Raw genomic sequence first — 55727 nt, forward strand, 5'->3', positions numbered from 1 at the left:
GTCATCGTCAAGATTAAATTCCGAAACCCCTATCTGCGAACGCAGGTAGGGGTTTTGTTTTTGCGCCGGCGAAAGTCCAGACACCTCCGACCCCAAGGCAGGCCCGGACCCTCGCCCTAGCAACATCAGGTGCGATTGATCGACACGCCTCCGTCAACCAGTAGCGCTGCGCCGGTCATGAATGACGAGGCGTCGGACGCCAGGTGCAGGACCGATTGCGCAAGTTCCTCCGGTGTAGCGATGCGTTTGAGAGCGTGTAGTCCTGCCACATGGGCCATTGCTTCGGGCGACGCACTCATTGTGCGCCCCATGGGCGTGTCTACTCCGCCAGGAAGGATTGCATTGACGCGAATGGCCTTCGGTCCAAACTCCGCGGCGAGTGATTGTGTCAATCCGATCAATCCGGCCTTACTGGCGGCGTAGGCGGCGACGCCGGGGAAGCCGACGGTGTAGCCAACAAAAGTCGAAGTGAAGATGAGGCTTCCGGAGCCACGAAGCAGCATCGCGGGGATCTGATACTTCGCACCAAGGAACGCGCTGGTGAGGTTGGTATCAATTGTCTCGCCCCAACCCGTCGCCGAGATTCCCGGCGTAGGGCCCATTTCGCCGAGCGTCCCCGCGTTGTTGAACGCGATGTCCAACCCACCGAAACGGTCAACGGCCGTCTGAACGAGAGTCCGTGCATAGGCCTCCTCTCTGACGTCGCCTGCAACGTATGTGGCCGTTCCGCCATTTCCAGTGATTTCCCTCACAAGGTCCTCCAACTCAGCCTTGCGGCGAGCGGCAACGACCACAGCTGCGCCCTCACGAGCGAAGAGTAGCGCGGTCGCGCGTCCAATCCCTGAACTGGCCCCGGTGACGATGGCGACTTTGTTTGCAAGTGTGTTCATGCTGCTTCCCGATATTCAAATTGATCAGCCGGCAGTCTGCTCGCCTCTCGAGGCGCAGGAACTCTGTTTCTTGGCATTGAATTCAGGCGAAATCGAGAGACACGGCACCGTTGGCAAATCCCGGGCAAAAAAAGACCACCTGTGCAGGTGGTCTTTTTATTAGCGGGTGGGTTATCCAAAGCGGCCGGTGACGTAGTCTTCGGTTTGCTTCTTCTTGGGATTGGTGAAGATGGTGTCGCTCATAGCATGCTCGATCAATTCACCCATGAACATGAAGGCCGTGTAGTCCGACACCCGTGCCGCCTGCTGCATGTTGTGGGTCACGATGATGATGGTGTACTGCTCTTTCAATTCAGTAATCAACTGCTCGATGCGCCCGGTGGAAATCGGGTCAAGCGCGGAAGTCGGTTCGTCCAGGAGCAAGACCTGTGGCCGCAGGGCAATGGTCCGTGCGATACACAGGCGTTGCTGTTGACCGCCTGAGAGGCCCTGTGCGCTTTGCTTGAGCTTATCCTTGACCTCGTCCCAAAGCGCCGCTCCACTCAGGGCCTGCTCGACACGGGCGTCCATCTCATGCCGGGAGAGCTGCTCATGATGGCGCACGGCGTAGGCCACGTTGTCGTAGATCGACATCGGAAAGGGTACGGGTTTCTGGAAGACCATGCCGACATGGCTGCGCAGGCGATTCATCGAGTAGCCCGGGGCGAGGATATTCTCTCCGTCGAGCAGCACCTCGCCGCGCGCTTCCTGCTTCGGGTACATGGAGTAGATCCGGTTGAATACCCGCAACAGCGTCGACTTGCCGCAACCTGAAGGTCCGATGATTGCGGTGATGCGCTTCTCTGGAATATCCATGTCGATGGACTTCAGAGAGCGTTGGTTATTGTAAAAAAACTCCAGGCCACGAACGCGAATTTTGGTTTTTTCGTTGCCAAGGTCACGGCTATTCATCAAGTCAACCTATTGCGCAAAAGGATCAAACGGGACAGAAGGCTGAGTATCAGTACAAACAGGGTCAGTACCAATGCGCCCGCCCAGGCCAGGGAGTGCCAGTCTTCGAACGGGCTCATGGCGTACTGGAAAATGACCACGGGCACGCTGGCAATCGGCTTGAGCAGGTTGCTGCTCCAGAACTGGTTGCCGAACGCGGTAAACAGCAGCGGCGCTGTTTCACCGGTGATTCTCGCCAGCGCCAGCAGTATTCCGGTCAGCACGCCGGCTTTCGCCGCTCGCAGGACGATCTGCAGGGTCAGTTTCCACTGCGGGACGCCTAATGCCAGCGCGGCTTCCCGCAGGGTGGTGGGTTGCAGCTGAAGCATTTCGTCGGTGGTCCTGACCACCACCGGAATCACCAGGAGCGCCAGGGCCAGGGCACCCGCGATGGCAGAGAAACCGGCCTGGTGGTTCGTCAGCAGGTTCAACGGCAGGATCACCGCGGTGTAGATGAACAAACCCAGCACAATCGACGGTGCCGACAGCAGGATGTCGTTGATAAAACGGACGGTGTTGCCCAGGCGCGAGTGTCGTGCGAACTCCGCCAGCCAGATGCCCGCCATCAAGCCGATCGGCGTACCGATCAACAGGGCGATAGCCGACATCAGGGCGCTGCCATAGAGCGCATTGGCCAGGCCGCCTTCCGTCCCCGGTGGCGGTGTCATCTGGGTGAAGAGGCTGAGGTTGAGTGCCTGGAAGCCATTGATGACCGTGGTCACCAGTATCCACACCAGCCAGATGAGGCCGAAGGCCGTGGCGCCACAACTGAGCACCATGGCCAGCCGATTCTTGAAGGCGCGGATCTGGTAGAGACGCTCATTGCTCGTCATACACCCTCCTTGCGTGAAAGCCGCATCAGCAGGAGTCGCGCCAGTGCCAATACGATAAAGGTGACGATAAACAGCAGGAAGCCCAGCGCGATCAGCGCGGAACGATGCAGGTCGGTATAGGCTTCGCTGAACTCGTTGGCGATCACCGAGGCGATGGAGCTGCTGGGCATCAGCAATGAGGCCGAGAACTGTTGGGCATTGCCCAGCACGAAGGTCACCGCCATGGTCTCGCCCAATGCCCGTCCCAGCCCGAGGAAAATACCGCCGACCACCGCGGAGCGGGTGTAAGGCAGGACGATGTCCCAGACCACTTCCCAGGTGGTGCCCCCCAAGGCGTAGGCTGACTCCTTGAGTGGGGTGGGAACGCTACGAAACACTTCCTGCATGACCGAGGTGATGAAGGGCATGATCATGATTGCCAGGACGATGCCGGCGGTCAGCATGCCGATTCCCAAGGGCGGGCCTTGAAAGAGCGAGCCCACCAAGGGAAGCGCGCCCAGGTAATCGTTGATCCAGGGAGACAGATGTTCGGCCATGAACGGGCCGAAAATGAACAGGCCCCACATGCCGTAGATAATCGATGGGATCCCCGCGAGCAATTCAATCGCCGAGGCGACGGGCATCCGCAGCCAGGGCGGTGCGACCTCGGTGAGAAAAATCGCAATGCCAAAACTGACGGGAACCGCAATCAGCAACGCCAGAAAAGACGTCACCAGGGTGCCGTAAATCGGCACCAGAGCACCAAAGTGGTTATTGACCGCATCCCACTCGGTGCTGGTAAGAAAGCCGAGACCAAAGGTCTTGAGCGCAAGGCTGCCACCCCAAAGTGTCGATGCGGCGATGCTCGCCAGTAGCAACAGCACCAGCATCGCTGCGCCCATCATCGAACGCCTGAACCAGAGATCATGACGATGATCGCGAGTCGCACGCGCATCGCTCGTCACTTCACTGCTGTAAAGGGTCATGGCCGGAGGTTGGACTATATCGTTCATCAAAAGTCTGCTCACGAACAAACCCCTTCACTCGGCAAGAATGGCCCGAGGAAGGGGTGTTTTGGCTATTGCCGGATCAATGGGCGAAGTCAGACTTCCAATAGCCTTCGATCCGCTGGACGAGGGAGTCGGGCAAAGCGACATAGTCCAGTGCCGAAGCCTGCTGCTGGCCATTTTCCAGCGACCATTTGAAGAAGTTGAAGGCTGCCTGGCTTTGCTCGGCATTCTTCGGCTGCTTGTACATGATGATCCAGGTGGTCGCCGTGATCGGCCATGCGCCATCGCCCGGGGCGTTGGTCATGATCAGGTTGAAGTCCTTGGCGTTTGCCCAGTCGGCGGTGTCGGCAGCGGCCTGGAACGCTTTGGCGTTCGGCTCAATGAACTTGCCGGCGGCATTCTTCAACTGCGCGTGAGTCATCTTGTTCTGCAGGGCGTAGGCGTACTCGACATAACCAATGGAGTTCTTGATCTGCTTGACGTAGGCGGAGACGCCTTCGTTGCCTTTGCCGCCCACACCGACCGGCCAAGGCACCGCGGTGCCGAAACCGATTTTGGATTTCCAGCCATCACTCACTTTGGAGAGGTAGTTGGTGAAGTTATAAGAGGTGCCCGAGCCGTCCGAACGGTGAACGACGGTGATTTTACCATCAGGCAGTTTTGTGCCCGGGTTCAGTGCGGCGATAGCCGGGTCATTCCAGACAGTGATCTCCCCGAGGAAGATTTTTGCCAGGGTCTCGCCGTCGAGCTTCAATTGGCCCGCCGCGATCCCCTCGACGTTCAGCACTGGCACGATGCCGCCGATGACGCTGGGAAATTGACCCAGGCCGCCGGTTTTCAGCTCATCAGCCGACAACGGGGCATCGGAGGCACCAAAATCCACGGTGGCCGACTTGATCTGGGCAATGCCGCCACCCGATCCGATCGACTGGTAATTGATACGGTTGCTGGAGCTTTTGCCGTAGTCCTGCGACCACTTGGACAAAACCGGATAGACAAAGCTGGAACCTGCACCGGTCACGTCGGTGGCATGGGCAACGCCGCTCAGGCAGAGGGAAGCCAGCAGGACAGACAGGCCTTTTTTAGTCAGCAACATCACGACAACACCTCATGGAAGGGTTAAGTGGAGTGATCCACCTATAAAGAGACGTTACGATTTAATTCCTGAAATATTTCTGTCTGATGACTGCGAGGGGATTTTTAGTAATATTTCGACATGAAAATTCATTCATTTGTGTTGGCGGTCCTGGGCGTCGGAAAATAGGCAGCACTCTGGTGAAGCCTTCAGTCACTGACGTGCGTGGCCAGCATCCCCCATTCCCGTGACAACTGATCCAGTTCGACACTCATCTCTTTATTAAGCGCAGGAGGCGATATGACTATCGACTGGCTGAACTTTACGCCTTGGTCGGCACTGGCCGGGGGCGCGCTGATCGGACTGGCGGCCGGGCTCTTCGTGCTCGCCAATGGCCGTATCGCCGGCATCAGCGGATTACTCGGCAGTGCGCTTCAGCGTGGCAGTGAAGGGTGGGGCGAGAAGGCACTGTTTCTGCTTGGCCTGCTGCTGGCTCCTTTGTTGTGGGGCGTCTTCCATGGGCTGCCGACGATCCGCTTCGAGACCGGTTTGCCAGGCCTGGTGCTGGCGGGCCTGCTGGTGGGGTTGGGAACCCGTTATGGTTCGGGTTGCACCAGTGGCCACGGTGTGTGTGGTATTTCACGCCTGTCCCCGCGTTCCATCGTGGCCACGCTATGCTTCATGGCTGCGGGATTCGCCACGGTCCATGTTCTTCGGCATATGTCGGGAGCTTCGCTATGACCAGGTTGACGGCTTTTCTGGGCGGGCTGATTTTCGGTATCGGCCTGCTGCTGGCGGGTATGGCCAACCCTGCCAAGGTGTTGGGGTTTCTTGACCTGGCAGGGGCCTGGGATCCTTCCCTGGGGTTGGTCATGGTGGGAGCCGTGGCCGTGGCGGCCTTGCCATTCCGATGGGCCGGCAAGCGCAAGCAGTCCCTGCTGGGAGCGCCCATGCAGATACCGCTCAAGCGTGAGTTGGATGCACGGTTGATCGGCGGCAGCGTGCTGTTCGGCGTGGGATGGGGGATCGCCGGTATCTGCCCGGGACCTGCGCTGACGATTCTGCTGATCGGGCATTGGCAGGTGATCGTCTTCGTGCTGGCCATGCTGGCGGGTATCCAGCTGTTTGCCGTGCTGGAAAAACGCCAGGCGGGTCGTTGAGCGGGTCGCCGGATGCAGTGGCTTCATGCAACGAGGCCGCTCTTGTGGTGTGACCCTGGCCAGTGCATCAAGTCATCATCGTCGCCTGGCATGGCAGATCAGGCCGATAGCCTACTTATCATCCTCACACCCCAACCCCTGGCGTTGTCCTGCTTCGTCGTTCAGAGTCTTGCCGGTCCTGGCCATGATCTGCGTCTGCAGTTGCTTGAGCGCGGGCGCGGTCAGGCGCTTGCAACTGTTGATTTCCCACACGTCACCGGTGAGCACGCTGACCGAGAACAGTCCCCAGTACTCGGTGGCACCCGCCTTGGGATCGTCGTAACCCAGGCTGAAATCGAAATACCCGGGGTGGGGCGGATTGCCGTTGCCGTCGGCCAGATCGCCGTCGATAAAGACACCGGGCTTGCTCAGTTTGTAGGGCTGCTGCTTGAGCGCGACCACCAGTACTTGCTGGGCTTGCTCGCGGCTCAGACCCTCTGGCTTGATCTGCTCGGGAGGCAGTGTCGAAGCAGCGCAGGCAGAGAGCGTGGCGCTGGCCAGACTCAGAGTCAGCAGCCATGCAGAGACGGTTTTGATCAGCACGCTAACCGTCCTTTGACTGTCGTGATGATGTCGGCCAGGTAGTGGGTGAAACCGTTACGGCCACCTGTCGCCGCGTTGCCGGTGTTGAAGCCGATCTTCACCAGGGCCTGGGCAAACTCCAGGGGTTCTTTCTTGCCTCTCACGGCCGAGCCATAGCGGTTGGCGAAGGATTGCGCGCACTGCTGGAAGGAGGAGAACTTCGCCACTTTGATCCTGGCATTGCCCATTGGTGCCTCCTCACCGATCTGCAAGGGGGCCGGAGCGTGCAGGGAGAAATAGTTGTTCAGTTCCCGGGCGATACGACCGCTGCCGTATTGGCTTTCCTGGGCCGCGAGACCGAGGATGTTCTCCACCGGTACGTCCAGTTGATCGGCAATCGGCTGGCAAGCCGCTTTGTGTTTGCTGACGAAAGTGACAGCGATGACGTTGTTACACAGCCTGGTGCTCAAGATTATTCCCTTAATATGACGAGTCGATTCCATGGATGCCGGATGAAGCCGCCACAGTATAGGCCAGTGTGGTGCCGCACTCGATGCTGGCACCTGTTGTCCCGCGCTCAGGTTTTCTCGGCACCTGACGATACCCTGATTGGGAGAACCCGGGAAAACCACCGCCGTGGGGGGATCGTGTGTCTCAAGCTGTCGATCGAGCCTCTATAGCTTTTGCCGCTACGCTGGGCAAAAGGTCAGGCGTTACCTGCCATTTTGTACGATGCTGTAAAGTTGTTTGATGGCAAATTGCCTTTAGTTATTATCTGCGCGCGAAAGTGGCAGGGAAGCTGAACCCGCTCCGGTGATTGCCCACGGGCTCATCTTCTTATTTCCCATGACAGGAATCTCGATGCTGGCGTATCACCAAAAAAACTTTCTGATCGTCGACGATTTCTCCGATTTCCGTAGTTCAGTCAGGTCCATGCTGCGCGAGTTGGGCGTCAAGGAAGTGGACACCGCCGACACCGGGGAGCAGGCGCTGCGCATGTGCGCGCAGAAGCGCTACGATTTTGTGCTGCACGACTACCATCTGGGCGACGGCAGGAAGAACGGCCAGCAGGTGCTCGAAGACCTGATGACCGACAAGCTGATCAGCCATGAAAGCGTGTTTGTCATGGTCACCGCCGAAAGCAGCCAGGCCATGGTGCTCTCGGCTCTCGAGCACGAACCCGATGCCTACCTGACCAAGCCGTTCAACCGCGCGAGCCTGGCTCAGCGCCTGGAAAAGCTGGTTCAGCGCAAGAACCTGCTCAAGCCGATCATGCAGGCGCTGGACCGTGACAAACCGGCCGAAGTGCTGGCGGCCTGTACCCGCCTGACCCAGCAGGACACCCGTTTCGCTCCGCTGTGCCTGCGCTATCGTGCCGATGCGATGTGGAACCTGAACCAGTTCGAGCCCCTGGAACGTTTTCTCTCGGGCATCCTGGCCGACCGCCCGTTGCCCTGGGCCTATGCCCGCATGGGTCAGTTGCTGTTCAAGCGCAACCAGACCGCTCAGGCCAAGGCCCTCTACGAAACCGCGCTCAAGGCGTTTCCGATGATGCCGGCGCTCTATGACGGCCTGGCCGAGGTGCTGGTGGTGGAGGGCGATACCCGGCGCGCGCAGAGCGTGCTGGAGGAGGCCGTACGCTTGTCGCCCCTGGCGGTACGCCGACAGTCGCTGCTGGGCAAGCTGGCGATGACCAACGAAGATTTTGAAAGCGCTTCCCGGGCCTATCGCCAGGCCGTGGCCCAGGGCGAGCAATCGCGTTTCAAGGACCCGGAAAGCAACCTTGGCCTGGCCCACGCGCTGATCAGCAAGGGCGCCGAGCGTGGACTGGACACCCGCACCCGGTTGGAGATCAACCAGACCCTGAGCGCGGTGGCCAAGGAAAACGCCAACGACCAGGGCTTGCAGGTGCGCGCGCGCTTGATGAAGGCCACCAGCCTGCTGCTCAACGATGCCGAAACCGCCGACAAGCTCACCGAGCAGGCGATGGCCCGCCTGGACGGCATGGAGAACTTCATGAGCGCCGAGGCCGCGCTGCTGGTGGCCAAGCAGCTCCAGCAACTGGGCCAGGCCGATGCCGGGGTGTCGATGCTCAAGAACTGCGTGGAGATCTACGGCGACGATCCGACGGTGATGAAAGGCATCGCCAAGCTGACCGACGACCCGGAAATTCTCGGCGGCGGCAAGGCGGCCATCGATCTCAACGTGCAGGGGGTGCGCAGCTACAAGGGCGGCAACCTGGACGAGGCCGTGGGCCTGTTCCGTCGCGCCCTGGCGTTGCAACCGAAGAACATCAGTATCGCCCTGAACGCGGCCCAGGCCTTGCTCGTCATTGCTCAGAAGAGCAGCGATGCCGCTGTGCTCGAGGAGTGTCGCGGCTGTCTGAAAATGGTCGGCAAGATGCCGGACAGCGACCCCCGTTATGAGAGGTATCAGAAATTGCGCAGTCGGGCGTTTGGCGAATGAGTGACGGTCACGAGGGGCTGGATTTTTCCACGGTGATCGCCTCCACCGTGCATGACATGAAGAACTCCCTGGCGATGCTGACCCAGGCCCATGGCCAGTGGCTGGCGCGCTTGCCCGGCGTCGAGCGTGAAACGCCCGAGCACAGTGTGATCGAGTATGAGTTCGCGCATCTCAACACCATGCTGGTGCAATTGCTCGGGCTGTACAAACTGGGCGTCAACCAGCTGCCGCTGCGCCCGGATTATCATGAGATGGACGACTTCATCGGCGCGCAACTGGCGGGGCGCCAGGAATTGCTGAACAGCCGCGGGATCGTCGCCAGTTGCGAGGTGGACGATTTCAGCCCGCTGGGGTTCTTCGATCGGGAATTGATCAGTTCGGTGGTGGGGAATATCGTCACCAATGCCATCGGCTACGCCTGTCATGCGCTGCTGGTCAGTGTCCGTGAAGAGGGCGAGCAGTTGGTGTTGAGCATCAATGACGACGGCCCCGGCTATCCGGAGCAGATGGTCGAGCGCCAGGCCGATTATGTCCAGGGCATCAATCCGGCCACCGGCAGTACCGGCCTGGGGCTGTATTTCGCCGCGCGGATTGCCGGGCTGCACGAACGCAACGGCGTGCGCGGGCGGATCGAGATCGCCAATGGCGGGACCTTGGGCGGGGCATTGTTCAGTCTTTATCTGCCTTGATCCCGGGGACGCAACCTCGAATGGATCAGGCTGTCAGGCTTTTCTGTATTCCCTGCTTGAAATCCTGAACGGGTGATGCGTATTTTGTACAGGACGCCGTTCGCGGCCCGTACAATAACAAGGATTGAGTCATGACGACCGATGGCCAGCGTTCACTCGCCCAGCGACTGACCGGCATTGATGAGATTGAGTGTGTCACCCCGGACCTCAATGGCGTACCCCGCGGCAAGGTGATGACCGCCGAGGGCTTTCTCGAAGGGCGGCGCCTGCAGATGGCCCGTGGGGTCTTGCTGCAATGCATCATGGGCGGTTACCCGCCGGCGCGTTTCTACGGCAGTGACGACGGCGACCTGGCGCTCACCGCCGACCCCCGGCAGATTCATCGCCTGCCCTGGAGCCGGCAACCGCGTGCCCTGGCCATCTGCGATGCGGATGAGCTGAGCGGCGAAAGTTCCAGTCTGTCGACCCGTGGCCAGCTCAAGGCGGTGATCGCGCGTTATGCGGCCCGTGGCCTGGCCCCGGTGGTCGCCACCGAGCTGGAGTTCTTCGTCTTCGCCCCCAACCCCGACCCGACCCAGGCTTTCCTGCCACCCGTGGGCCTGGACGGTCGTCGCGAGGATGGCCATTCGGCGTTCAGCATCAGTTCCAACAACGGCCTGCGCCCGTTCTTCAGCGAAGTCTATGAGTGCATGGCGGCCCTGGGTCTGCCCCGGGATACCTTCATGCACGAAATGGGTGTCAGCCAGTTCGAGATCAACCTGCTGCATGGCGATCCGCTGCTGCTGGCCGACCAGACCTTCCTGTTCAAGCACCTGCTCAAGGAAGTCGCCCTCAAGCACGGCCTGACCGTGGTGTGCATGGCCAAGCCGCTGGCCAACACCCCCGGCAGTTCGATGCATATTCACCAGAGCGTGGTGCGCACCGAGGGTGGGCGCAATGTGTTCAGCGATGCCGATGGCGAGCCGACGGCGATGTTCCGGCATTTCATCGGTGGACAGCAGGCCTGCCTGGCGGACTTCACGGCGCTGTTCGCGCCGAACGTGAATTCCTACCAACGGCTGTGCCACCCCTTCGCCTCGCCGAACAATGCCTGCTGGTCCCACGACAACCGCGCGGCCGGCTTGCGCATTCCGGCCAGTTCGCCGGTGGCGCGGCGCGTGGAGAACCGTTTGCCGGGCGCTGATGCCAACCCCTATCTGGCCATTGCCGCAAGCCTGGCAGCCGGCCTGCACGGGATCGAGCATGAGCTGGAGCCGACGCCGGCGGTCCAGGGCGAGTTCGAAGTCCCGGAGGCTTTGTCATTGCCATGTACCTTGCACGCCGCGCTCGAGCGTCTGAAGCGTAGCCCGTTGGCCAGGGAACTGTTCGGCAACCTGTTCATCGAAGGCTACATCGCTTCGAAGAGCATGGAACTGACCAGTTTCCTGGGTGAAATTACTCCCTGGGAGCGTCGTGTTCTGGGCGCCCAGGCATAGCTGTAGCCGTCCCGTTCGGGCTATCTTGTCGGATAGCCCGATACCTCACTCAAGGAGCCGCTCGGAACGCCGATGCGCCAAATCTGGAAACCCTTTCGAGCGCTGTATTTCGCCTCGCTGATGATGTTGATCGGCTCGGGCCTCCTGAGTACCTACCTGGCCCTGCGCCTGGCGTCCGAGCATGTCGACGGCCTGTGGGTGGGGGCCTTGATGGCCGCCAACTACTTCGGCCTGGTGCTGGGCGGCAAGCTCGGCCACCGGCTGATTGCCCGGGTCGGCCATATTCGCGCCTATGCCACCTGCGCCGGATTTGTCGGGGCGGCGGTGCTCGGCCATGGCCTGATCGACTGGCTGCCGGCCTGGCTGTTGCTGCGGATGATCGTGGGCCTGGGGATGATGTGCCAGTACATGGTCATCGAGAGCTGGCTCAATGAGCAGGCGCAAGCCAATCAGCGCGGCGTGGTCTTCAGTGGCTACATGATTGCCTCTTACCTGGGGCTGATCCTCGGGCAGATGATCCTGGTCCTGCACCCGGCCCTGGGCCTGGAACTGCTGATGGCGGTGGCGATGTGCTTTGCCCTGTGCCTGGTGCCCGTGGCCATGACCCGGCGGATCCACCCGGCGCCCCTGCATCCGGCGCCGCTGGAGCCGCGCTTCTTCATGGAGCGGGTGCCGCAGTCGCTGACCACCGTCCTCGGCGGCGGGATCATCGTCGGCTCCTTTTACGGTCTGGCACCGTTGTATGCGTCCCAACAGGGGCTTTCCACCGAGCAGGTGGGCCTGTTCATGGGCTGCTGCATTTTCGCCGGTTTCCTGGTGCAGTGGCCGTTGGGCTGGCTGTCGGATCGCTATGATCGGGCGGTGCTGATTCGCACCATCGCCTTTCTGCTGGCGCTGGCCTCCTTGCCGTTGGCGATCCTGTCCCATGCGCCGCTGGAGGTGCTGTTCGTCGCGGGCTTCGTGGTGTCCTTGCTGCAGTTCTGCCTGTATCCGCTGGCGGTGGCGTTTTCCAACGACCATATCGAGGGCGATCGGCGCGTTTCGCTGACGGCCATGCTGCTGATGACCTATGGTATCGGCGCGAGCATCGGGCCCCTGGTGGCCGGTGTGCTGATGAAGCTGTTCGGCAGTCAGATGCTCTACGCGTTTTTCAGTTTCTTCGCCTTGATGCTGGTCTGGCGGATCCGGCCGCAGGCGGTGACCCACCTGCATCAGGTCGAGGATGCGCCGCTGCAGCAGCAGGTGGTCGTGCCGGAGGCCATGTCGCCGCTGGGTGCCGCGCTTGACCCGCGGGTCGATGAGCAGATCGTGCTCGACCAGATGTGCGACGGTGTCGCGCGCGCACCGCACGAGGTCGAGGCGGTATCCGAGGTGGACGAGTCGGACCCGGAGCCGGCGCACAAGTCGAGCAACTGAGGCGGCGAGCATAAAAAACGGGCCACCTGATGAGGGTGGCCCGTTTTTCCTGGCGGCTGCCGGGTCAGAAGTCGTCTTTGTCGAAGCGCCGCGCTTCACGCTGCAACTGATAGACGAAGCGCTCGACCTGGCGTTGGACCAGGCCGCTCATGTTGTGGAAGCGCACGCCGGCGAAGGTGGTGTTGATCCTTTCCTCGAAGTGCAGGTGACGCAGTTCCACGGGGGCGGTCATGGGGCCGTAGGGCAGGGCGGCAATGAAGCGCTCGTAGACCTGGCCCAGTTGCAGGCGGTCGGAAATATCACCGTCGAAACGCAGCTTGCAGCCGGTGGCGGAAATGTCCAGCAACTTGCCGTTCACCGGTGTCTTGAGCTTCTCGCCGCCCAGTTCGACATTGACCAGTGCGGTCAGCTTCAAGGCGGCGCGGAAGGCATTGCGACGTTGGTGATAGACCACTTCATCGGGCATCGAGCCACGGTAGCAACCGTTGGTCTCGTCGATGGTCATGGGTTGCGGTTGTTCCCAGGCGATGCGCACGCCTTCATGGAAGCCTTCGATCCGGAAGGGTTCGCCGGCGGAGAGGAAGCGCTCGCCGTCGCGAGGGATCATTTCGTCCAGGGCCAGGGTGCCGGCTTCGCGGTCGACATCGATCACAAAGCTCTGGAAGCGTTGGCTGCGCTCATGAAAGGTGATGATCAGCGGGTCATGACTTTCCTGCAGCATCCGCAAGTTGGCGGAAATTTCCAGGGGCGTGCTAAGCACCTTGGGTGGCTGCGGAGCATCATCCGCGCTTGGGGCATTGGACACGGTTCATCAATCTCCAGACAAAATACGACTGCACGCACAGGCTAGCATTTTGCCAGCATGTTGCGCGCCTTGGTAGAGCACACGCAAGGCCCGATTCAAGCCTGACTGAGTGGGCGTGGCTTCACAGACTTCGCTGTCGAGCCGCGCGCATCATAGAGGGCAGGTGTTTCACCGCCGGTCAGGATCTTCAACTGGTTTGCGGTTGTCGCTTGTTGAACCTGGATATTACGACCGTTGAGCTCGTTGGCGGCTTGGCATTCGGCCAGCAATTGGGTCAGCACATCGCTCTGGCTCAGCAATTGTTCACCGATACCGGACTGCGCGGCGAGTTGTTCCAGGCCGGCGCGGTTGGTGGGCAAATTGAGGCCGGCGAGTACCTGGCTGCGTTTGCGGCCATGCTGTTCCAGCAGAATGATCAGCGCTTGCTTGCGAGCCAGAATGTCTTCCAGCTCCAACATATTGCGGCCATGGAGCGCCAGGGATTCGGCGCGCAGCAACTCAAGCAGGTCTTGAGCGGGAGCAAAATCGTCGGTGATCAGTTGCAGTAGCGTGTTGTCGTGCATGGCTGGCCTTGGTTTTTAAGCGTCCAAAAGCCTGACGCAGGCCGGAGCCTAGCGCTGGGCTTCGAAGTTGAGCAATTTGCTGGCTACGCGGTTGCTGTCGACCTTGTAGCTGCCATCGGCAATCGCCTGCTTCAACTCGGCCACACGGGCGCTGTTGACGACAGGTTGGTTGCGCAGCTTGTCAGTGACTTGTTGCAACTGCTGAGCCTCATTACTGAGGTGTACCGATTCCCCGCTTTGGCTGACCGCTGCCGCCTGCGTGTTCACGGACGCGGATTTGCCGGAACTGTCGGCTTCCTTGCTGGCGCTGGTGCGCGTACTGCCTGTCAGTGACGGGGCGTTATTCAAACGACTGAAATCGATGACCATGATGAAAAAAACCTCTGGGTATTTGGACGCTTGCCTTGTTTTCGGCCATACCCGGTAAAACTTTAGGCTCATATGAGAATGAGCCCCACGTGATGGCGGTACCGCTGTCTGGAGCACAGTTTAGGAAAAGCTTTCGCTTAGCGCCAGTTCCCTACAAGGCGACCTCCACTTGTCCCGGCGCGGTCACCCGGGCCTTGATCACGCGTTGGGAGTTCAGGTTCTTGATCCTGATCTGCTCGTTCAGGCCGCCGTTGGACAGGGCTTCACCCGGCATCTTGACCACCAGGCCACCGCTCGTCGCGCTGATGACCACCTGATCACCCTTGCGGACCACCTCGGCCTGTTCCAGATGGACCAGGGTGACGACCTGGTCCATGACCATTGGTCGGACAAGTTTCTGTCCGATGGCTTCGTCCGTGGACGTCAGGAAACCCTGGTTGTTCAGGCTGATGTCGCGCTCACGCAGGGTGACGTCACCGGGTTCGATGATGCCGGCGCGCTTGAGGGGGCGTGTGGTGACCACCACATTGCGGAACAGCTTGACCTGGGCCGGTACGAACACGGTCCAGGGCGAACTGCCTTCGCAGCGAACCTTGACCGTGACGCGGCCAATGGGGGTGGCCGGGCTTTCCAGGGTGGCTGTCAATTCCTTGTCACAGGCGGCCATGCGCAAACGGGGATCGAGCTGGTTGACCTGGATTTCGTAGCGCCCTTCGGTTTGACTGCTGGCCAGATAGTCTTCTACGGTGAACTCAAGAAAGCCTTGGGTCACGCCGATAAGCTGATCAGGCAGGGTCGCCGACTCAGCAAGGGCAGGACCGCCGGGGTTCAGACAGCATAAAGCCGCCAAGACCCAGAGCAATCTGCGGTACTGTGAGGTCAGGCGTCGAAAAAATGTCGTTTGTGCTTTCATAACAGTATAAAAAGCAAGGCTCGTGCCGTTTAATGCCGCAGAGGCGTCGGATCATGAAGCTTGGTAAGAGGTGGCTGGTATGGCGGGTGTGATGGATTCGGTGAACCAGCGTACGCAACTGGTCGGGCAGAACCGCCTCGAGCTGTTGTTGTTTCGCCTGGATGGTCAGCAGTTGTACGGGATCAACGTCTTCAAGGTGCGGGAGGTGCTGCAGTGCCCCAAGCTGACCCTGATGCCCAAATCCAGCCCGGTGGTCTGTGGCGTGGCGAATATCCGTGGGGCGACCATTCCGATCCTGGATCTGGCGATGGCCACCGGGGCGGGTGGGCTCCAGGATCAAAGTAATCCGTTTGTGATCATTACCGAGTACAACACCAAGACCCAGGGTTTCCTGGTGAAATCGGTGGAGCGCATCGTCAATATGAACTGGGAAGAGATCCATCCGCCGCCCAAGGGCACCGGACGCGATCACTACCTGACCGCCGTGACCCGGATCGACAACCAGTTGGTGGAAATCATCGACGTCGAGAAGATCCTCGCCGAGGTGTCGCCGACCTCCGAATCGATTTCCCATGGGGTGGTCGATGTCGAGACCCAGGCCAAGGCGATTTCGATGCGGGTGCTGACGGTGGATGACTCATCGGTGGCGCGCAAGCAGGTCACGCGTTGCCTGCAGACCGTGGGCGTGGAAGTGGTGGCGTTGAACGACGGCCGGCAGGCGTTGGATTACCTGCGCAAGCTGGTCGACGAGGGCAAGAAGCCGGAAGAGGAATTCCTGATGATGATTTCCGACATCGAAATGCCCGAAATGGACGGTTACACCCTCACGGCCGAGATCCGCAACGATCCACGCATGCAAAAACTTCATATCATCCTGCATACTTCCTTGTCAGGGGTCTTCAACCAGGCGATGGTCAAGAAGGTCGGCGCCGATGACTTCCTGGCCAAGTTCCGTCCCGATGACCTGGCAGCCCGGGTGGTCGGTCGGATCAAGGCGGCAGAATAAGCGACCGGGAACCTCCGTTCCCGGCGGTACCAACGATTGTAGAGGCGGCATCATTTGTCTACGGGTAATTTGGATTTCGAACAGTTCCGGGTCTTCCTGGAAAAGGCCTGTGGCATTCTGCTCGGTGAAAACAAGCAGTATCTGGTTTCCAGCCGTCTCAATAAACTGATGGAGCAGCAGGGGCTCAAGTCCCTGGGCGAGCTGGTTCAGCGGATCCAGGCCCAGCCACGCAGCGGTTTGCGCGAGCAGGTGGTGGATGCCATGACCACCAACGAAACCCTGTGGTTTCGTGACACCTATCCCTTCGAGGTCCTGAAGAACAAGGTGTTGCCGGAAATGATCAAGGCCAGTCCTGGCCAGCGTCTGCGGATCTGGTCGGCCGCGTGCTCGTCGGGGCAGGAGCCCTATTCGATCTCGATGTCGATCGATGAGTTCGAGCGGACCAACATGGGGCAGTTGAAAGGCGGCGCGCAGATTGTCGCCACCGACCTGTCCGGGCTGATGCTTACCAACTGCAAGAGCGGTGAATACGACAGCCTGGCCATTGGCCGCGGTCTTTCGCCCGAGCGCCTGCAGCGTTACTTCGATCCCAAGGGGCCGGGACGCTGGGCGGTCAAGGCGCCGATCAGGAGTCGGGTGGAGTTTCGCTCGTTCAACCTGTTGGACAGCTATGCGAGCCTGGGCAAGTTCGACATCGTGTTCTGCCGCAACGTGTTGATCTACTTCTCCGCTGAAGTGAAGAAGGACATTCTGCTGCGTATCCACGGCACCCTGAAGCCGGGCGGCTACCTGTACCTCGGGGCATCGGAAGCCCTGAACGGTCTGCCGGATCACTATCAGATGGTGCAGTGCAGCCCGGGGATCATCTACCAGGCCAAGTAAGCGGCAAGCAGGACAAAAAGACGGGAACCCCAGCGGGTTCCCGTTTTTTTTGCTGGATTGTTTTGCCGCTTTACTGGCACTCGGCGGAAATGCCTTGCCGCTTTTCTGGCATTGCCGCTCGCCATCTGCCCGCAAGCCCTTGATTTACAAGCATCAGAAAACTGGCATGGGCCTTGCTATGTCACTTGCAACGAACAGCCTGTTCCAAAAAACCAGGTCAACCCGCTAAAGGTTTCCCGACATGAGCATCAACTTCGATAAAGCGCTCGGTATCCATGAGCAAGCCCTGGCCTTCCGCGCCCAGCGCGCCGAAGTTCTGGCGAACAACATCGCCAACGCCGATACCCCGAACTACAAGGCACGGGACATGGATTTCTCCTCGGTGCTCGCCGAGCAGAGCGAAAAGGCCCAGAACGGCAGCTTTGCACTGAACACCACCAATGCCCGCCATATCGAAGCCCAGGGGCTGAGCAACGGCGATGCCACGCTGCAGTACCGCACACCGATGCAGCCGTCGATCGACCAGAACACCGTGGATGCGCAGATCGAGCAGTCGAACTATGCGAAGAACTCGGTCGACTTCCAGGCCAGCTTCACCCTGCTGAACGCACGATTCAAAGGGCTGGTTTCAGCCCTGCGTGGAGAATAAGTCATGTCCCTGTCCAGCGTTTTCAACATTGCCGGTACCGGCATGAGTGCCCAGACCACTCGCCTGAACACCGTCGCCAGTAACATCGCCAACGCCGAAACCGTCTCGTCGAGCATGGACCAGACCTATCGTGCCCGTCATCCGGTGTTCGCCACCATGTTCCAGAACGGCCAGGGCCAGACCGACAACTCGCTGTTCCAGAGCCAGGACGGAGCGGGCGCCGGCGTTCAGGTCATGGGCGTGGTCGAAGACCCCAGCAACCTTGAAGCCCGTTATGAGCCGAACCATCCGGCCGCTGACGCCAACGGGTATGTCTACTACCCCAACGTCAACGTGGTCCAGGAAATGGCCGATATGATTTCCGCCAGCCGTTCGTTCCAGACCAACGCGGACATTATGAGCACCGCCAAAACCATGATGCAGAAGGTCCTGACCCTCGGTCAGTGATAAGGGGCGATTTCCATGACCACGGTTTCCAGCACTTCGTCGAGTACCAGTACTTCGACACTTGATACGATCATTGCCAACTCCAAGAAGACCACTACCGGCAGTACCGACGCGCTGGGCAATGCCATCAGCAGCGCCGCCGGCGGCCAGACGCTGGGCAAGGACGCGTTCCTGCAACTGCTGGTGACCCAGCTGAAGAACCAGGACCCGCTCAACCCCCAGGACAACAGTGCCTTCGTCGCACAGTTGGCGCAGTTCAGCAGCCTGGAAGGTATCCAGACGCTCAACACCAGCGTGAACAACATCTCCAGCTCCTTCCAGTCGTCCCAGGCGTTGCAGGCGTCGTCGATGGTCGGGCGTTCGGTCATCGCGCCGGCCACCCAGGCCGTGGTCGATACCAGCAAGACCTTCACCGGCACGGCCGTGGTTCCAAGCTCCGTCAGCGATGTGACCCTGAAGATCACCGATTCCAGCGGCACCGTGGTCAGGACCATCGACATGGGCTCCCAGGCGGCCGGCAATGCCGCCTTTACCTGGGATGGCAAGAATGATGCGGGCACCTTGTTGTCCAGCGGCACCTACACCTTCAATGCCTCCGCGCCGATCAGCGGCACGACCACGGCGCTCACGACCAACCTGCCGGCGACCGTCAGCAGCGTGACCCTGGGTCAGAACGGCGGCGAAATGATGCTCAACCTGGCGGGCGTGGGCAGTGTTGCTCTGTCCAAAGTCCAGACCATTGGCCTGTAAGAGCCGACCAACACGAAGTAAGGAGTGAACCATGTCTTTCAATATCGGTTTGAGCGGTCTCTCTGCGGCCAGCAAGCAACTCGACGTCACCGGCAACAACATCGCCAACGTCAACACCACCGGCTTCAAGTCTTCCCGTGCGGAATTCGCCGATGTGTACTCGGCGACCAAGCTGGGCACCGGCGCCAAGACCATCGGTAACGGCGTGAACCTGGCCAACGTCTCGCAGAACTTCGGCAACGGCGGCATGGACAGCACCGGCAACGTGCTGGACATGGGCGTGCAGGGCAACGGCTTCTTCGTCCTGAGCGGCAACGGTTCCCTGAGCTACACCCGTGCCGGCACCTTCAAGACCGACAAGGACGGCTACGTCACCAACACCGACGGCACCGCGAAACTGCAAGGCTTTGCCGCCGATGCCAACGGCAACATCATTCCGGGTGTGCTGACCAACCTGCGGATCGACACCTCGAACCTGTCGCCCCAGACCACCACCAAGATCGGCTCGACCCTCAACCTCGACTCCAAGTCGGCGGTGATTGCCACGCCGTTCGATGCGACCAATACCGCGACCTACACCAAGCCGTTCAGCACCACGATCTATGACACCCAGGGCAACTCCCACTCCCTGGACCAGTATGCGGTCAAGACCGGTTCCAACACCTGGAACGTCTATTCGCTGATTGATGGTCGCAATCCTAATGGCACGGCGGCAACCGTGGGTGGGGCCACCGACCCTGTCCCGGTGGCTGTGACCTTTGACTCCGCGGGCAAGTTGGCGAGCATTGGCGGTGTCGCTGGCCAGACCTCTATTACCGTTACCGGTTGGGTGCCCGGCACCGTCACTGCTGGTGTCTGGGCGGCGAACGGCGCGGCCTCGAACGCCGCCGGCATTGCCGTCGACTTTACGAAAACCACCCAGTTCAACGCCGATACCGCCCGTAACGCCATCACCAACGACGGTTACGCCACTGGCCAGATCACCGACGTCACCATCGATGCCACCGGTGTGATCTCGGCCAACTTCAGTAACCAGCAGCACAAGGCGATCGGCCAGGTGGCCCTGGCGACCTTCACCAACGAGCAAGGTCTGCAGGCCGTCGGTGGCACCAGCTGGAAAGAAACCTTCTCGTCCGGCCAGCCGGCCTTTGACGGCGGTACGGTCGGCACCAACGGTTCGATCGTTTCCGGTTCCCTGGAGGCCTCCAACGTCAACCTGACCAGCGAGCTGGTGGACCTGATCAAGGGCCAGAGCTACTACCAGGCGAACGCCAAGACCATCTCCACCCAGAGCAGCATCATGCAGACCATCATCCAGATGGCGTGATGCGGCCTGACTGAAAGCGCTTTGCAGGAAAGCCCCTTGAATGGGGCTTTTTTGTGCCTGTGATCATGAATCCAGCCGGCAACATCGACCTCCTGTAGGAGCGAGCTTGCTCGCGATGGTCGTTAACGATGACGCGGGGCATCTGATACCCCGCGGTGCCTGGGCTACCCTCGCGAGCAAGCTCGCTCCTACAGGCAAAAGAAAACCCCCGCCAGGCAGGGCCTGACGGGGGTTTTTCAACCAGCGCGGTGAGGCGCTGGCCTGGCTCGGCTTATTGGCAAGCTTCGCAATCCGGCTCGTCGATCGCACAGGCCTTTGGCACAGGTGCCGGGCCGGCTGGCGCGGTGGGGGCCGCCAGGATCGAATCGTCGCCGTGGTTGCCGCCACTGGACACCGCGTTCAGCTTGCCAGTGTTGATGGTCGACTTCTCGGTGCTGGTCGCGGCCAGGGCACGGAGGTAGTAGGTGGTCTTCAGACCACGGTACCAGGCCATGCGGTAGGTCACGTCGAGCTTCTTGCCCGAAGCACCGGCGATGTACAGGTTCAGCGACTGCGCCTGGTCGATCCACTTCTGGCGACGGCTGGCGGCATCGACGATCCACTTGGTTTCCACTTCGAACGCGGTCGCATACAGCTCCTTGAGCTCCTGCGGAATGCGTTCGATCTGCTGCACGGAACCGTCGTAGTACTTCAGGTCGTTGATCATCACCGAGTCCCACAGGCCGCGCGCCTTCAGGTCGCGAACCAGGTACGGGTTGATCACGGTGAATTCGCCCGACAGGTTCGATTTCACGTACAGGTTCTGGTAGGTCGGCTCGATCGACTGCGAGACGCCGGTGATGTTGGCGATGGTCGCGGTCGGTGCGATGGCCATGATGTTGGAGTTGCGAATACCTTTCTGTACACGGGCACGAACCGGTGCCCAGTCCAGGCTTTCGGTCAGGTCGACATCAATGTACTTCTGGCCGCGGGACTCGATCAGGATCTGTTGCGAATCCAGCGGCAGGATGCCCTTGGACCACAGCGAACCCTGGAACGTCTCGTAGGCGCCACGCTCGTCGGCCAGGTCGCAGGAGGCCTGGATCGCGAAGTAGCTGACCGCTTCCATGGACTTGTCGGCGAACTCGACGGCGGCATCCGAACCGTAAGGGATGTGCTGCAGGTACAAGGCGTCCTGGAAGCCCATGATGCCCAGGCCCACTGGACGGTGCTTGAAGTTGGAGTTCTTCGCCTGCGGCACCGAGTAGTAGTTGATGTCGATCACGTTGTCGAGCATGCGCACGGCGGTGTTCACGGTGCGTTGCAGCTTGGCCTTGTCCAGCGTGCCGTTGACGATATGGTTCGGCAGGTTGATCGAGCCCAGGTTGCAGACGGCGATCTCGTCCTTGTTGGTGTTCAGGGTGATCTCGGTGCACAGGTTCGAGCTGTGTACCACGCCGACGTGCTGCTGCGGGCTGCGCAGGTTGCACGGGTCCTTGAAGGTCAGCCATGGGTGGCCGGTCTCGAACAGCATGGAGAGCATCTTGCGCCACAGGTCCTTGGCCTGGACGACCTTGAACAGCTTGATCTTGTTGTACTCGGTCAGGGCTTCGTAGTACTCGTAGCGCTCTTCGAAGGCCTTGCCGGTCAGGTCGTGCAGGTCCGGCACTTCCGATGGCGAGAACAGGGTCCACTTGCCGTCATCGAAGACGCGCTTCATGAACAGGTCGGGGATCCAGTTGGCGGTGTTCATGTCGTGGGTACGACGACGGTCGTCACCGGTGTTCTTGCGCAGCTCGATGAACTCTTCGATGTCCATGTGCCAGGTTTCCAGGTAGGCACAGACCGCGCCCTTGCGCTTGCCGCCCTGGTTGACCGCCACGGCGGTGTCGTTGACCACCTTGAGGAAGGGCACGACGCCCTGGGACTTGCCGTTGGTGCCCTTGATGTAGGAGCCCAGTGCGCGTACCGGGGTCCAGTCGTTGCCCAGGCCGCCGGCGAATTTCGACAGCATGGCGTTGTCGTGGATCGCGCCATAGATGCCCGACAGGTCGTCCGGCACGGTAGTCAGGTAGCAGCTCGACAGCTGTGGACGCAGGGTGCCGGCGTTGAACAGGGTCGGCGTCGACGCCATGTAGTCGAAGGACGACAACAGGTTGTAGAACTCGATGGCACGCTCTTCACGTTGCTTCTCTTCGATCGCCAGGCCCATGGCCACGCGCATGAAGAAGATCTGCGGCAGTTCGAAACGGATACCGTCCTTGTGGATGAAGTAACGGTCGTACAGGGTTTGCAGGCCCAGGTAGGTGAACTGCTGGTCGCGCTCGTGGTTGATCGCCTTGCCCAGTTTTTCCAGGTCGAACTCGGCCAGCACGGGGTTCAGCAGTTCGAACTCGATACCCTTGGCGACATAGGCCGGCAGGGCCTTGGCGTACAGGTCGGCCATCTCGTGGTGGGTGGCGCTCTCGGCCACGGCCAGGAAGCTCAGGCCTTCGGCACGCAGGGTGTCCATCAGCAGGCGAGCGGTCACGAACGAGTAGTTCGGCTCACGTTCCACCAGGGTGCGGGCGGTCATCACCAGGGCGGTGTTGACGTCCTTCAGGGCCACGCCGTCGTAGAGGTTCTTCAGGGTTTCGCGCTGGATCAGGTCGCCGTCGACTTCTTCCAGGCCTTCGCAGGCTTCGCTGACGATGGTGTTCAGGCGGCCCATGTCCAGCGGCGCGACGCTGCCGTCGGCACGGGTAATGCGGATCGACGGGTGGGCGTTGACCGGTGCTTCGGCCGGGGTGCGGATGGCGCGTTCCTTGGCCCGCGAATCACGGTAGATCACGTAGTCGCGCGCGACTTTCTGCTCGCCGGCACGCATCAGGGCCAGTTCGACCTGGTCCTGGATTTCCTCGATGTGGATGGTGCCGCCCGAAGGCATGCGCCGTTTGAAGGTCGCGGTGACCTGCTCGGTCAGGCGGGCGACGGTGTCGTGGATGCGCGACGAAGCGGCAGCGGTGCCGCCTTCAACTGCGAGGAACGCTTTGGTGATGGCGACGGTGATCTTGTCATCGGTGTAGGGAACGACAGTGCCGTTACGCTTGATCACGCGCAGTTGGCCCGGCGCGGTGGCGGACAGATCCAGATTCGAATCGGCGGCCTGCGGCACGGTGCCTTGCGGGTTCTCGCGAGTTGTGTCGGTTTGCATGGGTGTCTCCACGTTCTCTATGTTTGTTTGGGCACCACGAAGGTGCCCACCGTTCTGTCCTGAAGCACTACAACCGAGCGATGTCGGGCATAACCACTTCGAGACAGAGGAAGGGGGCCGTCGGGCGCCGCTTCCATGCCGAAGTTTTCAACGCCGCGGGTCGCTGACCCGAAGCGGTATTCCTGGTGGGTGACAGTTTTGTCCTGCAACACCCGTACCGTTTTCCCACGCAAGAGGGGGGAGAACGGCTGCCATCCGCATCTGCGGTTTGGGCTTTCAAATCGGTGTTTAGTTCAACCCCGCGGATGCAAGAAAAGAGCTTGAGTTCCTGACGCGAAATGTGGTTGGGGATTTTGGGCGAAAACCCTACATGTTGGGTTTTTTTGCCGCCGAGCTACAAGATAATGCGTTTTTGGGGGCGATTGCAACGTGCTACCTGTGGATAAATCTGTGCGTAATTTGTGTATGAAAGCTTGAAACAGCATGTAGGCCGCGGCAGGGCGGGATTGGACCACCCGTCATTGTTTTTTACCGCTGCAACCGCCCCTCGCGCGGATTTTTGCGGGCGCGCACCCTATCACAAAAAAAGCCCATGACCGAGTGCAAATCCAGGTGTGTGTACGATTGCCGGTCGTTGCTACAATCGGCCGGCGATACCCTTTCTATATCCTCCCAAATCATGACAAAAAGACGGGCGGATCCTTTTCAATGCTGGATATTCGTATGCAGAGGTCGCCCGTGGAGCAAGCCTGGCAGGTATTGATAGTCGAGGATGACCAGCGTCTGGCCGAACTGACCCGTGAGTACCTCGAGAGCAACGGCTTGCGGGTCTCCATCGAGGGCAACGGCGCCCGGGCCGCCGAGCGGATCATCGCCGAACAGCCTGACCTGGTGATTCTCGACCTGATGCTGCCCGGCGAGGATGGCTTGAGCATCTGCCGCAAGGTGCGCGAGCGCTACGACGGGGTGATCCTGATGTTGACCGCGCGCACCGACGACCTCGACCAGATCCAGGGGCTGGATCTGGGGGCCGACGATTATGTCTGCAAGCCCGTGCGCCCGCGCCTGTTGCTGGCGCGTATCCGTGCGCTGCTGCGGCGCGGCGAGGCGCCCCAGGGCGGCACCGGGGAAAAGGTCCGGCGTCTGCGGTTCGGCCCGTTGGTGGTCGACAACGCCTTGCGCGAGGCCTGGCTGAGCGAGGTCGGGATCGAGCTGACCAGCGCCGAGTTCGATCTGCTCTGGTTGCTGGTGGCGAATGCCGGGCGGATCCTGTCTCGCGAAGAAATCTTCACGGCCTTGCGCGGCATCGGCTATGACGGCCAGGACCGCTCCATCGATGTGCGCATCTCGCGCATCCGGCCGAAAATCGGCGACGACCCCGAGCATCCGAGGCTGATCAAGACCATTCGCAGCAAAGGCTATCTCTTCGTTCCCGAAGCGTGTGCAGACTTGCCGTCGTGAACTCGATCTTCCTGCGCATCTACGGTGGCATGTGCGCTGCGCTGGTGCTGGTGGCGTTGCTCGGGGTCCTGGCCCTGCACCTGCTCAACCAGGCGCGCGGCGAGCAGTATCGCGAGCACCTGGCCCACGGCACCTTCTCGCTGATGGCCGACAACCTGCGGCCGATGGACGAAATCGAGCGCCGCCGGGCCCTGGTGGTGTGGGAGCGCTTGCTGGGCATTCCGCTGTCCTTGCAGTCGCTGGCCGATGTGCACCTGGATCTCGGCCAGCGGACCCGTGTGCTGCGGGGGCAGGCCCTGGTGGAACAGACCGGGCCTTATGCGGCGAAAATCTATCGACTGGTCAGCGATCCGGAACAGCTTGTGCTGACCGGCGAGGTCCAGCAGATCAGCGAGCAGCTGGCCCGGGCAACCATCTATCTGCTGGCCGACGAGTTGGTTCGCTATCCCTATGCCGAGCAGCCCGGGCGCCTGGCGGCGCTCAAGCGTGACAAGGGCTTTGGTTTCGACATGAAGCTGGTCACCCTGGACCAGGCCGCCATGGATGAAGACCAGCGCCGGCGGATCAGCGAAGGCGACACGGTCATGGCCCTGGGCAAGGGCGGCGATTCGATCCGGGTGTTTGCCGGCCTCTCCGGTACGCCCTGGGTCCTGGAAATCGGCCCGCTGTATCAGATGGACCCCTATCCGGTCCAATGGCTGGTATTGATCGCCGTGCTCGGCTTGAGCCTGATCGGCCTGATCGTCTACCTGTTGGTGCGGCAGCTGGAGCGGCGGCTGCGCGGCCTGGAGTCGGCGGCCACGCGGCTGGCCCAGGGCAGCCTGGAAACCCGCGTGCCGGCGGGTGGTGCCGACTCCATCGGACGCCTGGCCGCGGCGTTCAATGGCATGGCCGAGCACCTGCAGCGGTCGTTGATGATCCAGCGCGAGCTGGTGCGAGCGGTGTCCCACGAGTTGCGCACCCCGGTGGCGCGCCTGCGTTTCGGTCTGGAAATGATCGGCGATGCGCAGACGCCCGAGGCGCGGCACAAGTACATGGAGGGCATGGACAACGATATCCAGGACCTCGACCGACTGGTGGACGAGATGCTGACCTACGCCCGCCTGGAGCAAGGCACCCCGGCCTTGAACTTCCAGCGGATCGACCTCAGTGCCCTGGTCGACCAGGTGATCGGTGAACTGGCGCCGTTGCGGGTGGAGGTGCGGGTCACGCGCGGGTTGTGCTTTCCGTTGGCCGACGGGGGCGAGGTCTGGGTCGAGGCCGAGCCGCGTTATCTGCATCGGGCCTTGCAGAACCTGGTCAGCAACGCGATGCGCCATGCGCAGTCCCAAGTTTGTATAAGCTATCAGGTCGGGCCATTGCGCTGCCGGGTGGATGTCGAGGACGACGGCCCCGGTGTCCCGGAAAGTGCCTGGGACCGGATTTTCACGCCGTTCATGCGCCTGGATGACAGCCGGACCCGGGCCTCGGGTGGGCATGGCCTGGGGTTGTCCATCGTGCGTCGGATCATTCACTGGCACGAGGGCCGGGCGCTGATCGGCAAGAGCCAGTTGCTCGATGGCGCGTGCTTCAGCCTGAGCTGGCCACGGTATCAGGGCAAGAGCTGAACCCGGGGCGATCACTGATTTTGTGGGCGGCGTGTTCCCCTGTGGGAGCCCGGCTTGCCGGCGATGGCGTCCGCGTCGGCGCCGCAAGGCTCAAGGGCCTCATCGCTGCGATGCGGCGTCCCGACAAGCCAGCTCCTACAAAAAAGCGGTGTTCAGGCTGGGATGGCGACCAGGCTCAGCAATTGTCCTTCATGCAGGCCGAACTGCGCCTGCAGTTCGCTGCCATTGCGCCATTCACTGGACAGATCGGTCAGCAGGCGCAAACGCACTTGCCCGTGGAGATCCCATTCGAGCACTTCGGCGTGCTCGAAGTAAAAGCGCTTGCGCACCAGTGGGTAGAGGGCCTTGAACAGGCTTTCCTTGACCGAGAAGGTCAGGGTCACCAGCAGGGCGAGCTGCTCGGCGTCGCCGGCGGCCATGCGCTGCATCTCGGCCGGGGTGAGGATCTCGCCGGCCAGTCGCTCGGCCCGCTCGGCGCTCAGCAGGTCTTCCAGGTCCATCCCCAGGCCTTGCCAGTGGCGTTTGGGCGCGACGATGGCGGCGGCCCGGCCGCTGCCATGGGTGATGGAGCCGGTGACATGGGCCGGCCAGATGGGCGCACGGTCCTCACCGATGGCGGGAACGTGGTCGGTACCGTCCAGTTGCCGCAGGGCGGCGCGGGCACAGAGGCGTCCGGCGAGGAATTCGGCCTGGCGCTTGGCCACTGAGCGTTGAATGCTGGCGGGCGGTTCGATGCGGCTGCGCTGGAAGTCGTCCGGGACCAGCTGGGACGGGGTGAACCGGGTGCTGAGAAAGACGCCATGCGCCACCGTCTCGGGCAGCGGCCAGTGGGCGTCGAGGGGCGTGCAGCAGGCGGGCAGGGCTGGGAGGCTGTTCATGTCCGGCATTTTGCCGGGTTGGGGCGACGCTGGGTAGTGGTCGACTCGTCTGCGTGGTCAACCCCGAAACGCTGTCTGTAGGAGCCGGCTTGCTGGCGATAGCGATGGTGAATGTTACATCGCAATCGCCAGCAATCGAGCGTCGACCGGCCGCTCCTACAGGTTTCGCGGTGCGTTCAAGATTCCATTTGGCAGCGTGGCTCAGCCAAAGACCTTCTTCAGGAACGCCCGCATATCCGCCCACGAACTTTCATCGGCGGCCTTGTTGTAGCCGATATCCGGGCCACCGTGATCGCCGTGGCTCAGGCGATCCGCGTCCGGGTTGGTGAAACCGTGCTTGGCCCCTTCCAGGCTGACGAAGCGGTAGTCGGCGCCGGCCTTGTCCATTTCCGCCTTGAACGCGCTGACGTTTTGCGCGGTGACCATGCTGTCCTTGGCACCATGTTCCACCAGGATCCTGGCCTTGACACTGCCCGGCGTAGCCGGTGTGTCGGTCGCCAGGGCGCCATGGAAACTGACCACGCCGGCCAACGGCACGCCCCGGCGCGCGGCGTCGAGCACTACGCCACCGCCGAAGCAGTAGCCGATGGCGGCGAGTTTGTCCGGATTGGTCTGCGGCTGCTGTTTCAGCAGCTCGAGCCCGGCCTGGAAACGCGCGCTGGCGGCGGCGCTGTTCTGGGTCGCGGCCTGCATGAAGGCCATGGCGTCTTTCGGGTGTTCGGTGTTCTTGCCCTCGCCATACATGTCGATGGCCAGGGCGCTGTAGCCCAGGGCCGCGAGGTCGCGGGCGCGGCGCTTGGCGTAGTCGTTGAGCCCCCACCATTCGTGCACGACCACGACGCCCGGCCGCGGGCCCTTGATCGCGTCGTCATAGGCCAGATAGCCGATCATCCGCGTGCCGTCGGGGCTTTGGTAAGGAATGCTCCGGGTCTTGATCTCGGCCTGGGACAGGGTGCTCAGCGCGAGCAGAAAAACAGCGAGTAACAGCCGCATTGCAGGTTCTCCCGAAAAAAGGTGATACCGGCCAAGCCTAGACGATCCAATGTGTTCAGGGGGAGTTCAGGGCTGCCTGTTTACTCTGTATCAATGATGATGCGCGAATCTGCTGCTTGCCGGTCGGCCGTGTCTTTCATGAAACACTTTGGCAGAACTGAGTTACCGTTATGGGTGAAGCGATACCGGTAGCGTTGGGAGAGCAGTATGAAATTGCTGGTGGTAGAAGACGAGGCGTTGCTGCGCCATCACTTGCAGACCCGCTTGAGCGACAGTGGTCACGTGGTCGAGGCGGTGGGCAATGCCGAAGAGGCGCTGTACCAGACCGAGCAGTTCCATCATGACCTGGCGGTGATCGACCTCGGCCTACCGGGCATGGGCGGGCTGGACCTGATCCGCCAGTTGCGTTCGAGCGACAAGGTATTCCCGATCCTGATCCTCACCGCGCGCGGCAACTGGCAGGACAAGGTCGAAGGCCTGGCCGCCGGTGCCGACGACTACCTGGTCAAGCCCTTCCAGTTCGAGGAGCTGGAGGCGCGGATGAATGCCTTGCTGCGGCGCTCCAGCGGCTTTACCCAGTCGACCATTACCGCTGGCCCCCTGCTGCTGGACCTCAATCGCAAGCAGGCCTCCCTCGACGACCAGCCCCTGGCCCTGACGGCCTACGAATACCGGATTCTCGAATACCTGATGCGTCATCACCAGCAGGTGGTGGCCAAGGACCGCCTGATGGAGCAGTTGTACCCGGACGACGACGAGCGTGATCCGAATGTGATCGAAGTGCTGGTCGGGCGCCTGCGGCGCAAGCTGGAAGGGCCGGTCGGGTTCAAGCCGATCGATACCGTGCGGGGACTGGGCTACCTGTTCAACGAGCGCTGCCGGTGATTCGTTCGCTGCGGGTGCGGCTGATGCTGGCCGCCACCATCCTGGCGATCCTGTTCATGCTGGCCTTGTTACCGGCGATGCAGGGCGCATTCAGCCTGGCGTTGCAGGACTCCATCGAGCAACGCCTGGCCTCGGACGTGACCACGCTGATTTCCGCGGCGCGCATCGAAAAACAGAAGCTGCAGATGCCCGATCTGCTGCCCGACGAAAAATTCAACCTGCCCGACAGCCGCCTGCTGGGCTACATCTTTGACCGCGAGGGGCGCCAGGTCTGGCGTTCGCGGTCGACCCAGGAAGAACACATCAATTACAAGCCCCGTTATGACGGGCGCGGCAGCGAGTTCGCGAAGATCCGCGAGGACAACGGCGACGAATTCTTCGTCTACGACGTGGAGGTCAAGCTGCTGGGCGGCAAGAGCGCGGCCTACAGCTTTGTCGCCCTGCAGCCGATGCGCGAATACAACATGACCCTGGCCGGCCTGCGGGAAAAACTCTACCTGGGTTTCGGCGCGGCCTTGACCGTGCTGTTGGCCCTGCTCTGGCTCGGCCTGACCTGGGGCCTGCGCGCGCTGCGGCGCTTGAGCCAGGAGCTGGACCAGATCGAGAGCGGCGAACTGGAGAGCCTCAGCGAGGAGCATCCGCGGGAACTGCTGCGCCTGACCGGCTCGCTCAACCGCTTGCTGCGCAGCGAACGTGAACAGCGTAGCCGCTATCGCGATTCCCTGGACGACCTGGCCCACAGCCTGAAAACGCCCCTGGCGGTCTTGCAAGGGGTCAGCGAGGGGATGGCCCTGCGGCCCCAGGATCGCGATCAGGCGCGGGTCCTGCAGAGCCAGATCGAGCGGATGAACCAGCAGATCAGTTACCAGTTGCAGCGTGCCAGCCTGCGCAAGAGCGGCCTGGTCCGGCATCAGGTCGAATTACGTCCGGTGCTCGACAGCCTGTGCAGCACGCTGGACAAGGTCTATCGCGACAAACAGGTCAAGGTCGTCATCGACGTGCCGCAGTTCAACCATGTGCCGATCGAGCAGGGGGCGCTGCTGGAACTCCTCGGCAACCTGCTGGAGAACGCCTATCGCCTGTGCCTGAGCCAGGTGCGGATCAGCATGCGCCGGGGCTTGCAGGGGATCGAGGTGTATGTCGAGGACGACGGCCCGGGCGTGCCGCCCGACCAGCGGGAGCGGATTCTGCGACGCGGCGAGCGCCTGGACCGTCAGCACCCGGGGCAGGGCATCGGCCTGGCGGTGGTCCAGGACATTATCCAGAGCTACGACGCCGAGATGACCCTGGGGGATTCGAACCTGGGAGGGGCATCGTTCCGGATTCATTTCCCTCCACAATGACCGCCGGGGCCGCGTCTACAGTTCCTGGGCGCGATAGGCGCCGGGGGTCAGGCCGGTCCACTTCTTGAAGGCCCGGTGAAACGCCGAGGGCTCGGAAAAACCCAGCTGCTCGGCGATCTGTTGCAACGACCGTTCGCTGCGGCCCAGGTGATAGATGGCGATGTCCCGCCGCAGTTGATCCTTGAGCTCCTGAAAACTCGTGCCCTCCTCGCGCAAGTGCCGCCGCAGGGTCTGCGGGCTGATGTGCAGGTGCTGGGCGACGGCTTCCAGGTCCGGCCAGCGCGTGGCGTCACGGCTGAGCAGGCGCCGCAGCTGGCTGCTCAGGCTGTCGCCGTCGTCGGGACGGGCCAGCAGGTCGGCGGGGGCGCGACCGAGGAACTGCTTGAGCGTGCGTTCGTCCTGCTGCAACGGCATCCCCAGGTAACGGCTGCTGAACAGTAGGCTGGTGGCCGTGGCATCGAAGGTCAGGGGGCAAGGAAACAACAGGTCGTATTCACTGGCATGCTCGGGCCTCGGGTAGCCGAAGCTGGCCTCGAGCAGGCGAATACGCTGGCCGATCAGCCAACTGCCCAGGCGGTGCCAGACCACCAGCAGGCATTCGCTGAGAAAGTGATCCGGATCCCACAGGTTCGAGGCGTCCAGGCTCAGGCGCGCGCAGTCGCCTTCGCGACTGAGCCGCAGGCGCGGTGCGTCGGGGAACAGGCTGTAGAACAGCAGGCCACGGTTCAGGGCCTTTTCCAGCGTGGGGCAATGAATCAGCGCATGGCTCATCATGGCGAAGGTGCCGCGCCGACAGCGGCCCTGGCCGAACCCCAGGTATTCGTCGTTCAGCTCCAGCCAGAGCCCTTGCAGCAGTTGCGTGAACTGCTCCGGCGCCAGGCGGGCCCTGGGTTCGTCCAGCCATTGCGGAGCGATGCCCAGGCGTTGCAGCAGCGGCGAACACTCGTGACCCTGTCGACGCGCGCCTTCCAGGGCGGCGCGGGCGAAGTGGCTGGCGATGGTGCGTTCGCGCATGGGGCGGTTCCGTCTATTGAGTGGCCGATGCTAGTCATGGATATGACGCCCGGACAAGGCGGATATCCGCCAAATCCTCGGGTGCTTTGGGGTGGATGGGCGGAAAACCGCCATCTATGCTGTAGGCGTGATTGATCGATAAAACCCGCAAAGGATGATGGCTAAAGGCTTTGCCGGTATTTTGCAAAAAGTGGCACGGGCTTTGCGAACAACAAGGGGTCTAGCCCCACGCAGTTTGACAAAAAACAAAAATCCCTCCGGTGCAGGAGGGTTCGTGCTTCAGGTCCCATGGCCGCTGATGGATAACGGGCGTGTGATCTATTGAGGAACTTTGCAATGACGACTCGTCAGCCACTGTACAAATCCCTGTATTTCCAGGTGGTCGTAGCCATCGCTATCGGCATCCTGCTCGGTCATTTCTACCCACAGACCGGCGTGGCCCTCAAGCCACTGGGTGACGGCTTCATCAAGCTGATCAAAATGGTCATCGCCCCGATCATCTTCTGCACCGTCGTCAGCGGCATCGCCGGCATGCAGAGCATGAAGTCGGTCGGCAAGACCGGCGGCTATGCGCTGCTGTACTTCGAAGTCGTCTCGACCATCGCCCTGCTGATCGGCCTGGTCGTGGTCAACGTCATCCAGCCGGGCAGTGGCATGCACATCGACGCTGCCACCCTGGACGCTTCCAAAGTCGCGGCCTACGTCACTGCCGGCGCCGACCAGAGCGTCGTTGGCTTCATCCTCAACGTGATCCCGAACACCATCGTCGGCGCGTTCGCCAACGGCGACATCCTGCAAGTGCTGATGTTCTCGGTGGTCTTTGGTTTCGCCCTGCATCGCCTGGGTGACTACGGCAAGCCGATGCTGGACTTCATCGATCGTTTCGCCCACGTGATGTTCAACATCATCAACATGATCATGAAACTGGCGCCACTGGGTGCGCTGGGTGCCATGGCCTTCACCATCGGTGCCTACGGTGTCGGCTCCCTGGTGCAACTCGGCCAACTGATGATCTGCTTCTACATCACCTGCGTCCTGTTCGTGGTGGTGGTGCTGGGCGCCATCTGCCGTGCCCACGGTTTCAGCGTGCTGAAACTGGTCCGCTACATCCGTGAGGAGCTGCTGATCGTACTGGGTACTTCCTCTTCGGAATCGGCCCTGCCACGCATGCTGGTCAAGATGGAGCGCCTGGGCGCGAAGAAATCGGTGGTCGGCCTGGTGATTCCGACCGGCTACTCCTTCAACCTCGACGGTACTTCGATCTACCTGACCATGGCGGCCGTGTTCATCGCCCAGGCGACTGACGCGCACATGGACATCACCCACCAGATCACCCTGTTGCTGGTGCTGCTGCTGTCTTCCAAAGGCGCTGCGGGCGTGACCGGTAGTGGCTTCATCGTGCTGGCTGCGACCCTGTCGGCCGTCGGCCACCTGCCGGTTGCCGGTCTGGCGCTGATCCTGGGTATCGACCGTTTCATGTCCGAAGCCCGTGCCCTGACCAACCTGGTGGGTAACGCCGTGGCGACCCTGGTGGTGGCCAAGTGGGTCAAGGAACTGGACGAAGACAAACTGCACACGGAACTGGCTTCCGGCGGTCGCGGTATCGAGGACGAACGCGTACAGGACGAGCTGCGCGTGGCCGAAGAGCCGGCGCCAAACGCCAAGTAAGCGTCAGCGATGACAGGAAAACCCATCTTCGGATGGGTTTTTTTATGCCTGGTCGGTACCCCGATATGGCTGTTGCCACGGTCTGTGGGAGCCGGCTTGCTGGCGATGATATCGCTGCGGTGTACCTGACGATTCCGGGTGCCTGGATCGCCAGCAAGCCGGCTCCCACAACACCTCTGAGCGTTGTGGTGCTTGCCGCCCGGAGGCGGGCTGCCTACGCTGGAACCTGTCGATCCGGAAAATGGAAAACCCATGCAAGGTCCGCTGGCGTCGCTCAAGGTACTGGATTTCTCGACATTGCTGCCGGGGCCGTTCGCTTCGCTGTTGCTGGCGGACATGGGCGCGCAGGTATTGCGCATCGAATCGCCCGCACGCCCGGACCTGTTGCGGGAATTGCCGCCCCACGACCGGGACGTTTCCGCCAGCCATGCCTGGCTCAATCGCAACAAGCGCAGCCTGGCCCTGGATTTGAAGCAGGCCGAGGCGGTGGCGGTGATCCATCGCCTGGTGCGCGAGCATGACATCGTCCTGGAGCAGTTCCGTCCCGGGGTGATGGACCGGCTCGGCCTGGGTTATGAGGCCCTGAAGGCGATCAACCCAGGGTTGATCTACGTGTCGATCAGCGGCTACGGACAGACCGGCCCTTACCGCGATCGTGCCGGACATGACATCAACTACCTGGCGCTGTCGGGGTTGGCCAGCTACACCGGGCGCCGGGAGGGCGGACCGCTGCCCCTGGCGATGCAGGTGGCGGATGTGGCGGGCGGTTCGCTGCATGGGGTGATCGGCTTGCTGGCGGCGGTGATTGCCCGGCAGCAGACGGGGCTGGGGCAGTACGTCGATGTCAGCATGACCGACTGTGCCTTCAGCCTGAATGCCATGGCCGGCGCGGGGTTCCTGGCCTGCGGGGTAACGCCTGCGCCGGAGGCGCAGATGCTCAATGGTGGCAGTTTCTACGACTATTACCGCAGCCGGGAAGGGCGCTGGTTTTCCGTGGGCAGCCTGGAACCGGGGTTCATGGGGCAGTTGTGCGAGGCGTTGAAGAGGCCGGAGCTGGCGGCTTCTGGGTTGTCGTCGAAACCCGAGGAGCAACAGGCGTTGAAGCAGGCGCTGCAAGTCGAGTTCGAACAACGGGATTTCGCTGAGCTGTGCAGCCTGTTTGCGGCGCTGGACGCCTGCGTCGAGCCGGTGCTCAGCCTGGGCGAGGCGGTCGGGCATCCGCAGTTGCAGGCGCGGCAGGTGGTAGCCCAGGTACCGCGCGGCGATGGCAGCACCCAGGCGCAGATGGCCTGTCCGTTGAAGTTTTCCGGGGGCTTGCCGGCGCCCCGGCATATCGGCGCGCGGCTGGGCGAGCATGGCGATGAGGTGTTACGGGAGTTGGGGTACAGCCTTGAGCAGATCGATCAATTGCGCACCGCCGGTGTTATTGGCTGAGCACCCTCCCTGTAGGAGCCGGCTTGCTGGCGATGGGGCCCTTGAGCCTTGCAGTGCCTGTCGCGACGCAATCGCCAGCAAGCCGGCTCCTACACGAGGTTTGTATCGTCCCCGAATTCAGCGTTCGACGCCGACCTATCGATACCTCCGCACCCCCGATATCGGCTTACTCGGTGCGTGTTTCGCCGCTGTAGATCAAGGTCTGCCGGCAGCGCCGGCACAGATAGCGGCGTCCCTCGCTCACCAGTCGATGACGCTGGGCCGAAAACGGAAAATCGCTGTGGGCGCACGGGCAGCGGTAGATATAGCGGGTCACGCGGCGGCGCTGGACTTCATAGGTGTGACAGCGATTGGGTGGTAATTCGTAGACCCCGCGCATGATCAGTTGCCATTCCTCGCCATGGGGCTGGATGCGGTCGCCGAACAGTTGGTGGGCGATCAGGTGCGCCACCTCGTGGGCCACGGTCTGCTTGAGGAAGTCCTCGCGGTTTTCCCGGTACAGCTGCGGATTGAAGCGCAGCAGGTTTTCATGCAGGTGCGCCACGCCGGCCTTCTGGCCACGCAGCTTGAGGCTGACCAGCGGACGCTTGAAAGGTCGTTTGAAAAAGGATTCGGCCAGTTGGAAACAGTCTTCGACGCGGGTCTTGAGTTGCTCGGGCATGCTTTACGGATCTCCACAGGCATCCAGTATGCCGTAACCCCGGGGAATTCCGAATCCGCCAGGCGCCGAATGGTTGCGGCGCATTAAAAGGCCGCCTTGCGGCGGCCGGTGTTGGCAGTTATGGCTTTGTTTTATTCAGTTGGTGTACACCGGGCCGACGCCCAGGCCCCAGACGATCACGGTAAAGGCCATGATCGCCACCAGCACCACCAGGCCGACGGCCAGGACCGAACTGGAGAACAGGAACCCTTCGTCCGACGGGATGTTCATGAAGGTCGGCAGGCCGACGTACAGCAGGTAGACCGTGTAGCAGATGGCCGCGGTACCGACGACCATCCCCAGCCACATATGCGGGTAGAGCGCCGCCAGCCCGCCGATGAACAGCGGCGTGGCGGTGTAGGTGGCGAAGGCCACGCAACGGGACAGGCTGGGGTTGGCGTCATAGGTGCGGGCCATCCAGTGGATGAAGGCACCCATCACCGCGACACCGCAGAGCATGGCGATATAAGACATGAGCGTCATCCAGATGGCGCTTTCCTGGGTCAGCATCACCGGTGCGCGGCTGCCGATGACCCAGCCGACCCGGGTGGTGCCGATAAAGGCCGAAATGGCCGGGATGGCCGCCAGGATCAGGACGTGGGTGAGGTACATGTGACCGATGCTTTCCTCGGCATCGCCACGGATTTGTCGCCATTCCTGATCAGGGTGGGTGAACAGTCCTACGACGTGATGGATCATGCCAGTCACTCCTCTTGCTATTGCCATCGCCCCCCGGTGGAGCGCTTGCGGGCCAAGTGGCCGAAGTCAGGTCTGTATTTATATGCGACCTTATGTCGCAGTATAGGGAGGTCGGGAGGCGGGCTTTAGAGCAAATCGAACTGTCGGGTAGGGCTGTAATCGCCTTGTCGCATTTGCCGTCTGAACCGGGGGCGGCAGCGCCATCTTCGCCCCGCGCCGGTTTATAGGTAAAATAATCGGCTTTCGATACACCTCGCGCGGATATCAAGGGTTAAGGCAAGGGCTATGGGCACTCTTTCGGTCAATCAGAACAAACTGCAGAAACGCCTGCGCCGGCAAGCGGGGGAGGCGGTCGCCGACTTCAACATGATTGAAGAGGGCGACAAGGTCATGGTCTGCCTGTCCGGCGGCAAGGACAGCTACACCATGCTCGACGTTCTGATGCACCTGCAGAAAGTGGCGCCGATCAAGTTCGACATCGTCGCGGTGAACATGGACCAGAAGCAGCCCGGTTTCCCCGAGCATGTGCTGCCGGCCTACCTGAAAGAGCTGGGCGTGGAATATCACATCGTCGAGAAGGACACCTACTCGGTGGTCAAGGAGCTGGTGCCCGAGGGCAAGACCACCTGCTCCCTGTGTTCGCGCCTGCGTCGCGGCACGCTGTACACCTTCGCCGATGAGATCGGCGCGACCAAGATGGCCCTGGGGCATCACCGCGACGATATCGTCGAAACCTTCTTCCTCAACATGTTCTACAACGGCACGCTCAAGGCCATGCCGCCCAAGTTGCGAGCCGACGACGGGCGCAACGTGGTGATCCGGCCGCTGGCCTATTGCAGCGAGAAGGACATCCAGGCCTATTCGGACTTCAAGCAATTCCCGATCATTCCCTGCAACCTCTGCGGCTCCCAGGAAAACCTGCAACGCCAGGTGGTCAAGGAAATGCTCCAGGAGTGGGAGCGCAAGACCCCCGGGCGTACCGAAAGCATCTTCCGCGGTTTGCAGAACGTCGTGCCGTCGCAGCTGGCCGACCGCAACCTGTTCGACTTCACCGGGTTGAAGATCGATGAAACCGCCGCGTCGCGCTTCGTCAACGTCGTGAACCTCTGATGCGCGACTACAAATGGTTGCATGAGTACTGCCTGAACCGCTTTGGCTCGGCGGCCGCGTTGGAGGCCGAATTGCCGGTGCCCGCCAGTCCGCGGCAACTGCGGGAACTGCCGGACGACCGTTATCTGTCGATGATCGCCTTGCGGGTCTTCCGTGCCGGCCTCAAGCACAGCCTGGTGGACGCCAAGTGGCCGGTGTTCGAGGAGGTGTTTTTCGGCTTCGACCCGGAAAAAGTGGTGTTGATGGGGGCCGAGCATCTGGAGCGCCTGATGCAGGATGCGCGGATCATTCGCCACCTGGGCAAGCTCAAGAGCGTGCCGCGCAATGCGCAGATGGTCCTGGACGTGGCGAAGGAGAAGGGCAGTTTCGGCGCGCTGATCGCCGATTGGCCGGTCAGCGACATCACCGGGCTGTGGAAATACCTGGCCAAGCATGGTCATCAGTTGGGTGGGCTGTCGGCCCCGCGCTTGTTGCGGATGGTGGGCAAGGACACCTTTGTCCCGACCTATGACGTGGTGGCCGCGCTCAATGCGCAGCAGATCATCGACAAGGTGCCGACCAGCCTGCGGGACCTGGCGATCGTGCAGGACGCCTTCAACCAGTGGCATGCCGAAAGTGGCCGGCCGATGTGCCAGCTGTCGATGATGCTGGCGTACACCGTCAACCATTGAGCCGGATGTGGAACCTCTGTAGGAGCAGCCGGTCGACGCTCGATTGCTCGCGATGCTAGCCCAGGCACCACGGGGTATCAGATGCCCCGCGTCATCGTTGACGACCATCGCGAGCAAGCTCGCTCCTACATTTCTCCAGCCAACCGCCGATTCAACTGATGACGCCAGCGCACATATAGCATCGCGCTGCAGAACACCGCCACGCTCGCACCCATCTCCAGCACACCGAAGAGTTGCCGATTGGGATCGAACGCCGCCAATGCCCCCTTGAGGAAATACAGGTTCACCACATAGCAGGTGAACGAGTGCCCGCGCGCGCTGCCCATCAACATCCCCGGCAGCAAGGGCAGCAGCGGTGCCAGTTCGATCAGCAGGATCACCCAGGGCCGGGCGCCGTGCAGGTCGGCGAATACCAGGTAATAGACACTCAGCAAGGCCATCAGGCCGAAAAAGCATGCCAGCGCCAGCGCGCGACTCCACTGCACGCGCGGTTCGAGCCAGGCCTCGGGCGGCAGCACCTTGGGCTTCCTAGCCACGGCCGTTCTCCAGGCTCAGGGCGGTCTTCGCCAGGCGCATGCCGAGGGCCCGGCACAAGGCGATCTCATGTTCGTCCAGGGCGCGCTTGCCGTCGACACCGGTATGGTGGCTGGCGCCATAGGGCGTGCCGCCGCCGCGGGTGTCGAGCAAGGCCGACTCGCTGTAGGGCAGGCCGGTGACCAGCATGCCGTGGTGCAACAGCGGCAGCAGCATCGACAGCAAGGTGCTTTCCTGGCCGCCGTGCAGGCTGGACGTCGAGGTGAAGACCCCGGCCGGCTTGCCCACCAGGGCACCGGTCAGCCACAGGTTGCTGGTGCCGTCGATGAAGTACTTCAACGGCGCCGCCATGTTGCCGAAGCGGGTCGGGCTGCCCAGGGCCAGGGCCGCGCAGTTTTTCAGGTCGTCGAGGCTGGCATACAGGGCGCCTTCCTCGGGAATCTCCGGCGCCACCGCTTCGCATTGGCTGGAAATCGCCGGGACGGTCCGCAGGCGTGCTTCCAGGCCGGCCTGCTCGACGCCACGGGCAATCTGCCGGGCCATTTCGCGGGTCGAGCCGTTGCGACTGTAGAACAGCACCAGAACGTAAGGTGCGCTCACGGCAGGATCTCCAGCACATTCTCCGGTGGGCGACCGATGATCGCCTTGTCGCCCGCGACCAGGATCGGTCGCTCCATGAGCCGGGGATGTTCGGCGATCGCGGCGATCAGTTGCGCTTCGCTCAGTTGGGGATCGGCCAGGTTCAGTTGCTTGTACTCATCCTCGCCGGTACGCAGCAATTGGCGCGCGCCGATGCCGAGCTTGCCCAGCAGCGCCTTGAGTTGCGTGGCGTCCAGCGGGGTTTCCAGGTAGTGCACGACGGTGGGGGTGAGGCCGCGGTCCTGGAGCAGTTCCAGCGCGCCGCGGGATTTCGAGCAGCGCGGGTTGTGATAAAGCGTCAGATCGGTCATGTGCGGGTCGCATCTTGCGTAAGGTGGCGGGTATTCTACCTCTCTGGCGAGCGCTCCTGAACCTTGTGAGGTAAAGGGTCGCAGTCGATGACTCAATTGATGGGGGATTGCGCACATGGCGAGGCAATGGGTCGCCGCATTGGCGATGATGGGGGCGTTGCTGCTGAGCGGCTGTGGCAACGATTACGGGGTGGACCAGCACGGCCAGAAGATCGCGTCCGAGCGCCTGGATAAACAGTGGAAAGTGGTCAACTACTGGGCGGAGTGGTGTGGCCCGTGCCGGACCGAGATCCCGGAGTTGAACGCCTTGTCCGAGCAGCTCAAGGGGCAGTCGGTGGAGGTGTTCGGGGTGAACTTCGACGGTTTGCAGGGCGATGACCTGCGCAAGGCCGGCGAAGCCCTGGGCATCCGTTTCACGGTGCTGGCCCAGGACCCGGCGGACTTTTTCGACCTGCCGCGCAGCGAAGCCTTGCCGGTGACCTACATCATCGATGACAAGGGCAAGGTTCGCGAGCAATTGATGGGCGAGCAGACCGCGGCGGGGGTATTGGCCAAGCTCAAGGCCTTGCGTGGCTGAGCCTCAGCCTTCTTCCGACCACAGCCGCAGCGGCTGGCCTTGCTGCGGCCAGAAACGCACCTGTTCGATGGGCGAGATGTCCCAGCGCTGGACATTTTCCAGCGCCTGGAGGAAGCGCTGTTCCTGCTCCATCAGCGCCGGTGCGCAGCGCTTGCGGGTGCTGCCGACCTTGCCGAAGCTCAGGTTCTTGCCGTCCAGGGTGTAGGGCGCGAACCAGTGATTGCAACCGCCGCTGCCATAGGCCCGGCCATCGTCGCCCAGGGTGACGGTCAGATGGCTGTTGTCGATCAGCGGCCGTTCGCCGATCCACTCCAGCACATAGCTGTGATCCTGCTGCAATTGCACCTGTTCGCCGGCGCAGCCGAACAGGCTGGCACCGAGCACTCCCAGAATCACCGCGCGTTTCATTACTTTGCCTCCTGGCATCTCGGGCACAGGTGCTTCTCGCCCTGTGTGGTCCAGCCCAGCTCGGCGATACGCGCCGTGGCGGCCGGTTTTTGTGCGGCGTTGCCGAGCTTGGCGTCCACCGCGAATTCGAAGTTCAGTTCTTTGGCGCAACTGTCGCAGTTGACCTGCCACTGGTGGATCGCCAGTTCGCCGAACACCGGCCCCTTGGCGACCGCGACCCATTGGCCCGGCGGATTGATCAGGTGGCGAACGGTGTCCACGGTCAGGCGCATGGACAGGTCCTTGCTGCCCTTGAGGGTCACCAGCAGGACGTCCTCGGCGCGGATCGAGCCACCGTTGCCGGTGACCTGATAACGCCCCGGCACCAGGGCGCGGCATTCGGTCAGGGTGTGTTGCGGGTTCATCAGGCTGTAGCGGAAATCGTGTTCGACCATGGGTCCTCCAAATATGGCCGGTATGCTAGCACGCAGACGCCGCGCACATGGCAGCGGCGTATGACCTTCGATCCGGTGAGGGGCGGCGGTTGCGGGGGCTCGGGCGGGTGGCGGTTCAGCTGCCGACCTGGTTTTGCGGCGTACCGGCGCTCCAGGCGCTGATGTTGTCCAGGGTGGTCGCGGCGATCGCGGCCAGCGCCTCATGGGTCAGAAAGGCCTGGTGGGCGGTGACGATCACGTTGGGAAAGGTCAACAGCCGCGCCAGCACATCGTCCTGCAGCGGCAGGTCGGAACGGTCCTCGAAGAACACCTGGGCCTCTTCTTCGTACACGTCCAGTCCCAGATAGCCCAGCTGGCCGTCCTTGAGCGCGTCGATCAGCGCCGGGGTGTCCACCAGGCCGCCGCGCCCGGTGTTGATCAGCATCGCCCCCGGTTGCAGGTGGGCGAGGGTGTCGCGGTTGACCAGGTGATGGGTGTCGGCGGTCAGCGGGCAGTGCAGGCTGATGATCCGCGACTGCGCCAGCAGTTCGGGCAGGCTCAGGTAGCGGGCGCCGAGGGCCAGCAGCTCGGGATTGGGATGGGGGTCGTAGGCCAGCAGTTGGCAGCCGAACCCGGCCATGATCCGGGCGAACGTCGCGCCGATCTGCCCGGTACCGACCACGCCGACGGTCTTGCCCACCAGGTCGAAACCGGTCAGCCCATGCAGGCTGAAGTCGCCCTCGCGGGTGCGGTTGTAGGCACGGTGCAGGCGCCGGTTGAGGGCCAGGATCAGCGCGACGGCATGTTCGGCCACCGCATGGGGCGAGTAGGCCGGTACGCGGACCACGCACAGCCCCAGGTGTTTCGCGGCGTCGAGGTCGACATGGTTGTAGCCGGCCGAACGCAGGGCGATCAGGCGGGTACCGCCGGCGGCCAGTTGTTCCAGCACCGGGGCACTCAGGTCGTCGTTGATGAAGGCGCAGATCACCTCATGTCGGTGGGCCAGTGGCGCGGTATCCAGGCTCAGCCGCGCCGGCTGGAAATGCAGTTCGAGGTCGGTGACGCCAGGGCGGGCCAGGAAACTGTCACGGTCATAGGTCTGGCTGCTGAAGAAGATGACACGCATCGGGGGGCTTCCTTCCAGATTGGGATGGCCGACACTCTAGCGCCGGCGTCCATGCCGGCTCTTGCCGTGGATCAGGCACTGACACGAGCCTCGCTGGCGAGGCGGGCGATGGCCATGTCCAGTTCCTCCAGTGCCTGACGGGCGTTTGGGGCGTCTTGCTTGAGCAGGGTTTCGCTGCGCTGACAGGCCGCGCGCAACTGCGGCACGCCGCAGTAGCGGGTGGCGCCGTGCAGACGGTGGACCCGTTCGATCAGGCCGTTGTGGTCGTTGGCGTCACGGGCCTGGCGAATCGCTTCGCGGTCGGCTTCCAGCGAGGCCAGCAGCATCGCCAGCATGTCGGCGGCCAGGTCGGGTTTTCCGGCGGCCAGGCGCAGGCCTTCGTCCGGGTCGAGCACCAGCAGTTCGCTGCCCACCTGGCTGTGTTCGCCGACGCGTTCCGGACCCTGGTTGCGCAGGGCCAGGCCGGTCCACTTCAGCACCACCTGGGCCAGCTGTCGCTCGCTGATGGGCTTGGTCAGGTAGTCGTCCATGCCGCTTTGCAGCAGGGCGCGCTTTTCGTTGGCCATGGCGTGGGCGGTGAGGGCGACGATGGGCAGCGGCGTGCTTTGCCGCTCATGTTCCCATTGGCGAATCGCCTCGGTGCTTTGCCGCCCATCCATGCCTGGCATCTGCACGTCCATCAGCACCAGGTCGAAGGCTTCGCGCTGCACGGCGTCGATCGCCGCGTAACCGCTCTCCACCGCCAGTACCCAGGCGCCCATGTCCTCGAGCAGGGTCTGGACCAGCAGCAGGTTGGCCGGGTTGTCGTCGACGCAGAGCACCCGCGGTGCCCGGCTGCCCAGGGGCTCGATGGGTTCCAGGCGCGCCGGGCGCGGGGTGATCAGTTCCGCCAGGGCACGGCGCAATTTGCGCGTGCAGGCCGGCTTGGCCTGGAGCTGGCCGTGGGGGTTGGGTACGCAGAGCTGGAACAGCGTCTGCTCGGTGGTGGGGCACAGCACCAGCACTTTGCAGCCGAGGTGTTCGAGGTCCCAGATGTGCTGGCTCAGCCGTTCCGGCGGCATTTCCTGGGCGGTGACCCCGAGGACCGCGAGGTCGATGGCCTGTTCGGTCTGGTGCGCCCCGGTCACCCCATTGGCCAGGTTTTGCAGGCTGTTGAACGGTGTGACCTCCAGTCCGCAATCCTCCAGCTGGTGCTGCAGGGCCTGGCGGGACAGTTCGTGGTTTTCCAGGACGGCCACGCGACGCCCGAGCAAGGGCGGCGCGGGCAGGTCCTCGATGTCGTCGCGGGTCTTGGGCAGGCTCAGGCTGATCCAGAATTCGGAACCTTCGCCCGGGGTGCTGTCGACGCCGATCTCGCCGCCCATCTGTTCGATCAGGCGCTTGGAAATCACCAGTCCCAGGCCCGTGCCGCCGGGTTGCCGCGACAGTGAATTGTCGGCCTGGCTGAAGGCCTGGAACAGTGCCCGGACGTCCTGGTTCGACAGGCCGATGCCGGTGTCCTGCACGCTGATGCGCAACTGCACGCTGTCTTCGTGTTCTTCCTCGAGCATGGCCCGGGCGACGATGGTGCCTTCACGGGTGAACTTGATGGCATTGCTCACCAGGTTGGTGAGAATCTGCTTGAGCCGCAGCGGGTCGCCGATCAGCGACAGCGGGGTGTCGCGATAGACCAGGCTGACCAGCTCGAGCTGCTTGGCGTGGGCCGCCGGGGCGAGGATGGTCAGGGTGTCCTGGAGCAGGTCGCGCAGATTGAACGGAATGCTGTCGAGTACCAGTTTGCCCGCCTCGATCTTCGAGAAGTCGAGAATTTCGTTGATGATCCCCAGCAGGCTGTCGGCGGATTTCTCGATGGTGCTCAGGTAGTCGAGCTGGCGCGGAGTCAGTTCGCTTTTCTGCAACAGATGGGTAAAGCCGAGGATGCCATTGAGCGGGGTGCGGATCTCGTGGCTCATGTTGGCGAGGAACTCGGACTTGATCCGGCTGGCCTCCAGGGCCTCCTTGCGCGCCAGGTCCAGTTCGATGTTCTGGATCTCGATGGTTTCCAGGTTCTGCCGCACGTCTTCGGTGGCCTGGTCGATGCTGTGCTGCAATTCTTCCTGGGCGTTCTGCAGGGTCTCGGCCATGCGGTTGATGCCCGAAGCCAGTTGATCCAGCTCCTGGCTGCCGAGCGGCGGCAGACGGGTCTCCAGGTTGCCCTCCTTGAGTTGGGCGACGGCTTGCTTGATCTTGCCGATCGGCGCGTTGATGGTGCGGCTCATGCGCAGGGCCAGCAACGCGGTGCCGAGCAGGCCGGTGATAATCAGCAGCAGGCTGGCGAACAGGTTGCGATAGCCGCGCAGCAGCATGTTGTTATGCGACAGTTCCAGTTCGACCCAGCCCAGCAGGCGGTCGGCTTCGTCGGGAAGCACCTCGCCGGAGATGTTGCGGTGCCGGCCGAAGACCGGCAGCAGATAGCGGGTCGCATCGTTGCCGGTGCGCTGCAGCAGGTGGCTGCTGTTGCCGATGGGCGGCTGGTTGAGCATGCTCGGGCCGGCATGGGCCAGTTGCTCGCGGTTGGCGCCGAGAAAGGACACGGCGCGCACGTCGGTCTGTTCCAGGGACTGGGTGGCGATGCGCTCCAGCAGGTCGACATCGTTGTGGCCCAGGGCGGGCGCAACCAGGGGCGCGAGCTGTTCGGCGATCATCTCGCCGCGTTGCAGCAACTGGTTCTGCAGGTCCGACTGTTGCAACCAGGTGAAATACCCGCCCAGCACCAATGCCATCAGGGTGGTCGGCAACAGGGTGAGCAGTAGTACGCGGCCTTTGATTCCCAGGTTTTTAAGCACGCAACACTCTCCATCAGATACAGCGTCCGGCAGATACGCCCATCTTCGATTCTCGGCGTGCGCATCCCGCGCCCGCTCCACCTGCGCAGTGTAGCCATTTGCAGGGGGGTAAATCTCGCAAAGTTCTCGGGGAATTCATGGGGTGCCGCTATCCGCGAGCAGCCCGATGAGCATGGCGGCTTTCAAATCTGCCTTATATCCATAAGTCATAATCACCGCACTTTGCGTGATATGGAGCGCCGACGTTTGCCGGTATGATGTTAGCCCCGCAGTCCGGATTGCGAATACGCCATGACCTTGCAGTACCCTACCATCGCCGATTGCGTCGGCAACACGCCCCTGGTTCGCTTGCAACGCCTGCCCGGCGTCACCAGCAATACCCTGTTGCTCAAGCTTGAAGGGAACAACCCCGCAGGGTCCGTCAAGGATCGTCCGGCGCTGTCGATGATCACCCGCGCCGAATTGCGTGGGCAGATCCACCCCGGCGACACCCTGATCGAAGCCACCTCGGGCAACACCGGGATCGCCCTGGCCATGGCCGCCGCGATCAAGGGCTACAAGATGATCCTGATCATGCCGGACAACTCCACCGCCGAGCGCAAGGCGGCGATGACCGCCTATGGCGCCGAGCTGATCCTGGTGACCCGCGAGGAAGGCATGGAGGGTGCCCGTGACCTGGCCGAGCGCATGCAGGCCGAAGGTCGTGGCAAGGTGCTCGACCAGTTCGCCAATATCGACAACCCCGAGGCGCACTACACCGGCACCGGTCCGGAAATCTGGCGCCAGACCCAGGGCACTATCACCCATTTCGTCAGCTCCATGGGCACCACCGGTACCATCATGGGCGTGTCGCGCTATTTGAAGGAACAGAACCCGGACGTGCAGATCGTCGGCCTGCAACCGATGGAAGGCGCGTCGATTCCGGGCATCCGTCGCTGGCCCCACGAATACCTGCCGAAGATCTTCCAGGCCGAACGGGTCGACCGTATCGTCGACATGGGGCAGGAAGAGGCGGAAGACGTGATGCGTCGTCTCGCCCGTGAAGAAGGGATTTTTTGCGGTGTGTCCTCGGGCGGTGCGGTGGCGGCGATGTTGCGCCTGTCCCGCGAAGTCGAGAACGCGGTGATGGTCGCGATCATCTGTGACCGAGGCGACCGCTACCTGTCGACCGGCATCTACGACGCGCCCAACTGATGGCCAAGCATGAAAGAGGCCTGCGCTTCCAACCCAGTGGCGGCAGCCGTACCCCGCAAGTGCCGACCGGCAAGAAGCAGCGCCTGACCATCGAGCGGCTGTCCAACGACGGCCGTGGCATTGCCTTTATTGAAGGTCGCACCTGGTTCGTCGTCGGTGCCCTCGCCGGCGAAGAAGTCGAAGCGCGGGTGCTGGGTGCCCACGGCAAGGTGGTCGAGGCGCGCACCGAGCGGGTGATCCTGGCCAGCGACCGGCGCCGCCCCGCGCCCTGCGCCCATGCCGGGCGTTGTGGCGGTTGCAGCGTGCAGCATATGCCCCATGACGACCAACTCGCCCTGAAACAGCGCATGCTCGCCGAGCAACTGTCGCGTGTCGCCGGGGTCGAACCGCTGGAGTGGGCGGCGCCCCTGACCGGTCCGGAATTCGGCTATCGGCGCCGGGCCCGTGTGGCCGTGCGCTGGGACGCCAAGGGCAAGACCCTCGAGGTGGGTTTCCGCGCCGCTTCCAGCCAGGATATCGTCGCCATCGACGACTGCCCGGTGCTGGTACAAGCCTTGCAACCGCTGATGCGCGAGTTGCCGGCCATGCTGCGACGCTTGAGCAAACCCCAGGCCCTGGGCCATGTGGAATTGTTCAGCGGTTCGGCGGTGGCGGTGTTGTTGCGGCATATGGCGCCGCTGTCGACGCAGGACCTGCAAGTACTACAGGATTTCTGCAGTGCCCATGACGCGCAACTCTGGTTGCATGGCGAAGACGGCCCGCAACCGGTGGACCCGTCGTTGTCCCTGGGCTATCGCCTGGAGACCTGGGATCTGGAGCTTGCGTATCGGCCAGGCGACTTCGTCCAGGTCAACGCCGGGGTCAACGAAGCCATGGTGGTCCAGGCGCTGGACTGGCTGAAGGCGGGCGCCGACGAGCGTGTGCTGGACCTGTTCTGTGGGCTCGGCAACTTTGCCTTGCCCCTGGCCCGTCAGGTGCGCGAAGTTGTGGCGGTGGAGGGCGTGGCGACCATGGTCGAACGTGCCGCCGCCAATGCCTTGAGCAACAATCTGCATAACGCGCATTTTTTTCAGGCCGATTTATCCCAGTCCTTGAGTGATGCCGATTGGGCCAAAGGCGGCTTTTCTGCTGTACTCTTGGACCCACCCCGTGACGGTGCGTTCGAGGTGGTGGGCAAGCTCGCTGCCCTGGGTGCCGAGCGATTGGTGTACGTGTCTTGCAACCCGGCGACGCTGGCGCGCGACACGGTTGAATTGATCAAGCAGGGCTACCGGTTAAAACGTGCCGGGATCCTCGATATGTTTCCGCAGACCGCGCATGTCGAGGCCATGGCGTTATTTGAAGCGAGCTAGGATGCTCGTCTGGTCCGACTGACCGCCTCCGTATCCTGTCAGCCCGGACAGACTGCGGGGGCCATAACAGGTCAGCGATTTTGACGCATAGAATCTGCGTCGTAGGGAAGGTAAGCAAGATGGTACAGGTGAGAGCACACCAGCCGATCAATACCGACGGCAGTATCAATCTCGAGGCATGGCTCGATCATACGGTGAGCGTCGATATGGCGCTGGACCGTGAGGCCTTGAAGCAAGCCTGCGAATTCGCACGGCTTGCCGAACAACAGAGCAACGCGGCCCAGAACCTGTGGCCCGAAGGCGGTTCCAGTTTCAGCACGGGCCTGGAGATCGCCGAGATCCTCGCCGATCTCAAGCTGGACCAGGATTCGCTGGTGGCGGCGGTGCTGTATCGCTGCGTGCGCGAGGGGCAGATTCCCTTGACCACGGTCAGCCAGAAGTTCGGCCCGGTGGTCGCCAAGCTGATCGACGGCGTGCTGCGTATGGCCGCCATCAGTGCCAGCCTCAGCCCGCGTCAGTCCCAGGTCCTCGGCACCCAGGTGCAGGTGGAAAACCTGCGCAAGATGCTCGTGGCCATGGTCGACGACGTCCGCGTGGCACTGATCAAGCTGGCCGAGCGCACCTGCGCGATCCGCGCGGTGAAGACCGCCGACCACGAGAAGCGCAACCGCGTGGCCCGCGAGGTCTTCGATATCTACGCGCCCCTGGCGCACCGCCTGGGTATCGGGCATATCAAGTGGGAGCTGGAAGACCTGTCGTTCCGCTACCTCGAGCCCGACCAGTACAAGCAGATTGCCAAGTTGCTGCACGAGCGGCGGCTGGACCGCGAGCGTTTCATCAGCGATGTGATGAACCAGCTGGAAAACGAATTGCTGGCCACCGGCGTCAAGGCCGATATCAGCGGCCGGGCCAAGCACATCTATTCGATCTGGCGCAAAATGCAGCGCAAGGGCCTGGAGTTCAGCCAGATCTACGACGTCCGTGCGGTCCGTGTGCTGGTGCCGGAAATGCGCGACTGCTACACCGCGCTGGGTATCGTCCACACCTTGTGGCGGCATATCCCCAAGGAATTCGACGACTACATCGCCAACCCGAAAGAGAACGGCTACCGCTCGTTGCACACGGCGGTGATCGGTCCTGAAGGCAAGGTCCTGGAAGTGCAGATCCGCACCCACGCGATGCACGAAGAAGCCGAGCTGGGGGTGTGTGCGCACTGGAAGTACAAGGGCACCGACGTCAAGTCCGGCTCCAATCACTACGAAGAGAAAATCTCCTGGCTGCGCCAGGTGCTCGAGTGGCACGAAGAACTGGGGGATATCGGCGGCCTGGCCGAGCAGTTGCGGGTCGATATCGAGCCGGACCGGGTCTATATCTTCACCCCCGACGGTCACGCCATCGACCTGCCCAAGGGCGCGACGCCGCTGGACTTCGCCTATCGGGTGCATACCGAAATCGGCCACAACTGCCGGGGCGCGAAGATCAACGGGCGGATCGTGCCGCTCAACTACAGCCTGCAGACCGGCGAGCAGGTGGAGATCATCACCAGCAAGCACGGCACGCCGAGCCGCGACTGGCTGAACCCGAACCTGGGCTACATCACCACGTCCCGGGCGCGGGCGAAGATCGTCCACTGGTTCAAGTTGCAGGCCCGCGACCAGAACGTCGCGGCCGGCAAGACCCTGCTCGAACGCGAGCTGGCGCGCCTGGGACTGCCGCAGGTGGATTTCGACAAGCTGGCCGACAAGGCCAACATGAAGACTGCCGAGGACATGTTCGCCGCCCTCGGCGCGGGCGACCTGCGCCTGGCACAACTGGTCAATGCCGCCCAGCAACTGGTGGAGCCGGAGCGCGGCAACGAACAGCTGGAACTGATTCCGCGCAAGGCCAGCGGCTACAAGCCGGGCAAGCGCGGCGACATCCAGATCCAGGGCGTCGGCAACCTGATGACCCAGATGGCCGGCTGCTGCCAGCCGTTGCCGGGGGACGCCATCGTCGGCTACATCACCCAGGGCCGTGGCGTGAGCATTCACCGCCAGGACTGCGCCTCGGTGCTGCAGCTGGCCGGGCGCGAGCCGGAGCGGATCATCCAGGTCAGCTGGGGGCCGGTGCCGGTGCAGACCTATCCGGTGGACATCGTCATCCGTGCCTACGACCGTTCCGGCTTGCTGCGTGACGTGTCCCAGGTGCTGCTCAACGAGCGGATCAACGTGCTGGCGGTCAACACCCGCTCGAACAAGGAGGACAACACCGCGTTGATGTCCCTGACCATCGAGATTCCGGGGTTGGATGCGCTGGGGCGGTTGCTGGGGCGGATTTCCCAGTTGCCGAACATTATCGAGACCCGGCGCAACCGCACCCCTTGAGCTGCTGCGCTCGGCCTGGCGTTGTTGGAGCCTGCACGAAAAATGCTCATTGACTAGAGTCAACTCCGCTTTTCGTGCAGGCTCCGCCTAGCCATGCCTTCGCTCGCGACGCTCAATTCAAGAGTATTGAGAACAACCGATGTACAGCCTTCAAGACCTGCTCCACCTCATGGCCCGTCTGCGCGACCCGCAATACGGCTGCCCCTGGGACATCAAGCAGACCTACGCGACGATTGTCCCCCACACCCTGGAGGAAGCCTACGAAGTCGCCGATGCCATCGAGCGCGGCGACTTCGAGCACTTGCAGGGTGAGCTGGGCGACTTGCTGTTCCAGGTGGTCTACTACAGCCAGCTGGCCCGGGAAGAAGGGCGTTTCGAATTCGACGGCGTGGTCGACGGCATCACCCGCAAGCTGATTCGTCGCCACCCTCACGTGTTTCCCAGCGGCGATCTCTATGCGCCGCTGGACCTGCCGCGCTTGAGCGAGGAACAGGTCAAGCAGCGCTGGGAGGAGATCAAGGCCGAGGAGCGCGCCGAGAGCCATCAGCGCAACAATAGCCATCGCGCGCCGGAACAGCTTTCCCTGCTCGACGATGTGCCGGCCGCCCTGCCGGCCCTGTCGCGGGCGGCGAAGTTGCAGAAGCGCGCGGCCGGGGTCGGTTTCGACTGGCCGGACGCATTGCCGGTGGTGGACAAGATCCGCGAAGAGCTGGACGAAGTGCTCGAAGCCATGGCCGACAACGACCCGGCGGCGATCACCGATGAAGTGGGCGACCTGCTGTTTGCCGTGGTCAATCTGGCCCGGCACCTCAAGGTCGACCCGGAAAACGCCTTGCGCGGCGCCAATGGCAAATTCGACAGACGTTTCCGTTTTATCGAACAGGCATTGCGCGACACCCATCGTCCCATGGAAGATTGCACCCTCGAAGAGTTGGACGCCTTGTGGGGCGAAGCCAAACGTCAGGAAAAGAATAGGCCCAGCTGCGGCTGAGCCGTTGCCCAAGTGAGTAAGCACCATGAGTCTTTCCCTTCGCGACCAGTTGCTCAAAGCAGGACTGGTCAACCAGAAGCAGGCCAAGCAGGTCGGCAAAGAGAAACAGAAACAGCAGCGCCTGGTGCACAAGGGCCAGGTCGAGGCCGACGATACTCAAGCGCGCCTGGCCCGGGAGGCGCAGGCCGAGAAGGTCAAGCGCGACCAGGAGCTGAACCGCCAGCAGCAGGAAAAGGTCGAGGCCAAGGCCCGTGCGGCCCAGGTCAAGCAATTGATCGAAACCTCGCGCCTGCCCAAGCTGACCACCGAGGACTACTACAACTTCGTCGACGACAAGAAGGTCAAGCGCCTGTCGGTCAACACGCTGATGCGCAACAAGCTGAGTAACGGCTCCCTGGCGATTGTCCACCATGGTGGCGGTTACGAGGTGATCCCCCGTGAGGCGGCGTTGAAGATCCAGGAGCGCGCCCCCGAGCGTATCGTCCAGCTCAACGTCCTGAGCGAGACCCAGGTGCCGGACGAGGATGATCCGTACGCCGCGTACCAGATCCCTGACGACCTGATGTGGTAACCCGCTGAAAACACAACCCCCGCTCAAAAGGCGGGGTTTGTGTTTGTGGAGCTCTGCTACTGAACTTGCTTAGGAAGTGTTCTCCAGATCAGAGCGGCGATGAGGCTTATATTGATCAGCCAGACTGACAGAAAAATTGAGTGTGTTCGGGTCCATGCTTTGCGATACAGCGTGATGGCGAGTGCTATCTGGACAAGAAAAAAAGAAACTATCGCAGTAGGGATAGAGATAATGTAGGTGTAGAGCTCGATACCGAATTTTAAAAGGATATAGAGCTCAAGCGCATTGAACGGAAGAACGAGGGCGCAGGCGAGGCACAAAATGGCTGAGACCTGCCAGCTTTTACTGAAGGCCTTCAACTTTCAATCTCTCAGCCAACTCACGTCGACGAGTTTCCCCTTCTTTGCCTGCGATACCATAGAAAAAGTGACCTTGCCCAGAGTCGGAAAGTTGAGAGTCAAGCATTTGCTCACCTAAGCTGGGTAGGCTTGCGATTAATTCTGTTTCAGACATTCCGGCATGAATTTTGTCATTTTGCTCGGTCAGGTCGATGATCAGGACGCGTTTTATTTTATCGGTTTCTCTCAGTTCGCTTAGAAACTCCTGCGATATCGGAGAGCCAATGAGTACCAGATGATCAATGAACGTTCCCTTTTCAGCATAGAAAAGGGCGGTTTGTGCTGCAACAAGAGAACCCCAGGAGTATCCAATCAAATTGAACTGACCGTTTTTTGGTAGTTGCCTGCTGATGCCTAGCGCTTTAAGGCTCCAGTCTGTGCTGATTTTGTATGGGCCGGTGGCCGAAAGGCCCGAGATTGAGCGGACAGGGTAACGGTATTTGATGACCGCCGCAGCGTCGCCAGGAAGCCCTTCGGTTATTTTTCCAGCGATGGCGCCGTCAATGCCGACGAAGCGTAGTTTTTCTATTTGGCTTGATATGTAATCTCCCTCCATACCCGCACCTCCTAAATAAACCGTCAAACCATCTTTAGGTATAGGGCTTTCAATGATGGGCGTGTGCGCTGGAGTATACGGTTGTTCCGATTCTGTCTGTAGACGTTGAGCACTGCCGAATGTGACACTTTGAGAGGTTGAAAGGGTCTTTGGAAAAAGGGGGCTGAATGGCCTTTCCAGAAGCAGATACCATTGTTGAGATTCAAGAATGGTTTCTATCTGACTGAGTGCTATGGATCGGATGGGGTTCAGCCATTTCTTGTGTTCGGCAGCGAACTCAGAAACTCCATAAATACCCCCAATTCCCTTTCCATCCAGTGCATCCTGAACTTTTCCGGCGGCAAAAAAGGGGGATTCAACTTTATGCTTTTCCAGTTGATCGAGCTGGCTGCTCTTTATGAGTCTATCCATGGTGGTATTGCGACTCCTTGCATGTCATGAGGTATGAGCTTTTTCATGCAAGTGAATTTTTGCTGTGAACAAGGGGGTATGGCTGTAGTACATCACCCTTATTCTTGAAGGCTGTGTCTTGTTTTTGAGCGGTTGCTCGGCCACACCATGGCTGCGCTGATGCTGACTACTGAAAAAACTCATATTTCCCACATGCTTCAGGCATGGGAGAATATTGCGTGCGCTAAACGCCAGGGCTACTGTTCACGTGTCGCTGCAAATTCAGCGATACGGGTTTTGCAGCCCGGCTCAAAGAAGGCGCACAGCGCCGCGTAAGCGGTTTTTGTGCTCGCGTTATGGCGAGCTGTGCGCAGGAGGCTTCGGCCTGCCGGTTTCCTTCTTTGTCCCGGTCTGCAAACCTGTGTACGGCTCGCCACCTTTCGTTTTGCAGCGTGGGATGACGAGCTTCGTTCTTAAAAAGAAGGAGCGTCACCATGTCAAAGACGATCACTCCCGATCCGCCCCCAGCTCGCAAAGTCCTCAGCACTGCTGACAGGGCGATGTACCTGCGCAAACTCTCTGATACCCCATCCAGCGAGCCCGAGCCAGCCTCGGCAAACACGCCCCGTTTGCTCGATACTCTCGCGTTCACCTGCTCCAGACCCGTCACCCCCGAAGCCTCGTACAAGCCCACGCTATTTGCCATCCAACCGGGCATCAATGCCCAGGACGCGCTGACCTATGTTTCGAATCTGCTTGAAACGGCGGAACTCAATGGCGACGAAATCAGCCTGCATACCAACCCGGTGGAGCGGGCGTTGTTCTGGGGCATGCTGCATTCGGTGGAAGTGGCGCGTGCGGTGGTGGATGCGCTGCTTGAGGGCGCGCGCCCGTCCAATCAGCTATCGTCGGCTCTGGACAACCCCCCGATTGATTGAGCTCGTTCTGCCAAGAGAGATCAAGCACTTGGCGGCCTGAAACGACAAACCCCGCCAGGTGCGGGGTTTGTCGTTTTACAAGCCTGTCATTGCCCGGCGTTCAGGACGCCTGCATCTCGCGTTTCTTCTCGAGGGTTTCCAGCTCGTTCTTGTAATTATGCGCGTCGGCCTCGTTGTGAAACATGCCGACCAGCAGGTCCTGCTGGTGGACATCCCAGATGCGAATGCCATTGGCTACGCCTTCATGGGACATATGGGCATCATCGCGTTCGGTCACTTTTACGGTCATCTGCAAGCTCCGGTCTCTGTTGAACTGCGGCAACGCGTCGCAGGCCCCTGTTATATAATTCATTAGCTTCCTACGTAAATCCGTAACAGATGGAATTTACTCTTGCGAGGAATGCAATAATGAGCAAAGGCCCGGATTGCCTGGGTTTGCGCCTTTCGAGCTGGAGTTTTATGACAAAAGTTTCATGTTGGATGCGCTGCGAGCAGCGCCCCGACTTTGGGAGTCATAACCTAGAGAGAAGGGATCGGCTCATTCCGTTATTTCGCTTCCGATAACAACCATGTCCGGAAAGCCGCTACTTGAGGCTTGTCCAAGGCTGCCGGCGGATAGACGAGCCAATAGCTGTAATCGTTGGGCAGCACAACGTCAAAAGGCTGTACCAGCCGGCCAGCGCGCAAATCGTCGGCGGCGAGCATGAGTCGGCCTAATGCAACCCCTTGTCCTTCCACCGCTGCCTGCAATGCCAGGCTTGCATCGTTGAACGAAGCGCCGGCATCCACTTCGAGTCCATCGATTCCGGCTTGGTCGCACCAGTATCGCCATGCCTCTCTCGGCGTGTCATGCAACAAGCGGACATGGCGCAAGTCGGCCGGTACACGCAGGGCGGGTGGGCCATTGGCGAGCGAGGGGCTACAGACCGGACTCAGCCCCTCCCGGGCGATAAGGTCCGCCTTGAGGCCTGCCCATTTCCCGAGTCCCGAGCGAATGCCAAGATCGAAGCGCTCAGTTGCAAACTCCCAGACATCCGCCGAACTGACTAGTCGTACGTCGATTTCCGGATGCAAAGCGCAAAACGCCTCAAGACGAGGCACGAGCCATCGAGAAGCGAATGACGGTAGAACAGTGATGCGCAAAAGCCGTTCGTCAGGCTCCTGCAGACGCAGCGTTGCTGCCGCTATGCGATCAAGCGCGCCAGCCAGTTCCGGGGCATAAGTCCGGCCCTTGGTTGTGAGCTTCAGCACATGCCCGCGACGTTCGAACAGACGGGCGCCCAGCCAATCCTCAAGCTGACGGATCTGATGACTGATCGCTGCCTGCGTCACGCACAGTTCGGCAGCGGCAAGGGTAAAACTCAGGTGCCTGGCCGCTGCCTCGAAGGCACGCAGCGCACCCAGCGGTGGCAAGCGTCGCATGGATTGTCGATTAGTTTTTCTTATCGAGAACGTCAATATAACCCGTTTGTCGCTCATGCAGAAGGCACTTCTAATGACGTGTCCCCTTGGCGGACACACTGCTTCCCGTCCCCTGATCAGCATGAGGCTAATTATGATTGCATGGACAATCTGGATCCTGTTCCTTGGCTATACCATACCAATGGTCGTGAGCCCCGGCCCCGGCAATACGGTCCTCGCGACGGCTGGCGGTCGTTACGGCGTGGCCGGTTCGGTCCCGTTCTGGGCCGGTTTCGAGATGGCCAATCTGGTGCTCTGTCTTGTCTACGGAATGGGGTTGGGAAGGGCCTTGCATGGTCTCCCGGAGATCCAGATCGTGCTCAAATGGGCCGGTATCTGCTATTTGCTCTATCTGGCCTGGGGATTTTTTCGTTCATCGGCTGTATCAGCATGCAGCGACGAACAGGACATTGTCCGTCTGCGTACTCGTGATGGATTTCTATCCGTTATGCTGAATCCCAAGATTCATTCGATGATTCTGGTGATGTTTTCGCAGTTTCTCGACTCTGGACAATCGCTCACGGTACAGGTCCTGCAATTCACAGTGGCCTTTGTTTTCGTGTGCGTGGCCTGTCACTTCCCATGGGTATATGGAGGCCAGTTGATTCTCCAGCGCTTTCAATCGGTGCGCGCGCTGCACATTCAGGGACGAGTATTTGGCATCTGCATGGTCCTCGTAGCGGCCTATACCGCCTTCACCTAAATCAATTCCCATGTTGGATAACGGCACAGTGAAATAAAAAAGCCCCGCATTCGCGGGGCTCTTTCTGGTTGCTTGGATCAGCTGCCC

56 protein-coding genes (1 of these 56 running past the window's edge) are annotated in these 55727 nt (G+C 61.6%); 28 read left to right on the plus strand and 28 right to left on the minus strand.

All coding sequences use genetic code 11. The annotated features are described in order from the left end of the window. Positions 1–125 precede the first annotated feature (125 nt). From UCMB321_RS19605 to pstS, 5 genes are all read right to left on the minus strand, one after another. Positions 126–890, minus strand: a complete 765-nt coding sequence (locus UCMB321_RS19605; RefSeq protein WP_040070063.1) for an SDR family oxidoreductase — start codon at positions 888–890, stop codon at positions 126–128. A 171-nt stretch (positions 891–1061) separates the two neighbouring features. Then, the gene (pstB, locus tag UCMB321_RS19610) at positions 1062–1841 is read right to left on the minus strand and encodes a phosphate ABC transporter ATP-binding protein PstB (RefSeq protein WP_040070065.1); all 780 of its coding nucleotides are present in this window, start codon (positions 1839–1841) and stop codon (positions 1062–1064) included. Continuing rightward, complete coding sequence (gene pstA / locus UCMB321_RS19615) at positions 1841–2713, minus strand: phosphate ABC transporter permease PstA (RefSeq protein ID WP_040070067.1); 873 nt, start codon at positions 2711–2713, stop codon at positions 1841–1843. The genes pstB and pstA overlap by 1 nt, the downstream gene beginning before the upstream one ends. Continuing rightward, entirely contained in the window at positions 2710–3678 is a 969-nt protein-coding gene (gene pstC, locus UCMB321_RS19620; protein WP_167337450.1) for a phosphate ABC transporter permease subunit PstC, read from the minus strand. Before pstC ends, pstA begins: the two co-directional genes overlap by 4 nt. A 103-nt stretch (positions 3679–3781) precedes the next feature. After that, entirely contained in the window at positions 3782–4798 is a 1017-nt protein-coding gene (pstS, locus tag UCMB321_RS19625; protein WP_084615112.1) for a phosphate ABC transporter substrate-binding protein PstS, read from the minus strand. 279 nt (positions 4799–5077) lie between these two features. Here pstS and UCMB321_RS19630 point away from each other — a divergent pair, with 279 nt between their 5' ends. Further along, positions 5078–5518, plus strand: coding sequence for a YeeE/YedE family protein (locus tag UCMB321_RS19630; protein WP_040070072.1), 441 nt, complete (start codon positions 5078–5080; stop codon positions 5516–5518). Further along, complete coding sequence (locus UCMB321_RS19635; protein ID WP_040070075.1) at positions 5515–5937, plus strand: DUF6691 family protein; 423 nt, start codon at positions 5515–5517, stop codon at positions 5935–5937. The genes UCMB321_RS19630 and UCMB321_RS19635 overlap by 4 nt, the downstream gene beginning before the upstream one ends. Positions 5938–6048: 111 nt before the next feature. Here UCMB321_RS19635 and UCMB321_RS19640 read toward each other — a convergent pair whose 3' ends face one another. Beyond that, entirely contained in the window at positions 6049–6519 is a 471-nt protein-coding gene (locus UCMB321_RS19640) for a hypothetical protein (protein WP_084615113.1), read from the minus strand. Then, complete coding sequence (locus tag UCMB321_RS19645) at positions 6513–6968, minus strand: glucosaminidase domain-containing protein (protein WP_040070077.1); 456 nt, start codon at positions 6966–6968, stop codon at positions 6513–6515. Before UCMB321_RS19645 ends, UCMB321_RS19640 begins: the two co-directional genes overlap by 7 nt. 391 nt (positions 6969–7359) lie before the next feature. Here UCMB321_RS19645 and UCMB321_RS19650 point away from each other — a divergent pair, with 391 nt between their 5' ends. The 4 genes from UCMB321_RS19650 (at position 7360) to UCMB321_RS19665 (ending at position 12544) form a co-directional block, all read left to right on the plus strand. Next, complete coding sequence (locus tag UCMB321_RS19650; protein ID WP_040070078.1) at positions 7360–8964, plus strand: tetratricopeptide repeat-containing response regulator; 1605 nt, start codon at positions 7360–7362, stop codon at positions 8962–8964. Beyond that, the gene (locus UCMB321_RS19655; RefSeq protein ID WP_040070080.1) at positions 8961–9653 is read left to right on the plus strand and encodes a sensor histidine kinase; all 693 of its coding nucleotides are present in this window, start codon (positions 8961–8963) and stop codon (positions 9651–9653) included. The genes UCMB321_RS19650 and UCMB321_RS19655 overlap by 4 nt, the downstream gene beginning before the upstream one ends. Positions 9654–9886: 233 nt before the next feature. After that, positions 9887–11128 carry a glutamine synthetase family protein gene (locus UCMB321_RS19660; RefSeq protein ID WP_209437195.1) on the plus strand — a complete coding sequence of 414 codons (1242 nt, stop codon included), beginning with the start codon at positions 9887–9889 and terminating at the stop codon, positions 11126–11128. Between the two features lie 72 nt (positions 11129–11200). Continuing rightward, entirely contained in the window at positions 11201–12544 is a 1344-nt protein-coding gene (locus UCMB321_RS19665) for an MFS transporter (RefSeq protein WP_040070084.1), read from the plus strand. A gap of 64 nt (positions 12545–12608) precedes the next feature. Here the strand turns inward: UCMB321_RS19665 and UCMB321_RS19670 are convergent, their stop codons facing one another. The 4 genes from UCMB321_RS19670 to flgA all read right to left on the minus strand — a co-directional run bounded on the left by UCMB321_RS19670 (position 12609) and on the right by flgA (position 15194). Further along, positions 12609–13349: a flagellar brake protein gene (locus UCMB321_RS19670; RefSeq protein ID WP_040070086.1), complete on the minus strand. Its 741-nt coding sequence runs from the start codon at positions 13347–13349 to the stop codon at positions 12609–12611. Positions 13350–13444: 95 nt separating this feature from the next. After that, complete coding sequence (locus UCMB321_RS19675; protein ID WP_040070088.1) at positions 13445–13912, minus strand: flagella synthesis protein FlgN; 468 nt, start codon at positions 13910–13912, stop codon at positions 13445–13447. Positions 13913–13960: 48 nt separating this feature from the next. After that, the gene (gene flgM, locus UCMB321_RS19680; RefSeq protein ID WP_040070090.1) at positions 13961–14281 is read right to left on the minus strand and encodes a flagellar biosynthesis anti-sigma factor FlgM; all 321 of its coding nucleotides are present in this window, start codon (positions 14279–14281) and stop codon (positions 13961–13963) included. A gap of 151 nt (positions 14282–14432) precedes the next feature. Then, the gene (gene flgA / locus UCMB321_RS19685) at positions 14433–15194 is read right to left on the minus strand and encodes a flagellar basal body P-ring formation chaperone FlgA (protein ID WP_040070092.1); all 762 of its coding nucleotides are present in this window, start codon (positions 15192–15194) and stop codon (positions 14433–14435) included. Between the two features lie 79 nt (positions 15195–15273). On the opposite strand from flgA, the gene UCMB321_RS19690 reads away from it, so the two are divergent. From UCMB321_RS19690 to flgE, 6 genes are all read left to right on the plus strand, one after another. Beyond that, positions 15274–16200, plus strand: a complete 927-nt coding sequence (locus UCMB321_RS19690; RefSeq protein ID WP_040070094.1) for a chemotaxis protein CheV — start codon at positions 15274–15276, stop codon at positions 16198–16200. A 54-nt stretch (positions 16201–16254) separates the two neighbouring features. After that, positions 16255–17082 (plus strand): protein-glutamate O-methyltransferase CheR, encoded by an 828-nt coding sequence (gene cheR / locus UCMB321_RS19695; RefSeq protein WP_040070096.1) that lies wholly within the window; start codon positions 16255–16257, stop codon positions 17080–17082. Positions 17083–17323: 241 nt separating this feature from the next. Continuing rightward, positions 17324–17731, plus strand: coding sequence for a flagellar basal body rod protein FlgB (gene flgB, locus UCMB321_RS19700; RefSeq protein ID WP_040070098.1), 408 nt, complete (start codon positions 17324–17326; stop codon positions 17729–17731). Positions 17732–17734: 3 nt separating this feature from the next. Next, the gene (gene flgC / locus UCMB321_RS19705) at positions 17735–18178 is read left to right on the plus strand and encodes a flagellar basal body rod protein FlgC (protein WP_040070100.1); all 444 of its coding nucleotides are present in this window, start codon (positions 17735–17737) and stop codon (positions 18176–18178) included. 15 nt (positions 18179–18193) lie between these two features. Beyond that, entirely contained in the window at positions 18194–18928 is a 735-nt protein-coding gene (flgD, locus tag UCMB321_RS19710; protein ID WP_040070102.1) for a flagellar hook assembly protein FlgD, read from the plus strand. Positions 18929–18959: 31 nt separating this feature from the next. After that, on the plus strand, positions 18960–20255 hold the full coding sequence (gene flgE / locus UCMB321_RS19715) for a flagellar hook protein FlgE (protein WP_040070103.1): 1296 nt from the start codon (positions 18960–18962) through the stop codon (positions 20253–20255). A 271-nt stretch (positions 20256–20526) separates the two neighbouring features. Here the strand turns inward: flgE and UCMB321_RS19720 are convergent, their stop codons facing one another. Beyond that, the gene (locus tag UCMB321_RS19720; protein WP_040070105.1) at positions 20527–23427 is read right to left on the minus strand and encodes a ribonucleoside-diphosphate reductase subunit alpha; all 2901 of its coding nucleotides are present in this window, start codon (positions 23425–23427) and stop codon (positions 20527–20529) included. A 723-nt stretch (positions 23428–24150) separates the two neighbouring features. Between UCMB321_RS19720 and UCMB321_RS19725 the strand changes: the two genes are divergently transcribed. Both UCMB321_RS19725 and UCMB321_RS19730 read left to right on the plus strand, forming a co-directional pair. Beyond that, on the plus strand, positions 24151–24888 hold the full coding sequence (locus UCMB321_RS19725; protein WP_040070107.1) for a response regulator: 738 nt from the start codon (positions 24151–24153) through the stop codon (positions 24886–24888). After that, the gene (locus UCMB321_RS19730) at positions 24885–26495 is read left to right on the plus strand and encodes an ATP-binding protein (RefSeq protein ID WP_040070109.1); all 1611 of its coding nucleotides are present in this window, start codon (positions 24885–24887) and stop codon (positions 26493–26495) included. Before UCMB321_RS19725 ends, UCMB321_RS19730 begins: the two co-directional genes overlap by 4 nt. Before the next feature lie 152 nt (positions 26496–26647). Here the strand turns inward: UCMB321_RS19730 and UCMB321_RS19735 are convergent, their stop codons facing one another. Beyond that, a complete protein-coding gene (locus tag UCMB321_RS19735) occupies positions 26648–27373 on the minus strand; it encodes a 4'-phosphopantetheinyl transferase family protein (RefSeq protein ID WP_040070111.1) in 726 nt (241 codons plus the stop codon). A 201-nt stretch (positions 27374–27574) separates the two neighbouring features. Beyond that, entirely contained in the window at positions 27575–28366 is a 792-nt protein-coding gene (locus tag UCMB321_RS19740) for a dienelactone hydrolase family protein (RefSeq protein ID WP_040070112.1), read from the minus strand. 207 nt (positions 28367–28573) lie between these two features. Between UCMB321_RS19740 and UCMB321_RS19745 the strand changes: the two genes are divergently transcribed. Both UCMB321_RS19745 and UCMB321_RS19750 read left to right on the plus strand, forming a co-directional pair. Then, positions 28574–29251, plus strand: coding sequence for a response regulator (locus UCMB321_RS19745; RefSeq protein ID WP_040070114.1), 678 nt, complete (start codon positions 28574–28576; stop codon positions 29249–29251). Further along, positions 29248–30594 carry an ATP-binding protein gene (locus UCMB321_RS19750; protein WP_040070116.1) on the plus strand — a complete coding sequence of 449 codons (1347 nt, stop codon included), beginning with the start codon at positions 29248–29250 and terminating at the stop codon, positions 30592–30594. Before UCMB321_RS19745 ends, UCMB321_RS19750 begins: the two co-directional genes overlap by 4 nt. Positions 30595–30609: 15 nt before the next feature. Here UCMB321_RS19750 and UCMB321_RS19755 read toward each other — a convergent pair whose 3' ends face one another. Continuing rightward, the gene (locus UCMB321_RS19755) at positions 30610–31608 is read right to left on the minus strand and encodes an AraC family transcriptional regulator (RefSeq protein WP_040070117.1); all 999 of its coding nucleotides are present in this window, start codon (positions 31606–31608) and stop codon (positions 30610–30612) included. A 336-nt stretch (positions 31609–31944) separates the two neighbouring features. Between UCMB321_RS19755 and UCMB321_RS19760 the strand changes: the two genes are divergently transcribed. Next, positions 31945–33276: a dicarboxylate/amino acid:cation symporter gene (locus tag UCMB321_RS19760; RefSeq protein WP_040070118.1), complete on the plus strand. Its 1332-nt coding sequence runs from the start codon at positions 31945–31947 to the stop codon at positions 33274–33276. A gap of 252 nt (positions 33277–33528) precedes the next feature. After that, entirely contained in the window at positions 33529–34710 is a 1182-nt protein-coding gene (locus tag UCMB321_RS19765) for a CaiB/BaiF CoA transferase family protein (protein ID WP_040070119.1), read from the plus strand. 166 nt (positions 34711–34876) lie between these two features. On the opposite strand, the gene UCMB321_RS19770 is transcribed toward UCMB321_RS19765, so the two are convergent. Then, entirely contained in the window at positions 34877–35371 is a 495-nt protein-coding gene (locus UCMB321_RS19770; RefSeq protein ID WP_040070120.1) for a SprT family zinc-dependent metalloprotease, read from the minus strand. Between the two features lie 135 nt (positions 35372–35506). Continuing rightward, positions 35507–36109 (minus strand): Yip1 family protein, encoded by a 603-nt coding sequence (locus UCMB321_RS19775; RefSeq protein WP_040070121.1) that lies wholly within the window; start codon positions 36107–36109, stop codon positions 35507–35509. 285 nt (positions 36110–36394) lie between these two features. Between UCMB321_RS19775 and ttcA the strand changes: the two genes are divergently transcribed. Beyond that, entirely contained in the window at positions 36395–37219 is an 825-nt protein-coding gene (gene ttcA, locus UCMB321_RS19780) for a tRNA 2-thiocytidine(32) synthetase TtcA (RefSeq protein ID WP_040070122.1), read from the plus strand. Beyond that, complete coding sequence (locus UCMB321_RS19785) at positions 37219–37890, plus strand: DNA-3-methyladenine glycosylase I (protein WP_040070123.1); 672 nt, start codon at positions 37219–37221, stop codon at positions 37888–37890. Before ttcA ends, UCMB321_RS19785 begins: the two co-directional genes overlap by 1 nt. A gap of 125 nt (positions 37891–38015) precedes the next feature. Here the strand turns inward: UCMB321_RS19785 and UCMB321_RS19790 are convergent, their stop codons facing one another. Genes UCMB321_RS19790 through arsC form a run of 3 tightly spaced genes read right to left on the minus strand, consistent with a single transcriptional unit; the run spans position 38016 to position 39374 of the window. Then, complete coding sequence (locus tag UCMB321_RS19790; RefSeq protein WP_040070124.1) at positions 38016–38426, minus strand: DUF2069 domain-containing protein; 411 nt, start codon at positions 38424–38426, stop codon at positions 38016–38018. Next, on the minus strand, positions 38419–39024 hold the full coding sequence (gene wrbA, locus UCMB321_RS19795) for an NAD(P)H:quinone oxidoreductase (RefSeq protein WP_040070125.1): 606 nt from the start codon (positions 39022–39024) through the stop codon (positions 38419–38421). Before wrbA ends, UCMB321_RS19790 begins: the two co-directional genes overlap by 8 nt. Beyond that, positions 39021–39374, minus strand: a complete 354-nt coding sequence (gene arsC / locus UCMB321_RS19800; RefSeq protein ID WP_040070126.1) for an arsenate reductase (glutaredoxin) — start codon at positions 39372–39374, stop codon at positions 39021–39023. Before arsC ends, wrbA begins: the two co-directional genes overlap by 4 nt. A gap of 115 nt (positions 39375–39489) precedes the next feature. On the opposite strand from arsC, the gene UCMB321_RS19805 reads away from it, so the two are divergent. Further along, positions 39490–39951: a TlpA family protein disulfide reductase gene (locus tag UCMB321_RS19805; protein ID WP_040070127.1), complete on the plus strand. Its 462-nt coding sequence runs from the start codon at positions 39490–39492 to the stop codon at positions 39949–39951. A 3-nt stretch (positions 39952–39954) separates the two neighbouring features. Here the strand turns inward: UCMB321_RS19805 and UCMB321_RS19810 are convergent, their stop codons facing one another. The 4 genes from UCMB321_RS19810 to UCMB321_RS19825 all read right to left on the minus strand — a co-directional run bounded on the left by UCMB321_RS19810 (position 39955) and on the right by UCMB321_RS19825 (position 44723). Further along, positions 39955–40359 carry an META domain-containing protein gene (locus tag UCMB321_RS19810; protein WP_040070128.1) on the minus strand — a complete coding sequence of 135 codons (405 nt, stop codon included), beginning with the start codon at positions 40357–40359 and terminating at the stop codon, positions 39955–39957. After that, complete coding sequence (locus UCMB321_RS19815; RefSeq protein WP_040070129.1) at positions 40359–40793, minus strand: hypothetical protein; 435 nt, start codon at positions 40791–40793, stop codon at positions 40359–40361. Before UCMB321_RS19815 ends, UCMB321_RS19810 begins: the two co-directional genes overlap by 1 nt. A 115-nt stretch (positions 40794–40908) precedes the next feature. Next, entirely contained in the window at positions 40909–41898 is a 990-nt protein-coding gene (locus UCMB321_RS19820) for a 2-hydroxyacid dehydrogenase (protein WP_040070130.1), read from the minus strand. 71 nt (positions 41899–41969) lie between these two features. Further along, the gene (locus UCMB321_RS19825) at positions 41970–44723 is read right to left on the minus strand and encodes a response regulator (protein WP_040070131.1); all 2754 of its coding nucleotides are present in this window, start codon (positions 44721–44723) and stop codon (positions 41970–41972) included. A gap of 291 nt (positions 44724–45014) precedes the next feature. Here UCMB321_RS19825 and cysM point away from each other — a divergent pair, with 291 nt between their 5' ends. The 5 genes from cysM (at position 45015) to UCMB321_RS19850 (ending at position 51194) form a co-directional block, all read left to right on the plus strand. Continuing rightward, a complete protein-coding gene (gene cysM / locus UCMB321_RS19830) occupies positions 45015–45917 on the plus strand; it encodes a cysteine synthase CysM (protein ID WP_040070132.1) in 903 nt (300 codons plus the stop codon). Next, positions 45917–47269, plus strand: a complete 1353-nt coding sequence (gene rlmD, locus UCMB321_RS19835) for a 23S rRNA (uracil(1939)-C(5))-methyltransferase RlmD (protein WP_040070133.1) — start codon at positions 45917–45919, stop codon at positions 47267–47269. Before cysM ends, rlmD begins: the two co-directional genes overlap by 1 nt. Before the next feature lie 119 nt (positions 47270–47388). Next, entirely contained in the window at positions 47389–49632 is a 2244-nt protein-coding gene (relA, locus tag UCMB321_RS19840) for a GTP diphosphokinase (RefSeq protein WP_040070134.1), read from the plus strand. 139 nt (positions 49633–49771) lie between these two features. Next, the gene (gene mazG / locus UCMB321_RS19845) at positions 49772–50623 is read left to right on the plus strand and encodes a nucleoside triphosphate pyrophosphohydrolase (RefSeq protein WP_040070135.1); all 852 of its coding nucleotides are present in this window, start codon (positions 49772–49774) and stop codon (positions 50621–50623) included. Positions 50624–50648: 25 nt separating this feature from the next. Then, on the plus strand, positions 50649–51194 hold the full coding sequence (locus tag UCMB321_RS19850; protein WP_040070136.1) for a DUF2058 domain-containing protein: 546 nt from the start codon (positions 50649–50651) through the stop codon (positions 51192–51194). Positions 51195–51536: 342 nt separating this feature from the next. Here UCMB321_RS19850 and UCMB321_RS29565 read toward each other — a convergent pair whose 3' ends face one another. Continuing rightward, positions 51537–52559: a thioesterase domain-containing protein gene (locus UCMB321_RS29565; protein ID WP_052451321.1), complete on the minus strand. Its 1023-nt coding sequence runs from the start codon at positions 52557–52559 to the stop codon at positions 51537–51539. A 473-nt stretch (positions 52560–53032) separates the two neighbouring features. Here UCMB321_RS29565 and UCMB321_RS19865 point away from each other — a divergent pair, with 473 nt between their 5' ends. Next, positions 53033–53476, plus strand: coding sequence for a hypothetical protein (locus UCMB321_RS19865; protein ID WP_040070138.1), 444 nt, complete (start codon positions 53033–53035; stop codon positions 53474–53476). Positions 53477–53576: 100 nt separating this feature from the next. Here the strand turns inward: UCMB321_RS19865 and UCMB321_RS19870 are convergent, their stop codons facing one another. Continuing rightward, the gene (locus tag UCMB321_RS19870) at positions 53577–53765 is read right to left on the minus strand and encodes a hypothetical protein (RefSeq protein WP_040070139.1); all 189 of its coding nucleotides are present in this window, start codon (positions 53763–53765) and stop codon (positions 53577–53579) included. 257 nt (positions 53766–54022) lie between these two features. Then, on the minus strand, positions 54023–54955 hold the full coding sequence (locus tag UCMB321_RS19875; protein WP_245220832.1) for a transcriptional regulator GcvA: 933 nt from the start codon (positions 54953–54955) through the stop codon (positions 54023–54025). A gap of 76 nt (positions 54956–55031) precedes the next feature. Between UCMB321_RS19875 and UCMB321_RS19880 the strand changes: the two genes are divergently transcribed. Continuing rightward, positions 55032–55640 carry a LysE family translocator gene (locus UCMB321_RS19880; protein ID WP_040070178.1) on the plus strand — a complete coding sequence of 203 codons (609 nt, stop codon included), beginning with the start codon at positions 55032–55034 and terminating at the stop codon, positions 55638–55640. Between the two features lie 77 nt (positions 55641–55717). On the opposite strand, the gene UCMB321_RS19885 is transcribed toward UCMB321_RS19880, so the two are convergent. Then, positions 55718–55727: the 3' end of a DUF3108 domain-containing protein gene (locus UCMB321_RS19885; protein WP_040070141.1), read on the minus strand. The gene runs 704 nt beyond the window's last position; only the last 10 of its 714 coding nucleotides appear in the window; the start codon falls outside the window, past its right edge; it ends in the stop codon at positions 55718–55720.

The sequence above is a fragment of the Pseudomonas batumici genome (assembly GCF_000820515.1).
Lineage (GTDB): Bacteria > Pseudomonadota > Gammaproteobacteria > Pseudomonadales > Pseudomonadaceae > Aquipseudomonas > Aquipseudomonas batumici.

What these genes read in the sequence shown, in the direction of transcription:
- arsC (WP_040070126.1), bottom strand. Translation starts at nt 39,374, where the DNA reads ATGACCGATCTGACGCTTTATCACAACCCGCGCTGCTCGAAATCCCGC.
- UCMB321_RS19875 (WP_245220832.1), bottom strand. Translation starts at nt 54,955, where the DNA reads ATGAGCGACAAACGGGTTATATTGACGTTCTCGATAAGAAAAACTAAT.
- UCMB321_RS19865 (WP_040070138.1), top strand. Translation starts at nt 53,033, where the DNA reads ATGTCAAAGACGATCACTCCCGATCCGCCCCCAGCTCGCAAAGTCCTC.
- cysM (WP_040070132.1), top strand. Translation starts at nt 45,015, where the DNA reads ATGACCTTGCAGTACCCTACCATCGCCGATTGCGTCGGCAACACGCCC.
- UCMB321_RS19745 (WP_040070114.1), top strand. Translation starts at nt 28,574, where the DNA reads ATGAAATTGCTGGTGGTAGAAGACGAGGCGTTGCTGCGCCATCACTTG.
- UCMB321_RS19850 (WP_040070136.1), top strand. Translation starts at nt 50,649, where the DNA reads ATGAGTCTTTCCCTTCGCGACCAGTTGCTCAAAGCAGGACTGGTCAAC.
- mazG (WP_040070135.1), top strand. Translation starts at nt 49,772, where the DNA reads ATGTACAGCCTTCAAGACCTGCTCCACCTCATGGCCCGTCTGCGCGAC.
- UCMB321_RS19870 (WP_040070139.1), bottom strand. Translation starts at nt 53,765, where the DNA reads ATGACCGTAAAAGTGACCGAACGCGATGATGCCCATATGTCCCATGAA.
- UCMB321_RS19805 (WP_040070127.1), top strand. Translation starts at nt 39,490, where the DNA reads ATGGCGAGGCAATGGGTCGCCGCATTGGCGATGATGGGGGCGTTGCTG.
- UCMB321_RS19765 (WP_040070119.1), top strand. Translation starts at nt 33,529, where the DNA reads ATGCAAGGTCCGCTGGCGTCGCTCAAGGTACTGGATTTCTCGACATTG.
- UCMB321_RS19760 (WP_040070118.1), top strand. Translation starts at nt 31,945, where the DNA reads ATGACGACTCGTCAGCCACTGTACAAATCCCTGTATTTCCAGGTGGTC.
- flgB (WP_040070098.1), top strand. Translation starts at nt 17,324, where the DNA reads ATGAGCATCAACTTCGATAAAGCGCTCGGTATCCATGAGCAAGCCCTG.
- UCMB321_RS19635 (WP_040070075.1), top strand. Translation starts at nt 5,515, where the DNA reads ATGACCAGGTTGACGGCTTTTCTGGGCGGGCTGATTTTCGGTATCGGC.
- UCMB321_RS19740 (WP_040070112.1), bottom strand. Translation starts at nt 28,366, where the DNA reads ATGCGGCTGTTACTCGCTGTTTTTCTGCTCGCGCTGAGCACCCTGTCC.
- UCMB321_RS29565 (WP_052451321.1), bottom strand. Translation starts at nt 52,559, where the DNA reads ATGGATAGACTCATAAAGAGCAGCCAGCTCGATCAACTGGAAAAGCAT.
- flgC (WP_040070100.1), top strand. Translation starts at nt 17,735, where the DNA reads ATGTCCCTGTCCAGCGTTTTCAACATTGCCGGTACCGGCATGAGTGCC.
- UCMB321_RS19605 (WP_040070063.1), bottom strand. Translation starts at nt 890, where the DNA reads ATGAACACACTTGCAAACAAAGTCGCCATCGTCACCGGGGCCAGTTCA.
- UCMB321_RS19720 (WP_040070105.1), bottom strand. Translation starts at nt 23,427, where the DNA reads ATGCAAACCGACACAACTCGCGAGAACCCGCAAGGCACCGTGCCGCAG.
- pstS (WP_084615112.1), bottom strand. Translation starts at nt 4,798, where the DNA reads ATGTTGCTGACTAAAAAAGGCCTGTCTGTCCTGCTGGCTTCCCTCTGC.
- flgM (WP_040070090.1), bottom strand. Translation starts at nt 14,281, where the DNA reads ATGGTCATCGATTTCAGTCGTTTGAATAACGCCCCGTCACTGACAGGC.
- UCMB321_RS19655 (WP_040070080.1), top strand. Translation starts at nt 8,961, where the DNA reads ATGAGTGACGGTCACGAGGGGCTGGATTTTTCCACGGTGATCGCCTCC.
- UCMB321_RS19660 (WP_209437195.1), top strand. Translation starts at nt 9,887, where the DNA reads ATGACCGCCGAGGGCTTTCTCGAAGGGCGGCGCCTGCAGATGGCCCGT.
- UCMB321_RS19675 (WP_040070088.1), bottom strand. Translation starts at nt 13,912, where the DNA reads ATGCACGACAACACGCTACTGCAACTGATCACCGACGATTTTGCTCCC.
- UCMB321_RS19880 (WP_040070178.1), top strand. Translation starts at nt 55,032, where the DNA reads ATGATTGCATGGACAATCTGGATCCTGTTCCTTGGCTATACCATACCA.
- rlmD (WP_040070133.1), top strand. Translation starts at nt 45,917, where the DNA reads ATGGCCAAGCATGAAAGAGGCCTGCGCTTCCAACCCAGTGGCGGCAGC.
- flgD (WP_040070102.1), top strand. Translation starts at nt 18,194, where the DNA reads ATGACCACGGTTTCCAGCACTTCGTCGAGTACCAGTACTTCGACACTT.
- UCMB321_RS19735 (WP_040070111.1), bottom strand. Translation starts at nt 27,373, where the DNA reads ATGAACAGCCTCCCAGCCCTGCCCGCCTGCTGCACGCCCCTCGACGCC.
- UCMB321_RS19770 (WP_040070120.1), bottom strand. Translation starts at nt 35,371, where the DNA reads ATGCCCGAGCAACTCAAGACCCGCGTCGAAGACTGTTTCCAACTGGCC.
- flgA (WP_040070092.1), bottom strand. Translation starts at nt 15,194, where the DNA reads ATGAAAGCACAAACGACATTTTTTCGACGCCTGACCTCACAGTACCGC.
- UCMB321_RS19690 (WP_040070094.1), top strand. Translation starts at nt 15,274, where the DNA reads ATGGCGGGTGTGATGGATTCGGTGAACCAGCGTACGCAACTGGTCGGG.
- UCMB321_RS19810 (WP_040070128.1), bottom strand. Translation starts at nt 40,359, where the DNA reads ATGAAACGCGCGGTGATTCTGGGAGTGCTCGGTGCCAGCCTGTTCGGC.
- UCMB321_RS19630 (WP_040070072.1), top strand. Translation starts at nt 5,078, where the DNA reads ATGACTATCGACTGGCTGAACTTTACGCCTTGGTCGGCACTGGCCGGG.
- pstB (WP_040070065.1), bottom strand. Translation starts at nt 1,841, where the DNA reads ATGAATAGCCGTGACCTTGGCAACGAAAAAACCAAAATTCGCGTTCGT.
- pstC (WP_167337450.1), bottom strand. Translation starts at nt 3,678, where the DNA reads ATGACCCTTTACAGCAGTGAAGTGACGAGCGATGCGCGTGCGACTCGC.
- ttcA (WP_040070122.1), top strand. Translation starts at nt 36,395, where the DNA reads ATGGGCACTCTTTCGGTCAATCAGAACAAACTGCAGAAACGCCTGCGC.
- UCMB321_RS19775 (WP_040070121.1), bottom strand. Translation starts at nt 36,109, where the DNA reads ATGATCCATCACGTCGTAGGACTGTTCACCCACCCTGATCAGGAATGG.
- relA (WP_040070134.1), top strand. Translation starts at nt 47,389, where the DNA reads ATGGTACAGGTGAGAGCACACCAGCCGATCAATACCGACGGCAGTATC.
- UCMB321_RS19665 (WP_040070084.1), top strand. Translation starts at nt 11,201, where the DNA reads ATGCGCCAAATCTGGAAACCCTTTCGAGCGCTGTATTTCGCCTCGCTG.
- UCMB321_RS19725 (WP_040070107.1), top strand. Translation starts at nt 24,151, where the DNA reads ATGCAGAGGTCGCCCGTGGAGCAAGCCTGGCAGGTATTGATAGTCGAG.
- UCMB321_RS19650 (WP_040070078.1), top strand. Translation starts at nt 7,360, where the DNA reads ATGCTGGCGTATCACCAAAAAAACTTTCTGATCGTCGACGATTTCTCC.
- pstA (WP_040070067.1), bottom strand. Translation starts at nt 2,713, where the DNA reads ATGACGAGCAATGAGCGTCTCTACCAGATCCGCGCCTTCAAGAATCGG.
- UCMB321_RS19820 (WP_040070130.1), bottom strand. Translation starts at nt 41,898, where the DNA reads ATGCGTGTCATCTTCTTCAGCAGCCAGACCTATGACCGTGACAGTTTC.
- UCMB321_RS19785 (WP_040070123.1), top strand. Translation starts at nt 37,219, where the DNA reads ATGCGCGACTACAAATGGTTGCATGAGTACTGCCTGAACCGCTTTGGC.
- UCMB321_RS19815 (WP_040070129.1), bottom strand. Translation starts at nt 40,793, where the DNA reads ATGGTCGAACACGATTTCCGCTACAGCCTGATGAACCCGCAACACACC.
- UCMB321_RS19755 (WP_040070117.1), bottom strand. Translation starts at nt 31,608, where the DNA reads ATGCGCGAACGCACCATCGCCAGCCACTTCGCCCGCGCCGCCCTGGAA.
- flgE (WP_040070103.1), top strand. Translation starts at nt 18,960, where the DNA reads ATGTCTTTCAATATCGGTTTGAGCGGTCTCTCTGCGGCCAGCAAGCAA.